The sequence below is a fragment of the Dryocola clanedunensis subsp. sulfonylureivorans genome (assembly GCF_016756775.1).
Classification (GTDB): Bacteria; Pseudomonadota; Gammaproteobacteria; order Enterobacterales; family Enterobacteriaceae; genus Dryocola; species Dryocola clanedunensis.
In genome coordinates, this window is the sequence record NZ_JAERMU010000015.1 from 56,781 (window position 1) to 114,451 (window position 57,671).

Annotated in this window: 53 protein-coding genes, 1 tRNA gene and 2 pseudogenes (2 of these 56 cut by a window edge); 18 read left to right on the top strand and 38 right to left on the bottom strand. The window is 54.8% G+C overall.

The window, feature by feature from the left end; genetic code table 11:
- The 9 genes from HYQ67_RS16065 to bcsR all read right to left on the bottom strand — a co-directional run.
- On the bottom strand, positions 1-981 hold the 5' portion of the coding sequence (locus tag HYQ67_RS16065) for a M16 family metallopeptidase (protein ID WP_202305062.1). 504 nt of this gene lie to the left of the window's left edge; only the first 981 of its 1,485 coding nucleotides appear in the window; the start codon lies at positions 979-981; the stop codon falls past the left edge of the window.
- Between the two features lie 210 nt (positions 982-1,191).
- Entirely contained in the window at positions 1,192-2,469 is a 1,278-nt protein-coding gene (locus tag HYQ67_RS16070; RefSeq protein WP_202305064.1) for a dicarboxylate/amino acid:cation symporter, read from the bottom strand.
- Positions 2,470-2,640: 171 nt separating this feature from the next.
- Positions 2,641-4,635, bottom strand: a complete 1,995-nt coding sequence (hmsP, locus tag HYQ67_RS16075; protein WP_202305074.1) for a biofilm formation regulator HmsP — start codon at positions 4,633-4,635, stop codon at positions 2,641-2,643.
- Between the two features lie 798 nt (positions 4,636-5,433).
- On the bottom strand, positions 5,434-8,901 hold the full coding sequence (gene bcsC, locus HYQ67_RS16080; RefSeq protein ID WP_202305076.1) for a cellulose synthase complex outer membrane protein BcsC: 3,468 nt from the start codon (positions 8,899-8,901) through the stop codon (positions 5,434-5,436).
- Complete coding sequence (bcsZ, locus tag HYQ67_RS16085; protein ID WP_202305079.1) at positions 8,883-9,992, bottom strand: cellulose synthase complex periplasmic endoglucanase BcsZ; 1,110 nt, start codon at positions 9,990-9,992, stop codon at positions 8,883-8,885. Before bcsZ ends, bcsC begins: the two co-directional genes overlap by 19 nt.
- A 3-nt stretch (positions 9,993-9,995) precedes the next feature.
- Positions 9,996-12,413 (bottom strand): cellulose biosynthesis cyclic di-GMP-binding regulatory protein BcsB, encoded by a 2,418-nt coding sequence (gene bcsB / locus HYQ67_RS16090; protein ID WP_202305080.1) that lies wholly within the window; start codon positions 12,411-12,413, stop codon positions 9,996-9,998.
- Between the two features lie 10 nt (positions 12,414-12,423).
- Positions 12,424-15,045, bottom strand: coding sequence for a UDP-forming cellulose synthase catalytic subunit (gene bcsA / locus HYQ67_RS16095; RefSeq protein WP_202305082.1), 2,622 nt, complete (start codon positions 15,043-15,045; stop codon positions 12,424-12,426).
- Positions 15,042-15,791 (bottom strand): cellulose biosynthesis protein BcsQ, encoded by a 750-nt coding sequence (bcsQ, locus tag HYQ67_RS16100; protein WP_202305087.1) that lies wholly within the window; start codon positions 15,789-15,791, stop codon positions 15,042-15,044. The genes bcsA and bcsQ overlap by 4 nt, the downstream gene beginning before the upstream one ends.
- Before the next feature lie 12 nt (positions 15,792-15,803).
- Positions 15,804-15,989 (bottom strand): cellulose biosynthesis protein BcsR, encoded by a 186-nt coding sequence (gene bcsR / locus HYQ67_RS16105; protein WP_202305089.1) that lies wholly within the window; start codon positions 15,987-15,989, stop codon positions 15,804-15,806.
- A gap of 172 nt (positions 15,990-16,161) precedes the next feature.
- On the opposite strand from bcsR, the gene bcsE reads away from it, so the two are divergent.
- The 3 genes from bcsE to bcsG are packed head-to-tail and all read left to right on the top strand — an operon-like array spanning position 16,162 to position 19,590.
- The gene (bcsE, locus tag HYQ67_RS16110; RefSeq protein WP_202305096.1) at positions 16,162-17,724 is read left to right on the top strand and encodes a cellulose biosynthesis protein BcsE; all 1,563 of its coding nucleotides are present in this window, start codon (positions 16,162-16,164) and stop codon (positions 17,722-17,724) included.
- A gap of 2 nt (positions 17,725-17,726) precedes the next feature.
- Positions 17,727-17,918, top strand: coding sequence for a cellulose biosynthesis protein BcsF (bcsF, locus tag HYQ67_RS16115; protein ID WP_202305097.1), 192 nt, complete (start codon positions 17,727-17,729; stop codon positions 17,916-17,918).
- On the top strand, positions 17,911-19,590 hold the full coding sequence (gene bcsG / locus HYQ67_RS16120) for a cellulose biosynthesis protein BcsG (RefSeq protein ID WP_202305101.1): 1,680 nt from the start codon (positions 17,911-17,913) through the stop codon (positions 19,588-19,590). Before bcsF ends, bcsG begins: the two co-directional genes overlap by 8 nt.
- 32 nt (positions 19,591-19,622) lie before the next feature.
- Here the strand turns inward: bcsG and HYQ67_RS16125 are convergent, their stop codons facing one another.
- From HYQ67_RS16125 to HYQ67_RS16175, 11 genes are all read right to left on the bottom strand, one after another.
- Entirely contained in the window at positions 19,623-19,982 is a 360-nt protein-coding gene (locus tag HYQ67_RS16125) for an endonuclease domain-containing protein (protein ID WP_202305199.1), read from the bottom strand.
- A gap of 124 nt (positions 19,983-20,106) precedes the next feature.
- Positions 20,107-21,006, bottom strand: a complete 900-nt coding sequence (locus HYQ67_RS16130) for a LysR family transcriptional regulator (RefSeq protein WP_202305102.1) — start codon at positions 21,004-21,006, stop codon at positions 20,107-20,109.
- 58 nt (positions 21,007-21,064) lie between these two features.
- Positions 21,065-22,249: an MFS transporter gene (locus HYQ67_RS16135; protein WP_202305104.1), complete on the bottom strand. Its 1,185-nt coding sequence runs from the start codon at positions 22,247-22,249 to the stop codon at positions 21,065-21,067.
- A 205-nt stretch (positions 22,250-22,454) separates the two neighbouring features.
- Positions 22,455-22,913 carry a type II RES/Xre toxin-antitoxin system toxin gene (locus HYQ67_RS16140; protein ID WP_202305106.1) on the bottom strand — a complete coding sequence of 153 codons (459 nt, stop codon included), beginning with the start codon at positions 22,911-22,913 and terminating at the stop codon, positions 22,455-22,457.
- Entirely contained in the window at positions 22,910-23,353 is a 444-nt protein-coding gene (locus tag HYQ67_RS16145; RefSeq protein ID WP_202305107.1) for an Xre family toxin-antitoxin system antitoxin, read from the bottom strand. The genes HYQ67_RS16140 and HYQ67_RS16145 overlap by 4 nt, the downstream gene beginning before the upstream one ends.
- Before the next feature lie 389 nt (positions 23,354-23,742).
- A complete protein-coding gene (locus HYQ67_RS16150; protein WP_202305108.1) occupies positions 23,743-24,036 on the bottom strand; it encodes a type II toxin-antitoxin system RelE/ParE family toxin in 294 nt (97 codons plus the stop codon).
- Positions 24,029-24,271, bottom strand: a complete 243-nt coding sequence (locus tag HYQ67_RS16155; RefSeq protein ID WP_202305109.1) for a type II toxin-antitoxin system ParD family antitoxin — start codon at positions 24,269-24,271, stop codon at positions 24,029-24,031. The genes HYQ67_RS16150 and HYQ67_RS16155 overlap by 8 nt, the downstream gene beginning before the upstream one ends.
- Positions 24,272-24,348: 77 nt before the next feature.
- Positions 24,349-24,915 (bottom strand): helix-turn-helix transcriptional regulator, encoded by a 567-nt coding sequence (locus HYQ67_RS16160; RefSeq protein WP_202305110.1) that lies wholly within the window; start codon positions 24,913-24,915, stop codon positions 24,349-24,351.
- Between the two features lie 269 nt (positions 24,916-25,184).
- A complete protein-coding gene (locus tag HYQ67_RS16165) occupies positions 25,185-25,661 on the bottom strand; it encodes a DUF2778 domain-containing protein (RefSeq protein ID WP_202305111.1) in 477 nt (158 codons plus the stop codon).
- A complete protein-coding gene (locus HYQ67_RS16170) occupies positions 25,658-26,140 on the bottom strand; it encodes an Hcp family type VI secretion system effector (protein ID WP_202305201.1) in 483 nt (160 codons plus the stop codon). Before HYQ67_RS16170 ends, HYQ67_RS16165 begins: the two co-directional genes overlap by 4 nt.
- A 478-nt stretch (positions 26,141-26,618) precedes the next feature.
- Complete coding sequence (locus HYQ67_RS16175; protein WP_202305112.1) at positions 26,619-27,128, bottom strand: hypothetical protein; 510 nt, start codon at positions 27,126-27,128, stop codon at positions 26,619-26,621.
- Positions 27,129-27,257: 129 nt separating this feature from the next.
- On the opposite strand from HYQ67_RS16175, the gene HYQ67_RS16180 reads away from it, so the two are divergent.
- Positions 27,258-27,446: a type II toxin-antitoxin system HicB family antitoxin gene (locus HYQ67_RS16180; protein ID WP_202305113.1), complete on the top strand. Its 189-nt coding sequence runs from the start codon at positions 27,258-27,260 to the stop codon at positions 27,444-27,446.
- A gap of 28 nt (positions 27,447-27,474) precedes the next feature.
- Positions 27,475-28,425 (top strand): restriction endonuclease, encoded by a 951-nt coding sequence (locus HYQ67_RS16185; protein ID WP_202305114.1) that lies wholly within the window; start codon positions 27,475-27,477, stop codon positions 28,423-28,425.
- 125 nt (positions 28,426-28,550) lie between these two features.
- Here the strand turns inward: HYQ67_RS16185 and dppF are convergent, their stop codons facing one another.
- The 7 genes from dppF to eptB form a co-directional block, all read right to left on the bottom strand.
- Complete coding sequence (gene dppF / locus HYQ67_RS16190) at positions 28,551-29,555, bottom strand: dipeptide ABC transporter ATP-binding subunit DppF (RefSeq protein WP_202305115.1); 1,005 nt, start codon at positions 29,553-29,555, stop codon at positions 28,551-28,553.
- A complete protein-coding gene (dppD, locus tag HYQ67_RS16195; RefSeq protein WP_202305116.1) occupies positions 29,552-30,535 on the bottom strand; it encodes a dipeptide ABC transporter ATP-binding protein in 984 nt (327 codons plus the stop codon). The genes dppF and dppD overlap by 4 nt, the downstream gene beginning before the upstream one ends.
- Before the next feature lie 10 nt (positions 30,536-30,545).
- Positions 30,546-31,448 (bottom strand): dipeptide ABC transporter permease DppC, encoded by a 903-nt coding sequence (gene dppC / locus HYQ67_RS16200; RefSeq protein WP_202305118.1) that lies wholly within the window; start codon positions 31,446-31,448, stop codon positions 30,546-30,548.
- Positions 31,449-31,456: 8 nt separating this feature from the next.
- Positions 31,457-32,476 (bottom strand): dipeptide ABC transporter permease DppB, encoded by a 1,020-nt coding sequence (dppB, locus tag HYQ67_RS16205; protein ID WP_202305120.1) that lies wholly within the window; start codon positions 32,474-32,476, stop codon positions 31,457-31,459.
- Between the two features lie 168 nt (positions 32,477-32,644).
- Positions 32,645-34,252 carry a dipeptide ABC transporter periplasmic-binding protein DppA gene (gene dppA / locus HYQ67_RS16210; protein ID WP_202305121.1) on the bottom strand — a complete coding sequence of 536 codons (1,608 nt, stop codon included), beginning with the start codon at positions 34,250-34,252 and terminating at the stop codon, positions 32,645-32,647.
- 675 nt (positions 34,253-34,927) lie between these two features.
- Positions 34,928-35,004 (bottom strand) — tRNA-Pro (locus HYQ67_RS16215).
- 100 nt (positions 35,005-35,104) lie between these two features.
- Positions 35,105-36,787: a kdo(2)-lipid A phosphoethanolamine 7''-transferase gene (eptB, locus tag HYQ67_RS16220; RefSeq protein ID WP_202305122.1), complete on the bottom strand. Its 1,683-nt coding sequence runs from the start codon at positions 36,785-36,787 to the stop codon at positions 35,105-35,107.
- A gap of 261 nt (positions 36,788-37,048) precedes the next feature.
- Here eptB and HYQ67_RS16225 point away from each other — a divergent pair, with 261 nt between their 5' ends.
- The gene (locus HYQ67_RS16225) at positions 37,049-37,633 is read left to right on the top strand and encodes an HD domain-containing protein (protein WP_202305123.1); all 585 of its coding nucleotides are present in this window, start codon (positions 37,049-37,051) and stop codon (positions 37,631-37,633) included.
- Here the strand turns inward: HYQ67_RS16225 and HYQ67_RS16230 are convergent.
- Together HYQ67_RS16230 and HYQ67_RS16235 are read right to left on the bottom strand one after the other, a co-directional pair.
- Complete coding sequence (locus HYQ67_RS16230; protein ID WP_202305124.1) at positions 37,624-38,838, bottom strand: L-lactate MFS transporter; 1,215 nt, start codon at positions 38,836-38,838, stop codon at positions 37,624-37,626. The two genes, HYQ67_RS16225 and HYQ67_RS16230, sit on opposite strands and share 10 nt — an antisense overlap.
- A gap of 370 nt (positions 38,839-39,208) precedes the next feature.
- Complete coding sequence (locus HYQ67_RS16235) at positions 39,209-39,925, bottom strand: autotransporter domain-containing protein (protein WP_202305130.1); 717 nt, start codon at positions 39,923-39,925, stop codon at positions 39,209-39,211.
- A 141-nt stretch (positions 39,926-40,066) separates the two neighbouring features.
- Between HYQ67_RS16235 and tag the strand changes: the two genes are divergently transcribed.
- Both tag and HYQ67_RS16245 read left to right on the top strand, forming a co-directional pair.
- Positions 40,067-40,627 carry a DNA-3-methyladenine glycosylase I gene (gene tag, locus HYQ67_RS16240; RefSeq protein ID WP_202305132.1) on the top strand — a complete coding sequence of 187 codons (561 nt, stop codon included), beginning with the start codon at positions 40,067-40,069 and terminating at the stop codon, positions 40,625-40,627.
- On the top strand, positions 40,624-41,064 hold the full coding sequence (locus tag HYQ67_RS16245) for an N-acetyltransferase (RefSeq protein WP_202305134.1): 441 nt from the start codon (positions 40,624-40,626) through the stop codon (positions 41,062-41,064). Before tag ends, HYQ67_RS16245 begins: the two co-directional genes overlap by 4 nt.
- Here HYQ67_RS16245 and HYQ67_RS16250 read toward each other — a convergent pair.
- Positions 41,033-43,363: a molybdopterin guanine dinucleotide-containing S/N-oxide reductase gene (locus HYQ67_RS16250; RefSeq protein WP_202305136.1), complete on the bottom strand. Its 2,331-nt coding sequence runs from the start codon at positions 43,361-43,363 to the stop codon at positions 41,033-41,035. The two genes, HYQ67_RS16245 and HYQ67_RS16250, sit on opposite strands and share 32 nt — an antisense overlap.
- A gap of 153 nt (positions 43,364-43,516) precedes the next feature.
- Here HYQ67_RS16250 and HYQ67_RS16255 point away from each other — a divergent pair, with 153 nt between their 5' ends.
- The 6 genes from HYQ67_RS16255 to ghrB all read left to right on the top strand — a co-directional run bounded on the left by HYQ67_RS16255 (position 43,517) and on the right by ghrB (position 49,526).
- Positions 43,517-44,176 carry an OmpA family lipoprotein gene (locus HYQ67_RS16255; protein WP_202305137.1) on the top strand — a complete coding sequence of 220 codons (660 nt, stop codon included), beginning with the start codon at positions 43,517-43,519 and terminating at the stop codon, positions 44,174-44,176.
- Between the two features lie 136 nt (positions 44,177-44,312).
- On the top strand, positions 44,313-45,332 hold the full coding sequence (locus tag HYQ67_RS16260; protein ID WP_202305139.1) for a LacI family DNA-binding transcriptional regulator: 1,020 nt from the start codon (positions 44,313-44,315) through the stop codon (positions 45,330-45,332).
- Between the two features lie 113 nt (positions 45,333-45,445).
- The gene (locus tag HYQ67_RS16265) at positions 45,446-46,195 is read left to right on the top strand and encodes a sugar phosphate isomerase/epimerase family protein (RefSeq protein WP_202305141.1); all 750 of its coding nucleotides are present in this window, start codon (positions 45,446-45,448) and stop codon (positions 46,193-46,195) included.
- A gap of 3 nt (positions 46,196-46,198) precedes the next feature.
- On the top strand, positions 46,199-47,137 hold the full coding sequence (locus tag HYQ67_RS16270) for a sugar kinase (RefSeq protein ID WP_202305143.1): 939 nt from the start codon (positions 46,199-46,201) through the stop codon (positions 47,135-47,137).
- A gap of 67 nt (positions 47,138-47,204) precedes the next feature.
- On the top strand, positions 47,205-48,488 hold the full coding sequence (locus HYQ67_RS16275) for an MFS transporter (RefSeq protein ID WP_202305145.1): 1,284 nt from the start codon (positions 47,205-47,207) through the stop codon (positions 48,486-48,488).
- Between the two features lie 63 nt (positions 48,489-48,551).
- Positions 48,552-49,526: a glyoxylate/hydroxypyruvate reductase GhrB gene (gene ghrB, locus HYQ67_RS16280; RefSeq protein ID WP_202305147.1), complete on the top strand. Its 975-nt coding sequence runs from the start codon at positions 48,552-48,554 to the stop codon at positions 49,524-49,526.
- A gap of 42 nt (positions 49,527-49,568) precedes the next feature.
- On the opposite strand, the gene HYQ67_RS16285 is transcribed toward ghrB, so the two are convergent.
- Together HYQ67_RS16285 and HYQ67_RS16290 are read right to left on the bottom strand one after the other, a co-directional pair.
- Positions 49,569-49,871 carry a type II toxin-antitoxin system RelE/ParE family toxin gene (locus tag HYQ67_RS16285; protein WP_202305149.1) on the bottom strand — a complete coding sequence of 101 codons (303 nt, stop codon included), beginning with the start codon at positions 49,869-49,871 and terminating at the stop codon, positions 49,569-49,571.
- A complete protein-coding gene (locus HYQ67_RS16290) occupies positions 49,871-50,125 on the bottom strand; it encodes a type II toxin-antitoxin system Phd/YefM family antitoxin (RefSeq protein WP_202305151.1) in 255 nt (84 codons plus the stop codon). Before HYQ67_RS16290 ends, HYQ67_RS16285 begins: the two co-directional genes overlap by 1 nt.
- Before the next feature lie 134 nt (positions 50,126-50,259).
- Here HYQ67_RS16290 and HYQ67_RS16295 point away from each other — a divergent pair.
- From HYQ67_RS16295 to HYQ67_RS24030, 4 genes and pseudogenes are all read left to right on the top strand, one after another.
- A pseudogene (locus HYQ67_RS16295) lies at positions 50,260-50,394 on the top strand (bifunctional glyoxylate/hydroxypyruvate reductase B); the annotation flags it as partial.
- 131 nt (positions 50,395-50,525) lie between these two features.
- Positions 50,526-51,551, top strand: coding sequence for an iron-containing redox enzyme family protein (locus tag HYQ67_RS16300; protein ID WP_202305153.1), 1,026 nt, complete (start codon positions 50,526-50,528; stop codon positions 51,549-51,551).
- Between the two features lie 49 nt (positions 51,552-51,600).
- On the top strand, positions 51,601-52,521 hold the full coding sequence (locus HYQ67_RS16305) for a DMT family transporter (protein ID WP_202305155.1): 921 nt from the start codon (positions 51,601-51,603) through the stop codon (positions 52,519-52,521).
- A gap of 34 nt (positions 52,522-52,555) precedes the next feature.
- Positions 52,556-52,645 (top strand): annotated as a pseudogene (locus HYQ67_RS24030) (hypothetical protein); the annotation flags it as partial.
- A gap of 13 nt (positions 52,646-52,658) precedes the next feature.
- Here HYQ67_RS24030 and HYQ67_RS16310 read toward each other — a convergent pair.
- The 6 genes from HYQ67_RS16310 to HYQ67_RS16335 all read right to left on the bottom strand — a co-directional run.
- Positions 52,659-52,943 (bottom strand): HigA family addiction module antitoxin, encoded by a 285-nt coding sequence (locus HYQ67_RS16310; RefSeq protein ID WP_202305157.1) that lies wholly within the window; start codon positions 52,941-52,943, stop codon positions 52,659-52,661.
- Positions 52,943-53,221, bottom strand: a complete 279-nt coding sequence (locus HYQ67_RS16315) for a type II toxin-antitoxin system RelE/ParE family toxin (protein WP_202305160.1) — start codon at positions 53,219-53,221, stop codon at positions 52,943-52,945. Before HYQ67_RS16315 ends, HYQ67_RS16310 begins: the two co-directional genes overlap by 1 nt.
- Before the next feature lie 216 nt (positions 53,222-53,437).
- A complete protein-coding gene (locus HYQ67_RS16320) occupies positions 53,438-53,800 on the bottom strand; it encodes a YibL family ribosome-associated protein (protein WP_202305164.1) in 363 nt (120 codons plus the stop codon).
- Between the two features lie 78 nt (positions 53,801-53,878).
- Complete coding sequence (gene mtlR / locus HYQ67_RS16325; protein ID WP_202305173.1) at positions 53,879-54,421, bottom strand: mannitol operon repressor MtlR; 543 nt, start codon at positions 54,419-54,421, stop codon at positions 53,879-53,881.
- Positions 54,422-54,466: 45 nt separating this feature from the next.
- On the bottom strand, positions 54,467-55,615 hold the full coding sequence (gene mtlD, locus HYQ67_RS16330) for a mannitol-1-phosphate 5-dehydrogenase (protein ID WP_202305175.1): 1,149 nt from the start codon (positions 55,613-55,615) through the stop codon (positions 54,467-54,469).
- A 177-nt stretch (positions 55,616-55,792) separates the two neighbouring features.
- Positions 55,793-57,671, bottom strand: partial view of a PTS mannitol transporter subunit IICBA gene (locus HYQ67_RS16335; RefSeq protein ID WP_202305177.1) — the 3' portion only. The gene runs 41 nt beyond the window's last position; only the last 1,879 of its 1,920 coding nucleotides appear in the window; its start codon lies off the right edge, out of view; the stop codon is at positions 55,793-55,795.

The window sequence follows — 57,671 nt, forward strand, 5'->3', positions numbered from 1 at the left end:
ACAGTCGAAGCTGAGGTTCAGATCCTTAGGATTACTTTTGCTGAGGTTCTGCTGCACGTGCCAGAACAGGGCCTCACGGGCCAGATCTGCACGCCAGTAACGCAAGAGCGCTGCTGAATCACGAATCGGCTGCCACGGGTTATCCCACATCAGCGACAGGCGATCTTCGCGAACGCTGTCCGTCATCAGACTGACCGGGTCGAGCTTGAGCGGAGAGAGCGTTGGCACCGGGGCTGGCGTTTCACGTTTCCCCTTCAGCGAACCGAAAGTCTTATTAATTTGTTCGGCCACGCTGCGGCTGTCGACGTTGCCCACCACAATCAGGGTCATCGCGTCCGGCGTATACCATTTTTCATAGAATGCTTTGAGCTGCTCGGCATCCACCGGCTGCTTTAAGTCTTGTGCAGGATCGTGGCCCAGCAGCGTAGAACCTTTCAGGCGATAGCGCCACCAGCTGTCCTGGGTATCCATCGGCCAGCTGGCGACCCTATCCTGGGTTTGCAGCGCGGTGCTGACGGTGTCGGGCGTAACGGCCATATTGCCACCGCTGTCTGCAAGAAACGTCAGCGCTTCTTTGAGCAGGTCATTGCGGTTATTCGGCAGGCTGAGATTAAACAGCGTGAAGTCATACGAGACGATAACCGGCGGCAGAGGGCGCGCCGGATCGGTGCTTTGCTGCCATAAAGAACGCACCTGCAAAGGTTGCAGGCTGCCATGTTGAGTCAGTGCCAGACGTGGCAAGAAATGGCTGTAGCCGCTCTGCTGGGTACTCTCAGTTAAAGAGCCGGTATTCACCAACAGACGGATTTCTACGCGATCGCTTGGGCGCTGCGGTGTGGCAAGCACCTGCCATTGAAAACCATTGGCCAACTGGCCAGATTGCCATGCCGGGTCGGGCTGAAGAGCTTCTGCCTGCACATTACTGGCGGCGGCGACCAACAGCAATCCGCCAGCTAAGAGTCGAATTTTGGTGCCCTGCATGTGAACCTCTGAGAAACGTTCCTGGTTAAAAAGTGTAACGACGGCACAGAGTTAGCAGAACTGGCCTTCGCTGGTGACAAAGCACCACTCCGTTTGACCGCAGATCCGCGCAAACGTCACTTTCAAAGAGTAAAAAAGATAAATAGCAGGGGGGATTATGCCGAGTCGCCCGCAGCAAGGGCAAGTCGCTGCGGGCAATTGCGTTAGTTATCAGGAGACTTCGGTCACTTTTTTGGCAGAATGTTTGTTATCCAGCGTCTCTGTGAGCTGTTTTTCATCGAGCTGCTTCACCCATTTCGCCACCACGACCGTCGCCACACCGTTACCGACCAGGTTGGTCAGCGCACGCGCTTCAGACATAAAGCGGTCGATACCCAGAATCAGCGCCAGGCCTGCCACCGGTAAATGGCCTACCGCCGAAATAGTTGCCGCCAGCACGATAAAACCACTTCCCGTCACCCCTGCGGCACCTTTCGATGAGAGCAGCAGCACAACCAGCAGTGTGATTTGATGGAAAATATCCATGTGGCTGTTGGTGGCCTGGGCGATAAATACCGCCGCCATTGTCAGGTAGATAGAGGTGCCGTCGAGGTTAAACGAGTAACCCGTTGGAATAACCAGACCGACCACCGACTTGCGGCAGCCCAGCTTCTCCATTTTGTCGAGCATACGCGGCAGCGCGGACTCAGAGGATGAGGTGCCTAATACAATCAGCAGCTCTTCTTTGATGTAGCGGATAAATTTGAAAATACTAAAGCCGGTCACGCGGGCAATAGAGCCCAGCACCAGAACCACAAACAGAATACAGGTAATGTAGAAGCAGATAATCAGCTGGCCAAGCTGCACCAGAGAGCCTACGCCGTATTTACCGATGGTGAATGCCATTGCCCCAAACGCGCCAATCGGCGCCAGGCGCATAATCATATTGATGATGCCGAAGATGACCTGAGAGAAGCTCTCAATAACGTTGAAGATCAGCTGGCCCTTGTGGCCGAGGCGATGCAGCGCGAAGCCGAACAGCACGGCAAACAGCAGCACCTGCAAAATGTTTCCGCTGGCGAAGGCACCGATAACGCTGCCGGGGATAACATCCAGCAGGAAAGCAACCACCCCCTGCTGCTGCGCCTGCTCGGCGTACATGGCCACCGCCTTCGCATCAAGCGTTGCCGGGTCGACGTTCATCCCGGCACCAGGCTGCAGCACGTTGACCACAACCAGGCCGATGATCAGCGCAATGGTGCTGACCACTTCAAAATAGAGCAGCGCCACCGCACCGGTTCGCCCTACCGCTTTCATGCTCTCCATACCTGCAATGCCGGTCACTACGGTACAGAAGATGACGGGCGCGATAATCATTTTAATGAGCTTAACGAAGGCATCGCCCAGCGGTTTCATCTGCGCGCCCACCTCCGGATAGAAGTGACCAAGCAAAACACCGACGGCGATGGCTGTCAGTACCTGGAAATAGAGGCTTTTGAAGAGTTTCATAGGGTGTCCTTGAGAGGTAAATTCCGCAGCACCGCGACCAACCGGGCGGTCTGCGGGGGAAAATTACCACTCATGAACGAACAGATACGTGATACACCGCTAATTTGTAAACAATATTGTTAAATAATTGAACTGGCTTGCGCCAGCCAGATAACATTTGCAACAATGCCGTTACGTTAACGGCGAGGAGAGATAGCGCGCCTCAAAGGCTTCCGGCGGCAACGCTTTAGAGAACAGGTAGCCCTGCGCTATTGTGACGCCTTTCGCCAGCAGCCAGTCGCGCTGCTCCGGCTGTTCAACCCCTTCGGCTACCAGCTTAAGGCCCAGCGTTTTGGCCATCGACACAATCACGCTGACCATTTCACCGTCTTCCGGCAGGCCATCTACAAAGCTCTTATCGATTTTCAGCGCGTCGATGGGCAGCGCCTTCATATGATGCAAATGGCGCAGGCTGGCGTAGCCCATGCCAAAATCATCCAGCGCAATCCTTACGCCGGCTTCACGCAACGGTCGCAGAATGCTGACCGCCGCGTCAGGATCGTCAATCCGGCGGCTTTCTGTGACTTCCAGAATCAACGTGCCCGGCTGGATGCGATAACGCGACAGCATCTCAAGCAGCGAAGGCACCATCTCTTCGTGCAGCAGCTGAAGCGCAGATAAATTGACCGACAGCGGCATAGTGATCCCGTGTTTCTGCCATGCAGCCAGCGTGCGGCAGGACTCTTCGAGGATCCATGTCCCTATCGTTACGATGAGCCCGCAGGCCTCTATCCGCTCAATAAGACCTTCCGGAAGCGACCATTCGCCATCAGGCTGCTGCATCCGCAGCAGGACTTCAGCGCTGACCGTCTCACCGGTACGCATATTCACCTGCGGCTGTAGCCAGATAGCCAGCTTCTGACGCTCGAGCATAGACAGGATATCGTGCTCTTCGGTCAGGCGGCGCTGCGCCTGTTCCATCTGTTCGGGGTCAAAAAACTGAATCTGATTTTTACCGTGACGGCGAGCCGAAAGCGCCGCGGAAACCGCACGACGATAAAGCTGCTCCGCCGTTAACCCACCGTGGAACATCGCGATACCAATGCTGGCCGTTGGCTTAATCTGCAGGCCGTTAATCGGCATATTTTCGTTCAGCGCGGCCATGACCTGCTTCGCCAACGCCATTGCATACCAGGAATCCCGGGTGCCGTGCGCAATGATGCCAAAATCGTTGCCGCTCAGCTGTGCCAGAACCATGCTCGGTGGCAGCACGCTTTTTAATTTACTGACCATCGTCAGCAGCAGGGTTTCCCGCTGCCCTTCATTGAGGACGCCCGCCGCATCGCTGAGCGTTTCGCTTGCTACAACGATCAGCGCGCTGCTTTTTTCGTTCCTCACCAGCTGTTCAAGCAGCGCCAGCAGCAGCGCTTTATTTGGCAAATCGGAAACAGCATGGCGCGTGCCGGACAGGCTCATCTCCTGATACTGACGAAACGCCAGCTGCTGGTTCCGGTTATAGCTGCGTACCAGCATGCCAATTTCATCGTCACGATGCAGCGGCGGCAGCGTTAACTGATGTCCTTCAGCATCCTGTGGGCTGAGGTTGTCCAGCTCGCGGGCGATTTTGCGCAGCGGATGGATAATTAACCGGTTAATCGACCAGCTGATCGCCACCGACAGGATCAGTGCCAGCAGCAGATAGGTGGTTAACAGCGTGGAGATGGTGCTGATGATAAATTTGTACATCCGCCAGGAGTCGGCCTGCAGAACCAGATAGGCCAGCGGCTGCGGGTTAGTCGGGCGCTCCAGCGAGTAGAGAGGCAAAGAGATCTGCACCGGCAGCTCAAAGAGCCGGGCAATCCACATCGGGATCTGCCGCTCCGGGATAAAACTTTTACGCAGTGCCTGAAACTGATTCGGCAACACGACATCCGCCCGGCTGATAATACCGGAAGGTTGAATCTGGTTAAGAATGGCTTCCGCCTGCGGAATATCCGCCTTCAGAATGGCTTCAGACAGGGGTAAGCGCACCGAATGGGCAATGTTTTCCATCTGGCTGGCGGTGTCGTAGCGACTTTGCTGCACGAAGTGAAAGAGCTGGACGACGATAAAAATGAAAATAAATACCACGGCGACGGCAGACACCATCGCCATTTGTTTTATCGTTAAGGAACGACTGACTCGCAAGCTTACTCTCCGCTGATTTTATGACCGTCAAACCATTATGTTATGCGGCCTGAGTATACTTCATTGTCAGCAATTTTAGGCATTGACGTCAGAGAATAGGGGGATTCTGTTCGTCCCTCTGCCCGACTCTTCGGCAGATAACGCTGCGTTTTTTCGCCCTCCAGTCATGCCCGGCCATTTTCCCGCCTGGAAAAGTGCAGCCTTCCCCGACACGACGGCACAACGAAAATAACATTATTTTTATTTTATTATTCACAATTTATTTTCAAAGCAAGAACAAATAAGGGAATAAAAATAGATAATTAGTATGTGAGAAATAATAAAATTCACCCCGCAAATCATTCACTGTAATTATATTAAAAATCCACGATGAATCAGTTGAAATATACCAGGCATCTCATATACTGCCTTTTCCTGTTAGCACCAGCCTGAGGCGAGCCTGCCTTTGATTTATCGTTATTCTTTGGCAAGAACTCACCAACAACAATATAACAAGCTGATATGTAACGGGAAGATGAAAGGAATCAAGCTATGATTTAGCATCAGCAAAGGTATTTGTCATGTTAAAACACTTATTCAATATATTTTCACGACGCTTAATTAATCATTTGCACACCATTACATTCAGCAATGAGGAGGCTTTCTTTATTGGCTTTCTTCTGTCGATGGGTGGCATTATTTCGACGTTTTCACTGCTCGTTTATCTGTTTCTGTAGTTCTTTTCTATCAGAACGTAAACGGTTGTGGATTATTCATCAGGGAGGGAGACAACACGTTGCCCCCTCCCCGTTCACATCATCAGAAATCAGCGTAAGGCACCAGCGGCTGCGGCGGCATGTCCATATCGCCCTGCCAGCCTGCCATTGAGTAACGCAGGTAAATCAGCGCGTGGCTTGGGGTGTAATCCTTCGCCTGCTGAATGTCTATCCCGGCGCCAATCGACCAGTGAGAGTCAAGCCTGCGCTCCACCAGCGCTCGCGCGGTATAGCCGAAGCCGTTGCTGCTGCTGCCGTCCGAAGGAGAATCGCGGTCAGCATAGCTGCCGTCGTTCGGGACCAGGCTCGAAATCGGATAGCGCTTGCCGTCTTTCGATTTGGAATAGGACCACGAACCGGAACCACCCAGCTCCCAGGACCAGTTTTCCGTCCGCTGACGCCAGATTATCGGCACCGCAAACGAGACATACTGCTGCGGACTGTAGTAACCGCCCTGGCCGAGATAGTAGTCACTTAAATCTTTATCGTAATGCCACAGCATATTGGTCAGGCCAACGGTCACCCGGCGGTTGTTCTCGTTGATTAGCTTGTAGTAGTAGCCCGTCATGAACCGCACACGCCAGTTATCCTCAACGTTTTTACCCGTCAGAGTATCGGTGCTGAGGCTTGCCCAGATACCGTTCGCTTCACCTTTATCGTAGCTGGTGCTGATCCCCACACCCGTAGCGCGAACGCCGCCCCACTCGGTCCCGGTATTCGGGTCTTTCTGGCCGGCAAAGGAGAGCAGGGAGCTGGCAACTGGCCGACGATGAGCATCTACGGTATAGCCCAGCGGGCCAATATCGTTGCTGTAGCTTACGCCACCCACCACATCCACCACGTCAAAGCCCAGCGGCGTGGTGCCAATATCCGCCTCCCAGGTATTGTTCTTCCAGCCCACCGCCAGGCTCGCGCCGTTGGCCGTCTGATTTGTGCTGCCGCTACAGGTGTGCTCGGCACACGTGCCCCAGCTCTCGTTGTAGCCGCCATCGCTGAACGATCCGGCATCCATATTCACATAATCAGTGCGGAACCACATCCGTCCGTCGCTAAGCGGAGCATCCACCTGCAACATTGTGGTGTGCGCCTTGAGATCCGAATAGCCCGGCGTACCGCTGGATCCCCAGTAGTCATGGTCGAGCGTAACGTTCACATCCTGCTGGCGATAGAGATCGGCCGCATCGCTTCTGACACCGCGTTTCAGCCAGTCGTCTTTCGTATCGTTACGGGTCAGGCGGGTAAAGCTGTCGTTGTCTGTCGGACGCGTATCGGTCAGGCCGGAGGAAACCATAGCGTCTTTATAGGTTTCAAACGCCTGTTCCGGCTGACCATTTTCAGCCTGGAAACGCGCGGCATCGCGCATAACCAGCGCACTTTCCATCGAGGGCGGCTGGTCTTTAGCAGCAGGAACAATGCGCGCAAAGGTCTGCTGCGCCTGGGCCGTGTCGCCCGTTGCGGCCTGCACGTTGGCAATGCGACGTTCGGTATTGATCGACAAAGGCTCGCTGGCCGGCGCTTTCTGCATCTGAGCAAGCTGCTCGCGCGCCTGCTGTTTATCTCCCTGCGAGGCGTACTCTTCGGCAAGGCCCAAACGTGCGTCAGTATTATTCGCATCACGTTGCAATACCTGCTGGTACTGAGCCACGGCCGTCGCGTGGTCACCGCGCTGTGTTGCCCAGTCGGCAAGCGTGAGATCAATGCGGTCAGACTGCGGCTGCTGTTTCAGCAGCGCGATAGCGTCGCCTTCTTTGCCGCCGTCGCGTAAACGGTTAGCCGTCTCCAGCACGCGATTGCTTTGCAGACGGTCAGCCAGCTCGTTGATATTGTCGTTCCACTGGCTGCGCGGCAGGGTATCGAGATGCGTCAGCGCCGCTTCTTCCTGGTTATTGCCAGAAAGATACAGCCCGTTTGCATAGACCTGCTCCGGGTCGGCCGGGCGTCGCTGAGCAAGACCTCGCATTAGCGAATCGGCTTCGCTGCGTTTGCCAGCGGCGCTTAAATCTTTGCCGAGGCGATAGGTTATCCACACGCTTTCCGGGTCCAGCTTCAGACGCTGGCGCTGTACTTCTGCGGCTCGCGCCCACTGCGCCTGGCTTTCCAGCGCGGTGGCTTCATTTTCAAGACGATCGTTTTGCAGGCTGCGTTCGATATCGTCAATGCTGCGGCGCTGGCTGGCGGAAAGACCCTGAATGAAGGCCGTAGCGCGTTCCGGCGACTGGCGGCGATAGACGTTAGCCAGCCCGCGCACGGCGTTGCTGTTGCCGCTGTCCATGCGTAAAGCCTGCTGATAGTAGCGCTCGGCGGTGGCGTCGTCTTTCTTCGCAACCGCGGCATCCCCGAGCCCAAGCACCGCATAGCTGTCGGTGTTGTCCACGCTGCGGGCCTGCTGGTATTTCTGCTGCGCGCCGTCAGGGTTGTTGGCCTTAAGCTGGGCATCGCCCTGCTCAATGAGCAGCCAGTAGCGGTTGGTTTGCAGCAGGCTGTCCCACTTGCCGCGGTTATCGCTCTCGGGATCCAATTTGATTGCTTTTTCGAACTGCTGAACGGCTTTCGCGCGGTTGCCCTGCTGCGAATAGGCCTGGCCCAGCGCACCCACGGCCTCGCTGTCGCTGTGATTGGCCGCCACCGCCTTCTGCAACTGCGGGATAGCCTTGCTGGCGGTGCCGGCGCTGACCGCGGCAAGCCCTTCGGCCCGGGCTTTAAATGCCGGGTCGGCAAGTTTGTTCTGCTGATCGGCAAGCGCCGCCCGGGCGGCGTCGACTTTGTCGCCTTCGCTAAAGATGCCGAGGAAGCGTTGCAAAGCGGCTACGCTCGCTTCGCTTACCGGTATCTCGCTGATTTGGGCATACCAGAGATCGGCGGCGTCCTGACGACTGTTGCTCGCCTTCGCCATCTGCTCCAGCACCGCAAATCCTTCCTGGTCGCGGCCATCTGCAAACAGCAAACGTGCCAGATTACCCCGCAGCATGGCATTGCCTGGGGTGGCGATATTCAGCGCTTTGAGTTTATCTATAGCCTGTGCCCGACGGGCAGGATCTTTTGCCATCAACGTCCAGTATTCGACGGCCAAATCGCCCTTTGGCGGGTTGCCGTTAAAGATTTTCTCATAGGCTGCGGCCGCTTCGGCGGTGTGGCCTGTGGAAGCCAGTAAACGGGCTTCCTGGAGTTTCTGACGTCCCTCAGGCGTGGATAACGCCATCGTGGTAGTCGCCTGCTGATATGCCGAAGAAGAAGGTGCCAACTTTGACAGGCGATCTAACTGTTTCTTTGCCCCGTCGCTGTCGCCCTGACGCAGCAAATAGCGCATCCGCGCGGCGATAACATCGGGATTATTTGGGTCGATTAACTCAAGACGGTACAGGGCCTGGCGTACCAAATCCTCACGTTTGTTGGCTTCACCCAGCCGCACCTGTTCGAGCAGCTGCTGCTGCGGCGTAACGGCTTCGGCTGCCAGCGGCATCAGCATCAGCCCGAGGGATAAACTTATAATATTTATTGAGAATTTACGCATGCCTTGCCCCAGTTCGGGAGTAATTCACCCTGAGCATTAAATCGAAAATGTTTCTGATCCCAACCCTGACCAAAAAGCGTTAACACGTAGTTATAATAGGCGTCGGTCTGCGGTTGGTTAGCCACGACCCGCTGACGCTGAACGTCAAGGGCGGCTTTATCGCCCTGTAAAAATGGCAGCAGCGAGGCGGAGAATCCCACCGGGCCATCCCCTTTGCGCTCGCTGGTCACCACGGTGACATGTTCCGGCGGCAGGCCGCTTTTTGCGGTCATCTGCGCCATCGGCTGCCAGCGTTTAAGCAGCTCGGCTTTGTGGGGATCGTTATCCGCCATCATGCCCGCCCACAAATAAACGCGGATTGCGTCATAGCTCCCTACCAGCGGCTCTTCGGGCTTCATCTGCCAGCCCTTGCCTTCCACCCAGTTCACCCAGTCCGGCGCGAAGCCTTTCGGGGAGGTTTCCAGCAGCAGACGCTGATTGGTTTTCACCATCGACTTCCACGGGCCTTTGTAGCGGGTGACTCGGCTTAAGACCTGCGGCGGCAGATAGCTTGGGTTAAAGCGCCACTCCGGCGCATGGTTAAAGCCGTATTTGCCCGGCAGCAGCATATTGCCGAGTCCCGGCACCTTCGCAACTTCCTCTTTCGCCACGCGTTTTAACAGCCGCTGACCTAACCGTGTGTAACTCGGTTTATCCCAAAGCCGCCCGGCTTCGAGCAGGCTCCAGACGATCCACATGTCCGCGTCGCTGGCAGAATTACTGTCCAGCACCGTCCAGGTGTTGTCGTCTTTGCGGCCCCACTCCCAGGCAGGCAGATGGTCTTTGAGCGAGCCTTGCGCGAGATTGTTTTCCGTCCAGCGCAGAAGCTGGGCAAACGCCTCTTTGTCATTCGCAGCCAGCGCGAAGAACATGCCGTAGCTTTGCCCTTCCGACGTCGTGATCTTCCGCTCATTGCTCGGATCGATCACCCGCCCTTCATCGCTGATATACGCTTTTTTAAACCCTTGCCAGGCAGGCCAGTGACAGGCGGCCTGCCCGGTGATGGACACGAATAACAGGCCAGTCATCAGCATCCCCATCCGCAATTTCATCGCTTACTCATCATCCGGGTCGATACGACGACGGCTGAGGATACGCAGAATTCTCCACAGCACCCACGCCAGCAGCACAACGCTTACCGCAGCAAGGAAGGCCAGTAACACCGGATGAGTCGAAAGCGCATACCACAGACGCTCGTACCACGGCAGATGCCCGACGTAATAGACATCACCAACGCGAATACCGTTAACGCCAGACTCACGAATCACCGCCACCGAGCCGGACATGGCCGCACGTTTGCCGCTGTCGTTCATTGCACTGGTCAGGAGTTCATAGCCGCGCGGGCTGTCCGCCAGCAGAGCGACGACGCTACGCTGGTCGTTGTAGGGCGACTGGAAACCAACAATCGCGGCCATCGGCCCGTCAGACGAGACGGTGGTTTGCGCATCCGCCGCACGGTCGATTTTGTCGGTCATCACGCTTTGCAGCGCGGACTCACGCATTGGCGTTTTGACCCAGCTTTTGGCCGCATCAACCAGCAGATCAACGCGCTTATCATCTTTCAGCTTGTCGGGAATGGTGCCAATGATCATCAGGTCCGCGTCTTTCCCCTGCAGGCTGTTCGCGTCATCGGTAAGCGTCACGTTGATACCCGGGAACCCAGTTTGTGAGCCAAGGGAACCCAGCGCATCCAGCATCGCGGTAACCTGCGCTGGTTTTGGATCTTTATTCACCAGCACGATGGTTTGCGACAGGTCAGCCATACGGCTGAACGGGAAACCTGCATTCGCAAACGAGCGCAGATCCGGCATGGCGATGAAGTGATAGTAGTCAGAGAAGTCGATGGTCGACGCGTCGTCCACAACCACATGGTTTTGCACCGGCTGGTAGGAGATACAGTTATCCACCGTACCGCCCGGCATCGGGTTGGTGTAGGAGAAGTTAAAACGTAGCTGATTAACCGCTCCCAGACGCAGCGCCGGAATAGACACGTCGGTTTTGCCATCCAGCAGCCCCTGCAGAACCGGTAGATGCAGCATCAGATTGTTTTTTGGATCTTTCGGCTCCAGGCTGTAGGCCTGCAGGAACTGATTATTGAGGCTGATATCCATCCGTGAACTGTCTTTCATCGGCGGCGAGGTATAACGATATTTCAGATCCATATCGATACCGTTGCTGCGCAGCAGATAGAGATCCGGAGGCAGGTTCATGGTGACGCTTATCGCCGTCGGCTCGAGGCCGGTGGACTGCAACTGCTCTTCGTAGCTTTTCAGCTCGCCCAGGGTAACAGGCCGATCTGTACGCACCCAGTTAGGCGCATCATATGGCTTACGCGGCAGTAATGGTTTGACTTCGTCAATAGTGACGCTGCTGCCACGGAACAGGACGTTACCCTGCGCGATACCTTTCGCCGCCTGGACCAGGTCTTTATCGTCACGGCCAAAGACCACCAGCAGCTTCACATACGGGTTGTCCGGGTGCGACATCATCTCAATAGTCGGTGCTTTTACCGCCGGATGGTCACGCAGGAAATCAGGGCGCTGGTCGTTGGTAGCAAAGACGATACCGTTGCGTTCAAGAAGCTTGTTATACAGCACCGGGAACTGCTGGCCGCGCCAGACGGAGCGGGAGCCGAACCAGGAGGCGATGATCCCTGCGGCACGCTGCTGCTCAATATCAGGCGTGCCGGCAAAGACCATCGGCAGGACCAGCGGACGGTTGTCGTTACTGTCAAAGAACGGCACCGGGAAGTGAGAAAGGTCATTCTGGACCGGCAGTTTCAGGTAAGTCAGATCGAGCGAACTCCCGCGGCTCACATCCATCCACAGCGTGGAGCTGCTCGGGTTTTCACAAACGTCGCGGTAGTGACCCACAAACTGCAGGCGCACGCGGTTAAAGTCAGTGATATACAGAGGATCGATAGGCAACTGTGCGGTAATTTTCTTACCCAGCTGCTCTTTAGTCACCGGCAATACGCCCATCAGCTCATCATTGAGATAGACCTTCAGATGCGACTCTACCGGCAGCAGTGAAGGTGACGGGGTGTACTCCAGGTTCAGCAGGGCTTTCGAGACAACTTCGTCACTGCGCATGCCAAACTCCACGGAACCGTTCGGGTTCATCCCACGCAGCACCAGGTTACCCGGTGCTGGCGCGATCTGCGCGAAGCTCAGTTTCACATTACGGGAAGGTGTGTTTTCTGCAACAACAGGGGCATTAGCACCTGCCACCCCCGGCATGACCTGGCCGACAACAGGATTGGCATCCGGCGGCGTGGCAGGCGTGAGCGCTTCAGGCGTCCCTGGCGCCGGGGTGACGACCGCTTCGGTAGCAGGCGCAACGGCCGGAACTGTTGGGGCCGCGGTGGCGGTCGGATCTGTCGGTGTTGCCGGATCGGCAGCATTTGCCATCATCATCGGCAGGGCGTTAAGGCCTATTGCCGCTGCGCATAACCAGGATAATTTTCTTTTCATCGCGTTTTCATCAAAGTTGGGCCAATGCAGACACTGTCCGCTGTTCTGCTCGGGTTTCCGCCGGGCTACGCGGAATAAACGACACAATCCAGTCCACCAGCAGGGTGAAGGTGTGGAAAATAAACTTCAGTGATGGCGGAGCGAACTCAGCCAGATGTCGGTAGCCCCGGAAGCCGAGCTTGAGAATGTCTAACAGACTCTCCAGCGGCTTATCTTCCGGGAAACTGTCCTGCCACAGCGCCCAGGTGTCGGCGCGGGCAAACGTACATTGAATAAAATCAATATGCTGTCGGGTCGTCAGATCGACGAGCTTCAGGCCCACTTCGCCATCAAAGACGCGCATCACCTGCGCCGGGAAGAAGAACTCCTGCTGGCCGCGTTTGAGCAGCAGATTGACCCGTTGCCCTTCAAGCACGTTGGCAGAACCGTCGATTTTGATGCCTACCCCACCGTCTGAGTAATCCAGTACGGTGCATGGGAATAAATGGCCATCCTCGCGAGCGATGGCCGCAGGCATCCGAATCTCAACGCGATGCGAGCGGCGGACCTGCTTGCTTTCCACCGAGACCGCAACCGCACCACCAAGAATAATCAGGTTGTAGAACACCCACAGCATACTGACGATGACCGTCAGCGCTTCGTTCTCAGGACCATAGAAGAATCGCCAGACGCCCACGGCCATGCCCAGCAGGTTAATCACCACCAGCCACAGGTAAGGTTTGGTGATCACCCAGTCGACATACTCGTTCTCAACCAGGCCGCCCTTCGCCGTCACGTTGAACTTACCCTTGTGCGGATTAAACAGCGCCACAAGCGTAGGCTGGGCGATATACCAGGCCAGCACCGTTTCATAGATTTCACTCCAGAACGAGTGGCGGTATTTCCCCTGAATCTTCGAGTTCGTCAGGCTCGCGTGGACCATGTGTGGCAACACGAAAAGCGCAATCATCAGCGCCGGTGCGTAAATGATATAGGCGTGAAGCAGCAGAAACGCCAGCGGCGCGGTCAGGAAGATCAGCCGCGGAATCCCCGACAGAAAGTGGAACATGGCGTTGGCGTAGCACAAACGCTGCGCCAGCTTCAGCCCCTTACCGAACAGCGGATTATCAAGACGGAAGATTTGCGTCATGCCTCGCGCCCAGCGGATGCGCTGGCCGATATGCGCAGAGAGGCTTTCCGTCGCCAGACCCGCAGCCTGAGGAATACGCAGGTAGGCGGATGTCCAACCGCGGCGGTGTAAACGCAGCGAAGTGTGGGCATCTTCCGTCACAGTCTCAACGGCAATGCCGCCAATCGCATCCAGCGGTTCACGGCGGATAACCGCACAGGAGCCGCAGAAGAAGGTCGCATCCCACATGTCGTTACCGTCCTGCACCAGCCCGTAGAACAGCGTTCCTTCGTTCGGGGTTTTACGGAAGCGTCCCAGGTTACGTTCAAACGGATCGGGCGAGAAGAAGTGGTGCGGCGTCTGCATCATCGCCAGCTGTTTCTCTTTAAAGAACCAGCCCATCGTCAGCTGCAGGAACGAGCGGGTCGGCACGTGGTCACAGTCAAAAATCGCCACAAATTCACCGGTGGCGTACTTCAGCGCATTGTTGATGTTCCCGGCTTTCGCATGCTCATGGGTGGTGCGCGCGATGTATTTCACCCCCACCATCTCGGCAAACTGGCGGAACTCTTCGCGGCCGCCGTCATCCAGGATCCAGATATTCAGTTTTTCTTTCGGCCAGTCGATACCCAGCGAGGCGTAAATCGTCCCCTTCACCACGCTCAGATCTTCGTTGTAGGTCGGCACGAAGATATCCACTTCCGGCCAGGTGTCAGTGTCTTTCGGCATCGGCACCGGCTGGCGGTTAAGCGGCCAGACAACCTGGAAGTAACCCATGATCAGCACCAGCCAGGCATAGGTTTCTGCGAACAGCAGCACCAGGCCGCACACCAGACTGACCGGATCGTTCCAGTTCAGGGTCGAGGTGTAGCGCCACCAGATGTAGCGGCAGGAGACGGTCAGCGACAGCACGATCAGCATCAGCGCGGCGAAGCGGCCCGGAATACGACGAACCAACAGCGCCACGCCCCACAGCAGCATCAGGAAGATAAACTGAGAAAGCGGGTTAAACGGCTGGGTGACGCACATCAGCGCCAGAACGAAGGAGAAGACCACAATCACGCCGATCAGCACGCGCCGCAGGCCTTTGCTCAGGTGTCTTAGCTCTTTCTGCTTGCTCAGGTGGCTGGTCTGCTCGGTGAAGCGGGCCGGCATTTTATCGAGCCATGCATGCCAGCGCGCGCGCCCTGCCCTGATTTTATTTAGCGTCGTAAAGCGTTCCCACAGGCCCAGTTTGTGCGGCCGGGCGGCAATCATCAGCCAGACGCACTGCACAAAATAGCGAAGCGCATCCAGAGGACGAGGTCGGTTCGGATTGAGGTGAGGAAAATACTGGGCATGCAGCGCGCGGATACGCGACCAGCGTTTATTTTCCAGCGGGAAGAACGTCCACGCAAGGATCAGCCAGAGACAGCCGATGAATGCGCTGAAGGGCGGCGCACCATTGCGCCGATAAGTCATATAGCGCGAACCTAGCCGCTGGCTTGCAGCCGGCAACAGCAGCCAGCTAGTCAGGGTGGTCATACACTGACCCCAGCGCTGTTTTTAGCCGCAAAGCGCAGCAAGCACCAGTTCGCGAGCGTCATGATTTCCTGCGCGACCAGCGAGTCCGGACGGTACTCACCCAGCGGCTGTTTGCTGGCGGCAGATTCCGCCATCGCTTCATCGCGATGTAGAACAATGGGGATCATGCTGCGCTGGCTCTGTAGCCAGAGCTGATAGATGTCATCCTGGAGCTGGCTCGCCACCAGAAGATAGTTCACCAGCAGCAACGAGCCGCGCGGCAGCGTTTGCTGATGCAGGCGCGTATGGCAGTTGGTATCCGGCTTTGCGACTGTGATGAGATGGTCAATCTGGCTTAATAGCTGCCGCGTGAGCGAACCGTAACCGTACGGTAAATCGACCAGAATCCACTGATAACGACCGCTGGCTTTTAACTCTTCCAGCGCATTGCTGAAGTCACCGAGCGCTTTCTCAAGGGAGGTGAAGGATTCACGCTCGCTGCCGGTAAGCTGCCCAAACGGCAGCACATCAAGATGTGTGGTGTAGCTCCAGGCCGCAGAGTGCCAGTCCCGGTTATCCAGCAGGGCGCGCGCCCAACCGCCGGACTCGGCAAAATCAATGTTAAAGTACAGACGCAACAAATTGTCCGGGGAGGCATCCACCACCAGAACAGATTCACCTAATTGTTGTAAAGACCAGCCAAGCGCTGCGGTGATAGAGGTGGTTCCCACGCCACCACGCAACCCCTGTAACCCAATGACAGCCATCAGGCTCACTCCCTATTGTTGCGTTAATTCTGCCAGCAAAGGCCAACGTTTAAGCGCTGTCGCCAACTGTTCCCGCGCTGAGATATCGGTATAATCTATTTCCGGCAAAGAGAACGCTTTGCTTAATGCAAGAAAATCATTTTGAAAAGCATAGGCAAGCGGTGTCTCCTGAACATCTTCAGATTCTTTATCATGCATTGTGACTAATGTTCCTTAACCGTACCCGCGACAAGGATACTGGCAAATGTTCGGAAAACGAAAATTGATTTACAATGCTAAAACCGATGCTGTTTATTTTCAATGTTAGGTTTATTTCCAGGCTTTCGCTAGTAAACTGACATACATACTAATTTTTAAACAAGGGGACGCCATGGAACCCATATTTTCGGTCGGCATCCGTTCTTTGTGGGACGAATTGCGACACATGCCAGCCGGTGGGGTTTGGTGGCTTAACATTGATCGTCAGGAAGATGCAATAAACCTTTTAAATCAAACAATTGCATCACAAGACAATCAGGCTAAAGTGGCCGTTATCACCCAAGGGTATAACCCCCAAAAAATAGCAAAGGTAGATGACAATCACGGTCCAGAGAAAATCCGTGTGTTTACCATGCCGGGTTCGAAAAATGGTCTAAAATATATGCGCCGCGATTTGATGTGCAGCCTCAACCCGGAACATTATCTCTTTATTTTGTTGGTTTCGGATCATTCTTGGGAAAATATATCCACCGAAGCGCTGCGCAAATGGCTCCATGGCCTGACAAAATGGGCACAACGCTATAAATGCAGCGTGTTGTTGCTTAATACAGGAATTAACGGCGACAAACAACGATCGTTATTGGTCAGTGAGCATCGGCTCCTCAACGGCCTGGCGTCGATGCGCTATCAGGGGGATATTTGCCGCTACGATGTCTCATTCTGGTGCAACGAAAAAGGCGTCAGCGCACAGCAGCAGCACGACCTGCACTGGCAGGATGAAGAGTGGAAGCTTGTCGAGACCGCCGAAGCCGAACTGCAGCCGCGCAGTGATGAAAAGCAAATCCTCAGCCACAGCGCTATCCTGGAAGGAGCACCGCCGCTGTCCGAATACTGGCAGCTGTTTAAAACTAACGATGACCTTTTCGAGGCGGCCCGCGACGCACAGGCATCCACGGTAATCTTCTCGCTGGCAAAAAACAGTCAAATTGATGACCTGGCCCATCAGATCCACACGCTGCGTCGTCAACGCGGCAGCGCGCTAAAGATAGTGGTGAGAGAAAACACGGCCAGCCTGCGTGCAACGGATGAACGTCTGCTGTTAGGCTGTGGCGCAACGTTGATTATCCCGTGGAACGCGCCGCTTTCCCGTAGTCTGACGATGATCGAAAGCGTTCAGCAGCAGCAGTTTAACCGCCATGTGCCGGAAGATATTAATCTGCTGATTGATCAGATGCAGCCACTAAAGCTGCGCGGATACCAGCCGTGGGACGTCTTCTGCAACGCAGTCTCTTCGTTGATGAACAATACTCTGCTGCCACAGGATGGCAAAGGCGTGATGGTCGCGCTTCGCCCTGTGCCGGGACTGCGTGCCGAACAGGCGTTGACGCTCTGTCGCCCTAACCGTCTCGGTGACATCATGACCATCAGCGAAAATCGCATCACGCTGTTCTTGCCGTTCTGTCGTATCAACGACCTGGACATCGCGTTGAACCATATCTTCCCCCTTCCGGCAGGGGATATCTTCTCTAACCGCATGGTGTGGTATGAAGACAATCAAATTTCGGCAGAAATCGTGCAGATGCAGGCCATGAACCCTGAGAAGTGGACCAAACCGCTGGCGGTTTCTCTGGAAATCGATGAGGCTCGCCGGGTTGAGCGCAACGGCAAACCTGTGCGGCGCATCGCGGTGCCGACCACGCTCCTTAAAGCGACCTCACAGGAGCAAGCGGAATAATCATGAACCTGACAGACATCCTTCAACTGATCGCGCTTTGTGCCATCGTGTTTATCCCCGTGGGCTATATAGCCCACCGCTGGCTACCGCGTCTGACGGCATTGATTCGCCTATTATTTTTAAAACCACGTTACGTGAAATCGGCCGGCACGCTGCGCCGCACTTCTGTCAAGGCAGACCATCGACATGACTAAAAAAGTACCGGCGGGCACTCCGCTAGCCCCTTTATGGCAATCCTGGCGCGGCCTCGGTGGCTGGAACTTCTACTATCTGCTGAAGTTTGGCCTGCTGTGGACGGGCTACCTTAACTTTCATCCGCTGGCAAACCTGGTGTTCGTCGCTTTTCTGCTCTTCCCGCTGCCGAGCCTGAAGCTCCACCGCCTGCGCAACTGGATTGCGCTGCCCGTGGGGATTGGCCTGTTCTGGCACGATACCTGGCTGCCCGGCCCGGAAAGCATCATGAGTCAGGGTTCGCAGCTGGCGGGCTTCAGCATGGATTACCTGATTGACCTGGTGACACGCTTTATCAACTGGGAGATGGTCGGCGCCGCCTTCGTGCTGCTGGTTGCCTGGCTGTTCCTGTCACAATGGATCCGCGTCACGGTGTTTGTCGTGGCCGCCCTTATCTGGCTGAACGTGCTGACTATCGCAGGGCCAGCAATCTCTCTGTTCCCGAGTGCGGCGCAAGCGCCGGCAGCGGCGACAGCGGGCGCAACCGCCACGGCGACGGAAACCGGCTCCGCCATTGCCCCGGTGCCCGGTGATATTCCGGCCCAGACCGCACCGCCAACCACTCAGAACCTGACGGCGTGGCTGAACAGCTTCTACGCCGCGGAGGCAAAACGCGTGACGACCTTCCCGACGTCGTTGCCCGCCGATTCGCAGCCGTTTGAACTGCTGGTGATCAACATCTGCTCGCTCTCCTGGTCAGACATTGACGCCGCGGGCCTGAGCAACCACCCGCTGTGGAAGCACTTCGATATTCTGTTTAAAAACTTTAACTCGGCGACCTCCTACAGCGGCCCGGCGGCGATTCGTCTGCTGCGCGCCAGCTGCGGCCAGCCGTCGCACAAAAACCTCTACTCGCCAGAAGGCAGCCAGTGCTACCTGTTTGAAAATCTGGCCAAGCTGGGTTTCACCCAGCACCTGATGATGGACCACAACGGCGTATTCGGTGACTTCCTGAAAGAAGTTCGCGAATACGGCGGCATGCAGTCGCCGCTGATGGATCAGAAAGGGTTGCCGACGGGTCTACTGTCGTTTGATAACTCCCCGGTCTACGACGATACGGCCGTGCTGAACCGCTGGATGGAAGGCGAAGAGCGCGAGCCGAATACCCGTAGCGCAACCTTCTATAACCTGCTGCCGCTGCACGACGGCAACCACTTCCCGGGCAACAGCAAAACCGCAGACTACAAAGTCCGCGCCCAGAAGCTGTTTGACGAGCTGGATGCGTTCCTGACGAATCTGGAGAAATCGGGCCGTAAAGTGATGGTGGTGATCGTGCCGGAGCACGGCGCGGCGCTGAAAGGCGATAAAATGCAGGTCTCCGGCCTGCGAGATATCCCAAGCCCGGACATCACCCACGTGCCGGTCGGCATTAAGTTCGTCGGCATGAAAGCGCCGCACGAAGGGGACGCCATTGAAATCACTCAGCCAAGCAGCATGCTGGCGGTGTCCGAGCTGGTCGCCCGCTCCGTCGACGGTAAGAACTTCGTGGCCGACCAGGTTGACTGGGACGCCCTGACGAAGAACCTGCCGCAGACCGCGCCGGTCTCTGAGAACTCGAACGCGATAGTGATTCAGTATCAGAACAAACCGTACGTGCGCCTCAACGGCGGCGACTGGGTACCTTACCCGCAGTAAAGCTGACGATATCGGTGGGGGTGACCCCCACCCTACCCCTCTCCCCCGGGAGAGGGGATAGATCGAGCGTTGAGCGACGCCAGTATCTCCATCAGCACGCCTTCCTGATTTGCTCTGAACTCATTATTCCAGAAACGCAGCACCTTCCATCCTCTCTTTTCCAGCCATCGCCTCCTTTCTTCGTCGTAACGGCGGTTTTCGTCATGCTGCCCCCCATCAAGTTCAACGATCAATTTTGCTTCCAGACAGGCAAAATCCACGATAAATGGTCTTAATGGATGCTGCCGCCTGAACTTAAATTCAGCAAATTGTCGATTCCTGAGAGACTTCCAGAGAATGCGTTCTTCGGGCGTCATATTCTGACGTAATGCTTTGATATGTTCTCTATCCATCCAGCGAGAATGCAAAGTATTTCGTTGTTTGTCAGAAGGAAGCATTCATTCTGGAAGCTGTATTCCAGACTGTCCCCTCTCCCTGGGGAGAGGGTTGGGGTGAGGGGTTACATAACCAACGCTATTAGCCCCTGTTAAACCGCTCCACCGCCCACTCGATAAACACCCGCAGCTTTGCGCTCAGATGGCGGTTGGAAGGATAAACCAGGAACATATTTTCCCCCGGCGGCTGCCAGTCGCTTAGTACGCTTACCAGCTCGCCGCTTTGCAGATGGGGCTCGGCCATAAACCTCAGCGTCTGGATTATCCCCAGCCCTGCCAGCGCCGAGGCCAGCAGCGCGTTGCCCTCGTTGACGCTGACCTGATAGCGATAAAGCAGCTCCATCGTTTTTCCCCGGTCGACAAAGCGCAGCGGCAGCACCCGGTCGTTTACCGCATGGCGATAGTGGGTCAGCGGGTAGCCCTGCTCCAGTTCAGCGGGGTGTTTTGGGGTGCCGTAGCGGGCGAGATAGTCAGGGGAGGCGCAGGTCACCCATTCCAGGTCGAACAAGCGGCGGGCAATCAGCGTGGAGTCGGCCAGCGGGCCGCTGCGGATCACGCAGTCTGCGCTGTCGTTAATCAGGTCGATATTGCGGTCGCCGACACCGAGGTCTATCTGAATCTGCGGATAGCGCTCAAGAAACTCCCTCAGCGCTGGCAGCAGAACGTGCTTTGCCGTTCCCCCACCCACGTCTATCCGCAGTACGCCCTGCGGCGCGCTCTGGGATTCGGTCATGCACCCTTCCATCTGCTCCAGGTCGGCGAGCCACTTCACCGTGCGGCGGTAATAGCACTCCCCTTCCGGCGTTACCGACACGCTCCGCGTGGTGCGCTGAAACAGCTTGGTTTGCAGATGGTCTTCCAGATTCTGAATCAGCTTGGTGACGGTGGCTTTCGGCATGCGCAGAGAGTCCGCCGCGCGGGTAAAGCCACCAGTCTCCACCACGCGGTTAAAAACGCGAATTGCCAGTAAATGATGATCCATAGCGTTCTCTGTGACAGCCCCGGACGCGCCCGGGACTGTTTATCGGAAGGAATAATCGTTATGACTGTTTAGCGCTAATCAGGCTGGTGCGCAAGGAGAGGCCGAACACCAGCGCGGCGGAAAGAATCAGCGCCCCGCCGAACAGCATCGCGCTGCTCACGCCCTGCCAGTCCACCACTTCACCGCCCAGCAGCGCGCCGGAGGCCAGAGCAATCTGGATAACGCACACCAGCAGTGCCTGCCCGGCTTCGGGAGCCTGCGGCACGTGCTCGAACATCCAGTTTGTCGCACAGACGGGCACCGCGCCGAACGCCAGGCCCCAGACCAGCACCATCAGCGTGGCGCCCGGCAGGCCGCTCAGGAACGGGGAAACAATCAAAATGCTCGCCAGCATAGCGGCGACCAGGATAAACGTGGCGCGCAGGCTATGCGCCGCCAGACGCTCCCCGGCAAACGTACCCAGCAGCCCCACGGCACCGTAGGCCAGCAACTGCACGGATATCGCCGACGGACTCAGCACGAACACCTGCTGCAACAGGGGGCGCAGGTAGGTGTAGGCGGCGAAATGCCCGACAAACAGCAGCACGATGGCAATCAGCCCAATGCGTGCCATCGGCAGGCGAAACGGCAGCAGCAGATCCTGCGGCGTGACGGGGCGGGACGGCGGCACGGGGGTTAACAGGCGCAGCTGGGCAATGAATACGCCGACCGCAAGGGCCGCGCTGCCGAAGAACGCCGCGCGCCAGCCGAACAGATCGCCGATCAACGCCCCGGCAGGTACACCACAAACTGCGCCAACGGAAACACCGCTAATAATCAGCGCCACGGCACGCCCCTGGCTGGCTTCGGGCACAAGATGACGCCCGTAGTTCATCGAGAAGGACCAGAATCCCCCCACGCAGACGCCGAGCAGCACGCGGCCCAACAGCATCATCGGGAAATTCACGGCAACGGCGGAGATAAGATTGGAGACCACCAGCAGCGCGGATAGCCCAATCATCAGCCAGCGCCGGTCGAGACGTCCCGAAATCAGGCTAAGCACGGGCGCCGCAACGGCGGCAACAATCCCTGGAGTGGTCACCATCAGCCCCGCCGTGCCCGTGCTTACGCCCAGCGACGGCGCAATATTGGTCAGCAGACCAATAGGCAGGAATTCGGTGGTGACCATCACGAAGCAGGCAACGGTCAGTGAGAAAACGGCCATCCACGATGTTAGTGCAGATTTATCTTTATTATTCAGCATAGTAACGCTCATCTCAGGTAGAAGCGCGATCCGCGCACAGGGCGCGAAAGTGACAGGGATCACAATCTACGCAGACCTGGAGGAGCGATAAATCCTTCAAACACGATTTCACTGTTTCTGTGGGTGAACAATGGAGGTTTTGTGGTGGAGAGGTGCGGTATCAGCGCATTGCTGGAATCTGGATATGGATGGGAGAAAATTGTCGTTACTTCAGTCTTTCATCAAATTTAAAAGGGATGACTTTGGCAGAGGAGATAACTGAAGCGGCCTGGGGATGATCTGGGTTTAGCAGGTAATTAAATTCGACCGGAGAGACCGCGCTGGGTACGCGTAATAAAAGCGATGAACCGCCAGCAATCCACGCATCCCCCAGAGACGTCAGCACCTGAGGCGTTTCGGATGCTGTCCAGCGCTCCGGCAACTGGGCGATATCAACCGTCTGGCTTAATGCTTCATCCACTTCAATGCACAGCAGTGTATAAGAATCCAGCAAACCGGCTGCGTTTAAATGCACCAGGGTTTCCAGCATGGTGAGTGAAGCGGCCTCCGAGAGATAGACCATCGACGTGCCCACGCTGTTCCAGCGGCCGCCGCCCTCTCTGGCGCCAAACCCGGACCAGGCAGAAGAGAGAAAGCGTGTTTTTGTCAGCCGAAAAAGCTTCACGAATAAACCCCGTGCTCAAGCCTTGTGATGAGCTTCATCACCTCATACGCCCCGGCTTCAGATGCCATTAACTCAGCGGGTGTTTTCCAGTCCAGCGCACGAACCGGCTCGTTTAGCCAGCGGCGGGCAGCGGCTTTATCGCCCTCGAAAAGCTCAACGGCCCTGTCCAGCACGCGAATAAACCGAACAATTTTTTCGCTCTGCTCCGGGGTGAAGCCATGCTTAATGCTACGGCTGAAGGTCGTAGCGGGAATGCCCGTAATACGTTTGAACTCGCTTTGCGTGATGTCCGCCCATTCCATCACCAGAGAAGCAACGCTACCGCTTAACCCGTTTTCAATCTGCGAGACGACAGCAATACCTTCCGCGCTTTCCAGCCCGGCGGCCTGCCACAGACGCGGTGGGGATGGCAATTTTTCTGCTGGTGTGAAAACTTTCATAGCTAATCTCCCATTTGGTATTTTTAGTATAACCATATGGGCATTAATGAGCAAATTACAGACAGAGGATGGAATCTGTGCTTCGACTGGGAGGTCGCTTGTCAGTGTTTTGCGGATCGTCTCTTCCATTGACGTCATTCCTTTTTGATTGACTACCGCCCTTGAGGCGCGCTTCCATTTATCTTTTGGAGAGTTTGGTAGTCATTATTAGCCCGGAAAAGGATTAATTTTGATCATGAGTTGTGATGTCGAGATGCCTCGCAAAAATGAAATTATGAACAACTTTTCATGCGAAATTTGCAGTAAATTCGTAGGGTGGATCAACGCCAGCACCATCCACCGCAAAGCCTTTCAGAAGGCGGATGACGCAAGCTTATCCGCCCTACCATTTACAAATCCTGGAAATGTAAAAGCGGTTCCATCTTGTGGTGAAGTATCCTGAGAATGAAAATATCCTGAGAACGGACGCGATAGAAAATGGCGTGCATTAGATACTCCAGAGGATAAATACCTTCGGCTATTTCAGGACTCTCACGACCAATGAAAGGAGAGGCAACAATCGACTCCAGGATGCTTTCCATGGATTCCGTATAGCCATCTGCCTGAGCCTCCCCAAAATTGATCAAGGTATACTCATAAATGCTGGCAAAATCCTCGGCGGCAAGTTTCGAAAGCTTATACATTCCGCTCCCGCTTTTTCTGTGCCGCAATCTCCCTTAAAGTCATGGAGCTTTCGCCACTCTCTTCGCCAGCAAACACCGCCCTTCTTAATACGGCAATTTGCGATTCTTTTTGCTCCAGCAGGCGCAGTGCAGAACGCACCACCTCGCTGGTTGACCCGTAACGACCATCGTCAATCATGCGATTCACGAAAGCATCCAGTTGGTCACCGATCGTAATGCTTGTTGTTCTTGGCATAGCACCTCCTGTGTTAATAGATAACACAGCTATAGCATAGCGGTGCCGTGGCGAGACAGGCTGAAGGGCAGCAAAGGCTACGCTTGCGGAAGAAGAGGCGCTTCAGGGGAGTGCTTCAGAACGTGAACAAGTTCGGTAATTCGCGCTTCTTCCTTTGAAGCACGGATACGAAGTGCCAGATTCCAGGTATTTAATTCCTTCGCATTCGCGACCAGCCCGGAATCCGCCGCAAGTCTGCCGCAGCTCTCTAACCACTGGGCAACCTCAGCCCAATCCCAGAGCGGAGATTGGCCTGAGATACGCTGGACGGGATTGGGGAAGTCACCTTTACCACGAGCACCATCTTTCAGCATGGTTATCGCCTGGCGCGACAAATCGGACAGTTCAGCAATATCACTTAACCCAACTAAAGTAGAATCAACAGATTCAACTCGGGCACCCATACCTGCGCTTTCTATATCCCGAATTGCAGTGGCAATAGCCACCTGAAGAGAGGGTGCTTCGCGGTCAAACTCCAGGTAAATAGCTTTACCGTAATAGCCGATCATCGCATCGCCACACCCCGCCTCAAAGAGCGCATCTTCATGGCCTTCGGTATCAAGGTTGATACCAGAAACCGTTAAAGTGAAATTGTAGAATTCCATAGATTATTCTGATTATGAATGCCGTTTAATGGATTTTCTTTTACAAAGAAGCGCAGAAAAGAAAATTAAAGCTGCATTGAAGCACATCGCCAGAATGCACAGAGCAAGAAAGTAATATTTATCCCAGTTATCACCCTGAATTACACCCGTATAGTTTGAGATGAAGCTATAGACAGTCACTTCAGGTACAAGAAGGTACAGAATGATGAGAATAATAATGTAGATAAACGACTCGCCTATCCATAGCAATGCATAGTTGATTGGTTTCATTAATAGACCTGCACTGTTCCAAACGCTTTGAGTGTTGGTGTTGCATTATAAGGTTTTGTTTTGAGCAACGCCTCACGCAAAAGCATAAAATCAGAAAGCCGTGGAAGAGTTATACACCCTTCGCTCACACCTTTATACCCCGCAGGATGTAAGCGAAAATGCCCTCTTTCCACATCTTCAATAAAAGTTAAATCATCAATATTGGAATCCTGCCGATACAACGCTAACCAGACACTCCTGTCTGAACCTGAAACAAAGGATGCAAAAGAGTCCCGAATACCGGTAAACAATCCCCCCGTCCCCCTCGTCACAATGTAGTAATTACCAGGAGGTAAAGGACCAATTTTGGGTATGGCAACATCAGTTGGATTGTTCCGACTTTTTCCCGAGCCCGAGTATGCAGGGAAAAAACCAATCCCAGGACAGGCCAAAGTTGAAAGGCTGCCACCGTTCAGATAAAAGGTGCAGCGGATCATCTATCATTCCAACTATCTGAAAAGATGATATTTCCATCATTATGTTTCCAGGTAATTTTTTCATATCGCAATGATACTGCTTCAAGATGATTATGCTTTTCTGCCGAGGGATTTTTACAGTCATGCATCATAGGACAAATAGAGATCACTTTTACGCCTTCAAGGAGCATATTGAAATACTCCTCTTCCTGGCCTGCATAGTTAATACGATACCATTTGAACTCAGCAGAAGTTAACGTTTGCCCTTTGACTACAGCCTTGTATAAATAAGGGCTCGATGAATCGAATTCCTTTTCAAAAATCATCGGAGCATGCACGCGAGCCCCAGTAATTTTACCTGTCATATTATCGGTAGGAAGGTACATTCCATGGCCAAAACTCAGAACTTCAATGCTTTGCTCTCTTCCCAGAACATCTACAGCCCCTTTGATATCTGCACCACCGTCATCTTTTAGCCACAGGTAAGCCGGAATAGCCATATTAAACCCTTCTAGTTTTGTGATATCCTCATTTATAACTTTGCCATCATTAAATTGAAAATTATTTCGTGCCATACATAAACGTTATATATTTCATGAAACCATAATTAATTTTTATAATGTATTAACGCTTCCGTTAATAATATTATTGTTTCCTGTAATTGTTTAGATTACTGGAAACTGTTTTTATAGATAATTAACATTAAGATCTGATAGCAAAAAAAATGACAAAATATATAGAGATCGCCATAGTTGGCGAGAAATGCGTTTTTACGACATCAGATGAAGATTGGGATAGCTGGTTCAGTAGCGAAAATGCGATGACGGATTTTATGTCAAACCGGGAGCAACCAGCAGAAGAAATCAGGGAATCTTCAGATTTGTAGCACAGAGACTCGACGGTCCGATAAATTATCAGGCAGAAAGCGCGCTTGCGTCATCCAACGACGGATGACGCAAGCTTATCCGCCCTACAAAATCAGTGAACCACCGGCTCGCTGTCTTCGTTTAGCAATATCAGCCCGGACGCTGAGCGAACAAAACGCGGAGCTTTAAGATCGTCGACCATTACATCAAGTAATTCAGACAATAACCCTGCGATCTTTTCTTCCTGCTCATACGGCTGGGGGCCTTGCAACAAAACCATAGTTAACGCAGAACAGTATTCCCGCAGGGTTTCAGAATCGCTGGAGAGCGGGCAGTGATAATCATCAGGATTTGCCGCGTTGAGCGTAAGGCGCTCGATCAAGTATTCCGGCAAAGGTGCTTTCAGCACGACTTTCAAAACCTCCAGCCCGGCATACAAACGGCCACACAGCGCCATACGCTCCGTCCGGTCGTCGCTTTCAATTAGCACATCGGCATGATGCTGGCAGTAGTCGAGCACCTGGAACAAATCCATGGTGGTATTGAGAGGGGTTTTCAGCAATGTAGTGATAGCGGGCTCGATTTCAGGGCGAGCAAATGTGTTACTATCGGCAGTAGCCATAGCGTTACTCCTATAACGTTTGTGGTCAGCCCTCGTCTGGTACTGGTAATACCTTTCGGGGGCGTTTTTCAGGCCGCCCACATAAAGGTACGTACCTGAATTACGCTTATTATGCTTGGAGCAAAATTTATGTCAACGGTTAAAAGAGATGCAATTCAGTCCAAATCAGGTAAAGCTCCTACATTTCAGATCCGCATCACACCTGAACTGAAATTACAATTTGAAGTTGCAGCGAAAGAAGCGGGGATGAGTTTGGGAAATTGGTTGAAAACGCTTGGGCGGAAGGAATTGGAACGTTTAAGGATCGACTCCAAATAATGATTTTTATGTAGGGGATTATATAATTATGAGAAAAACCACACCTAAAGATCTTATAGATGCAACAAAAATATCTTTAACCGAATGGTTAGAGTTAATAAATATCGAGCAGAAAGACAGATCCTTTTTAATAATGGACTACCAGTTTCCAACATCTCAGCATTTAAAAGAATATGTCGATAATATAGATGGTTACAGTGAACTTGAAGTGAAGGAATTGATTTTTAACTTCATAGTTCCTTCAGGTACAATGGGATGCGATGATTTTACATCTCGGTGGATTTTCGAGAGTGAGAAATTTAACATCCCTGAACTTATCAACAATGAAAGCTTTCTTAAAAGATTGATAATAGGCGATAAGGAAAATCCGCCTTGGCAATCAATATCATGGATTTTAGATTTACTACCGAACAAACCATATATGGCTATCGATGTTATAAGAGCTTTCTTTAATGCACATATCCAATATATGCCTGATGGAAGGATTTATGGCTATGAAGACATTATAACATTGATTAGAGCAAAGTTTATAAACCACAGTTTACCTACAAAAAGTCAAATACACAATATAAGACCATATGAGTTTGAATTTCTTTGTGCATATTTATATGAAAAAAAAGGATATAAAGTTAAAGTAACCCGTAAAAGCAGAGATGGTGGTTATGATGTTTTAGCAGAAAAAGAAACTGCTAGAGAATACGAAATCTTATATATTGAATGTAAACAATACGAAGGTAACGTTGGTGTAAGAATTGCCAGGAATGCTCTTGGACTCCTCAACATTAAAAATGCGACAAAATCCGTAATAATAACAAGCAGTGATTTTACAAAGGATGCATTAAATGTCGCCAAAGAATCAAAACGCCTAGAACTGATTAATTTAAATGACTTTGATAAAGACATGAGAAAATACGTTGATACAAATTGGGCATATAGAATAGACAACTACATTCTTCATATTCAGAAGAACGTTTCTTAACAGTAATATTATTATCTAGTAGTAGGGTGGATAAGCGCCATCCACCGCAAACCTTTCAGAAGGCGGATGACGCAGGCTTATCCGCCCTACAAATAAGAAAGCCGGGAAAATTCCCGGCTTTTTAATTAACGGATTTCCTCATTCTCATCCTGGTCAACGGCGAAGCAGGCGACCAGCTGGCCGCCATACTCCTTGAGCTGCGGCTGCAGCTGGGTGCAGGGGCCGAAGCGGCGGCGGCAGCGGGCGTTGAAGGCGCAGCCCGGCGGCGGGTTCAGCGGGCTTGGCAGCTCGCCGGTTAGCTTGATGCGCTCGCGGCGTTCGTCCGGGTTCAGACGTGGGGTCGCAGACAGCAACGCCTGGGTGTATGGGTGACGCGGGTTGGAGAAGATCTGATCTTTGGTGCCCTTCTCTACGCAGCGGCCCAGGTACATCACCATCACTTCGTCGGCGATATGCTCTACCACGGACAGGTCGTGGGAGATAAACACGTACGACAGCCCCATCTCCTCCTGCAAATCCATCATCAGGTTCAGCACCTGCGCACGCACCGAAACGTCCAGCGCGGAAACAGGCTCATCGGCAATCACCACGTCAGGATCTAACATCAGACCGCGGGCGATGGCGATACGTTGACGCTGGCCGCCGGAGAACATGTGCGGGTAGCGGTCGTAATGCTCAGTTTTCAGCCCCACTTTCGCCATCATCGCCAGCGCTTTTTCACGGCGCTCGGCTTTGCTCAGGCTGGTATTGATTTGCAGCGGCTCCTCCAGAATCTGCCCCACTTTTTTACGCGGGTTCAGAGAGCCGTACGGGTTCTGGAAGACGATCTGGATTTTCTGACGCCTGAGCTTTTCAGCCGTAACGTCCGGCACCAGCAGATCCTGGCCCTGGTAGTACAGCTCGCCGCCGGTTGGGATTTCAATCATCGTCAGCAGGCGGCCCAGAGTGGATTTTCCACAGCCTGACTCGCCCACTACCGCCAGCGTTTTGCCGCGCTCCAGCTCAAACGACACGCCGTCCAGCGCCTTCACCAGGCGTTCCTGTCCGAAGATGCCCTTCTTGACCGGATAGTGTTTCTTTAAATCGATGGCCCGCAGCAGCGGTTGCGCGGTGGCCTGTTCGGTACTCATAGCGTTGGCCTCCCGGCATCATCGAGGGGATAGTGGCACTTGGACTGGCGCCCATTGTCCACAAGGTTCAGTTCTGGCTCTTCCGCGCGGCAGCGGTCCGTGGCATACGGGCAGCGCGGGTTGAGCAGGCAGCCGTTCGGGCGGTCGTACTTGCCCGGCACCACGCCCGGCAGCGAGGCCAGACGGGCTTTATCCTGCGCAAACTCCGGCAGCGCGCGCAGCAGGGCCTGGGTATACGGATGGCGCGGCGCACGGAAGATATCCTTCGCTTCGCCCGTTTCCACCACCTGGCCTGCATACATCACGATGATTTTGTGCGCCGCTTCCGCCACCAGCGCGAGGTCATGGGTGATTAAAATCAGCGCCATGTTCTCTTTTTGCTGCAGCTCCAGCAGCAGCTCGATGATCTGCGCCTGGATGGTCACATCCAGCGCGGTAGTTGGCTCATCGGCAATCAGCAGTTTGGGCCGACAGGCAATTGCCATGGCGATCATCACGCGCTGGCTCATCCCGCCGGAAAGCTGATGGGGATAGACGTCGAGGCGCGAAGCCGCATCCGGAATGCCCACCAGGTTCAGCAGGTCGATTGCGCGCTGAACGCGTGTTTTTTTGTTGCCGCCCTGATGCACCTTAATGGCTTCCATGATCTGGAAACCAACGGTGTAGCACGGGTTCAGGCTGGTCATCGGGTCCTGGAAGATCATCGCCACTTCGGCACCGACCAGGTTACGGCGCTCTTTCTCGGAGATCTTTTGCAGGTCGCGGCCATTGAACTCCAGCTTCTCGGCCATGACGCGGCCGGGAAAATCAATCAGCCCCATAATCGCCAGTGAGCTGACGGACTTGCCAGAGCCGGACTCGCCGACGATACCCACGACTTCGCCCTGGCTTACGCTATAGCTGATACGGTCTACGGCACGGAACGGGGTGCCTTTGTCGCCAAAGTGCACCGATAATTTATCTACATTCAATAACGCCATCTCGAACCTCTTACTGCTTCAGTTTAGGATCGAGCGCGTCACGCAGCCCGTCACCCATCAGGTTAAATGCCAGCACCGTCAGCAGGATTGCCAGACCCGGGAAGGTCACAACCCACCAGGCACTTTGCGCAAACTGCAGCACGTCGGAGAGCATGGTGCCCCACTCCGGCGTTGGCGGCTGCGCACCCATGCCAAGGAAGCCAAGGGCGGCCATATCGAGAATGGCGTTAGAGAAGCCAAGAGAGGCCTGCACGATAAGCGGTGCAAGGCAGTTCGGTAAAATATTGATGAACATCTGGCGCATCGGGCTTGCGCCCGCGACACGGGATGCCGTCACATAATCACGGTGGACTTCCACCAGCACCGCGCCGCGCGTCAGTCGCACATAGTGCGGCAGAGCAACGAACGTCAGGGCCAGCGAGGCGTTCACTATCGACGGGCCGAAGATCGCCACCAGCACCAGCGCCAGCAGCAGGCTTGGCAACGCCAGCATGATGTCGACGACACGCATGATGATGTTGTCGATGATGCCGCCGAAGTAGCCGGCAATCAGGCCCAGCACCACGCCCATCACCAGCGACAGCACAACCACCAGGCAGCCGACCAGCAGCGACAGGCGCGCGCCGTACATCAGGCGGGCCATGATGTCGCGGCCAACGTCATCGGTGCCGAGGATAAACTGCCAGCTGCCGCCTTCCTGCCAGACCGGCGGGTGGAGCAGCGCATCGCGGAACTGTTCAGCCGGGCCGTGCGGAGAGATGAAGTTGGCGAAGATGGCGATCAGAATCATCACCGTGACATACACCAGGCCGACAACCGCGCCTTTGTTACGTTTGAAGTAGTGCCAGAATTCCTGGAAGGGCGTCATCGGTTTTGGCGCCGCCACCACTTTTGGATCAGTTATTTGCGTCATGATGGCCCTTATTTCTTATGGCGGATACGCGGGTTCACCACGCCGTACAGCAGGTCGACAATCAGGTTAACGAGGATAATCATCGTCGCCACCAGTAAGACACCGCCCTGCACTACCGGGTAGTCACGACGCTGCAATGCGTCAATCAACCAGCGGCCAAGGCCGGGCCAGGAGAAGATAGTTTCCGTCAGGATCGCACCGGCCAGCATGGTACCGACCTGCAGGCCGATAACGGTGACGACAGGCAGCATGGCGTTACGCAGAGCGTGAACCACGATAACGCGCATGCGCGTCAAACCTTTGGCGCGAGCGGTACGGATGTAGTCCTCACCGAGCACTTCCAGCATCGCCGAACGTGTCATACGCACGATAACCGCCAGCGGGATGGTGCCGAGCACGACGGCAGGCAGCACCATATGGGCCAGCGCGTCGATAAAGTCGCCCTTCTCGCCCCAGATGGCGGTGTCTATCAGCATGAAGCCGGTGAGCGGCTGGCTGTCGTCCAGGAAGACGATGTCGCTTATTCGCCCGGATACCGGGGTCAGGTTCCAGTACACCGAAACCAGCATGATCAGCATCATTCCCCACCAGAAGATAGGCATGGAGTAGCCGGTCAGGGCCAGGCCTACCGCGGTGTGGTCAAACACGGAACCGCGCTTCACGGCGGCCAGTACGCCAACCGGGATACCCACGGCAACGGCGAAGATCATCGCGCACACGCCGAGTTCCATCGTCGCTTTAAAGCGCGGCACGAACTCATCCCAGACCGGGAGGCGGCTTTTTAAGGAGATGCCCAGATCGCCATGCATCACGCCCCAGACGTAATGGAGGTACTGCTGCCACATCGGCTTATCAAGGCCAAGTTCTGCCAGCAGCTGTGCATGACGAGCAGGAGAAATGCCTCGCTCGCCGGCCATGATCAGCACCGGGTCACCGGGGATCATATGCACGAAGGCGAAGGTCAGTAGGGTAATACCGATAAACGTGGGGATAACTAATCCCAGACGTCGGAGGATAAACTGCAACATAACCCGGATTCTCTGTAGTGACGTCGCGCCTGGTCACGCTTCGTCTGTATTGCTCACAAATTACAAATAATACGCCCCTCTCTGCCACGGCCTCAGCGGTGGATGGCGCTGGCGCTTATCCACCCTACAACTTCACAGGGTGGATAATGAGAGAGGCTATCGTGCTTATTATTCTACTGAGACGTTCTCAAAGTGGTGTTTGCCCAACGGGTCAACCACGTAGCCTTTCACTTCTTTGCGCACCGGCTCATAGACGGTGGAGTGGGCAACGATCAGCGCCGGAGCCTGGTCATGCATCACTACCTGAGCCTGCTTGTACAGCTCGATACGCTTGTTGTGATCTTCGGCCGCGCGAGCAGGCTGGATCAGGTCTTCAAACGGCTTGTAGCACCAGCGGGAGTAGTTGGAGCCGTCTTTCGCTGCTGCACAGCTAAACAGGGTAGCGAAGAAGTTGTCCGGATCCCCATTGTCCCCGGTCCAGCCCATCATCACCGCCTGGTGCTCACCCGCTTTGGCGCGCTTCAGGTACTCGCCCCACTCGTAGGTGACGATTTTGGCGGTCACGCCCACTTTCGCCCAGTCAGCCTGAATCATCTCTGCCATACGGCGAGCGTTCGGGTTGTATGGACGCTGAACAGGCATTGCCCACAGGTCAACGGTGAAGCCATCGGCGTGGCCAGATTCTTTCAGCAGCGCCTTCGCTTTCTCCGGATCGTAGGTGTAATCCTTCACGGCGTCGTTATAGCCCCACATGGTTGGTGGGATCAGGTTTTTAGCCGCGGTGCCCGCGCCCTGATAAACCGCCTTGATGATCGCTTCTTTGTTCACCGCGTAGGTCAGCGCCTGACGCACTTTCACGTCGTCAAACGGCTTTTTCTCGGTGTTGAAAGAGAGGTAACCCACGTTCAGGCCAGCCTGTTCCATCAGGTTGATGTTCTTATCCTGCTTCATGCGAGCGATATCAGCCGGGTTCGGGAACGGCATAACCTGGCACTCGTTTTTCTGCAGCTTGGCGTAACGCACGGAGGCGTCAGGCGTGATGGAGAAGACCAGACGGTCGATCTGCGGTTTGGTCCCCCAGTAGCCCGGGAACGCTTTATACAGAATGCGGGAGTCTTTCTGATACTTCAGCAGCTGGAACGGCCCGGTACCGATTGGGTTCAGGTCGATTTTTTCCGGCGTGCCGGCTTTCAGCATATTGTCCGCGTACTCTTTGGACAGGATCGAGGCAAAGTCCATCGCCATATCGGCAAGGAACGGCGCTTCAGGACGGGTCAGCACGAACTGAACCGTGTCGTCGTCCACTTTCTTAATTTCGCTGATCAGATCCGGCAGGCCCATGCCTTCGAAGTATTCGTAGCTGCCGCCAGAAACTTTATGGTACGGGTTCTGAGCGTTTTTCTGACGGTCGAAGGAGAACACAACGTCGTCGGCATTCAGGTCACGCGTTGGTTTGAAGTCTTTATTGTCCTGCCACTTCACGCCTTTGCGCAGGTGGAAGGTATAGGTTTTACCGTCTTCGCTCACTTCCCACTTTTCAGCAAGGCCAGGGACGATTTCGGTGGTGCCGATTTTGAACTCTACCAGACGGTTATAGATTGGCACCGAGCTGGCATCGTAAGTGGTACCAGAGGTGAACAGCTGTGGGTTAAAACCTTCAGGCGAGCCTTCTGAACAATAGACGAGGGTTTTAGCCTGAACGCTGGCTGCTACGGTCAAAGCGACGAGGCTCAGACCAAATTTCAGCATCCCTGACTTCTTCAAGGAAATACTCATTCTTCCGCTCCAATGTGAGATGTGTTGTTTTTATCCGTGAGACCTTTGTTATTTGTTTGCGGTCCGTACGGTGTGCCCGAAGGCGAGTGGTGAGGCCAGGGAATTCCATGCTTCTGGAGAGCTGTGTGGTAGTGCGGGCTGTCCATAAATTGCCCCTCACGCCCTACAATCTGTCAACAGTTCGTTAAAACGTCAATACAGGTAGCGGGGATTTGCAGCAGGGGTGAGAAACCGCAAACAAAGTTAAAAAAAAGCGGGCGCGGGTATTTCCAGCAGGGAAATTTATGCTACGGGCTTGTTACCAGAATATTACACTGCTTATTTTGCGCGCAATAGCGCAAATCGATTGTTCACATTTTATGAAAATTCTTGCCGGACGGTGATTATATGAACGATTTATTTTGTGTTCGGCCTCTGCAATAGCGAATTGTGCTGGCAGCAAACATAAGCAGTGACGCAAAAAACCACGCTCTTTCATAACAAAAAACAATGGAATATGTCACAAAACGATTTAAAGGCGGGGATAGCACGATGGAAGGGGTATTTTCAGCAGGAATGGAGATCTTGTAGGACAGATCCATCCGCCGTTGTGTCCGGGGTAGTTGTTGGATGACGCTTCGCTTATCCAACCTACAGATGCAAAAAACCCCGCTAAAAAGCGGGGTTTCTTAAATGTGGTCGGCGAGAGAGGATTCGAACCTCCGACCCACTGGTCCCAAACCAGTTGCGCTACCAAGCTGCGCTACTCGCCGAATGCGGAGCGCATCTTACTGCGCACCGTTTTAGCCGTCAATCCCTTAAATTAAAAATACAAATCAATTGATTTAAAAGACAGCGATTGTTGAATCAATGTTACTTTGCAGCCTTCTGCGGCACGTGACACCAGTTGTTGTTCTCGTTAATTCCGCCGTTCGGCGAAGTGTAACCCAGGCAACCCATAATGGTGTCATACAGCTCGACATGACGATGTGGGATCTTCATCGCCGCCTGCTCTTTCATATGTTCAAAGGAGCGTGCACGGTCAGGATTTTGCAGATACTTATCTGACGCCCACAGCATCAACGGTACGCGGAACTGCTCCGGTGGAGCCATGAAACGTGGTGTCCCGTGCAGATGCTTATGCTCGTTGATGGATTCCCCGTGATCTGCGGCATAGAAGATAATCGCCTTCTTATCGCGGAACTGGTCAATCACATCCGTCAGCACCGTATCGATATAAAGTATCGAGTTATCGTAGGCGTTGATCATCTGCTGTTTGGTGCACTCTTTGTCGACGCTGACACATTCAGGTGTCCACTTCGCGTAGCTGCGCGGATAACGCTGCACGTAGGAGAAGTGCGACCCTTTGGTATGCAGAATGATCAGATGCTTGCCGTCCGGGTGTTTATCGAGCGAACGCTTCACCTCCTCCACCAGCAGCATGTCATCCACTGTCTTACCACGGTTACGCGGCTCGGCGGCAATCTGCTCGCGGTAGGCAATGTTGTCCGCCATGGTGTTACCGTAGAACCAGACTTCACTCTGCATCGCAAACAGGTCAGTGCTAAAGCCCAGCTGCTTAAGAACGGCAAAGACGTTTTGTTCTTTCAGGGTGCGCTGTGGATTATCTTCCGTGCCGCCTTCGCGTACAAACATGCAGCGCAGGGAGAGCTTAGTGGCGGTGTCGCAAGACTGACCACGGAACGCGACCAGATTTTTTTCCTTCGCCAGTTTCGGCGTGGTATCCCGGTCATAGCCCAGAAGCCCCATGTGATCCCAACGTGTCGTTTCGCCAATCACGAACACCACGTAGGTATCATCAAGATCTTTTGGCGCAACATAGGTGAATTTTTTCGCCGGGTTCATCAGCGAACTGTTATCGCTGGACTCGTCCGCCTGCGCCCAGGCATATAAACCCAGTGCCGATACCCAGTTCGAAGGCAGATAAGAGTTCGCCACCACGCCGCCGTAGCTGGCCAGGTCAACGGTAGAGCGTTTCTCGTCACGGCTCTGGAAGTGATCCAGCAGACGCAGCGGGCCCCAGGCAAGCAGACCGGCCAGCAGGACGATACCCACACTTCGCACACGGTGCCGACGGGTTTGTAATTGTTTCAGCAGGGTATAGCGACAAGTGTTGCTCCAGATAAGAATCAGCGGCAGTGCGCTCACGATAATCATCCAGATAACAAAATGGTAGCCAACAACCTCTTTAGAAAGATCGATATCCGTTGTCATAACCGAAGCGATGATGCCGTAGCCGATCACCACATTAAGGAAGGTCATGTAATAGCTGGCACCGACGGAAAATAGCACGACGAGGCTTGCAAGTACGCGCCACACCGTTCGTCCAAACAGGGAAAGCAGACGGAGTAAGAAAAATGTAATCAACACACAGGCGGCGACTTCAGCCACGGCAGCAAATCCTTTCCATGCCATAAAGCTCTGTGCGAAGCTGTTAAAACGGTGATAAAAAACTGAGATGTTCAGAAACAGGCCGATGTATACCGCTAACAGAAAACATAATTTCTGCTGGGTCATCGATTTAATATAATTCATTCAATTGTCCGGAATAAAGCGAGTAAAGCTTCTCAAAGACTATTCAGACTCCTCGTTTGCAGCAGAGTTCTGAACGGTAGAAAATAGCCAACGAATCGGGACGATTCTTAGACACAGGTCACAAGACTTGCGCCGCGTAGTAGAGCACAGCGGTCACGAAATGTATCGCCATAAAACGCGATAATATGTGTTCTTTACATTTTGCCAATAACATATTTGCAGCTTGAATTTGCGCAGTCCAGGCACCCGGAGAGGCCACCTATGCAGACCTTAGAAGAGCGCGCCCGTCGATTCGCCAGTAAAGCTCACGCCGCCAGTGAGCAACGGCGCAAATATACCTATGAGCCTTACATCGTCCATCCTGCCGCCGTGGTGGAACTGGTGCGCAGCGTCTGCGATAACGAAGAGGTGCTGGCCGCCGCCTGGCTACACGATACGGTGGAAGACACCGACACAACGATTCTCGATATCGAAGAGCGTTTTGGCCCGCGGGTTGCCGCCCTGGTATTGATGCTCACCAACCCTGAACAGCCCCCCGGCACCAATCGCGCCCACCGCAAACGCGCTCATTTCCTGCATACCGCGCAGGCCAGTGCGGATGCACAGACCATTAAGCTTGCAGATATTATTGATAACACGCGTGAAATACTGAGATATGACGCCCATTTCGCACGGGTTTATCTCATCGAAAAGCGGTTACAGTTGGCGGAGATGAAACGCGGGAATGAAGCACTGAAAGCGCGGGCGGAAAACATTGTCGAGGAAGGTATTTCACAATTAATGATGCCGCCGTATAACGTCCCGGCGGCATGGTTTACTCAGCTGATGGCGCGCTATCAGGCGTGAGCGTGCTCGTGCTCCTGCTGCATCTCTTCACGAGTCGGTTGGCGAATCGTGGTGGACAAGGCCAGAGAGAGAATCAGCAGCGCGAAGATAACGCAGAAGGTGATATAGAAACCGCCGAACAGTGACGCAATAATCGATCCGCCAAGGCTGCCAATACCGAAGCCCAGATAAATCACACCGTAGTTTTTAGTCAGGTTGTTCAGACCGAAAAACTCGCTGACCAGTGAAGGATAAACGGTGATGGTGCCGCCGAAGTTAAAGGCAACGCAGGCGATGGCCGCAAAGAATGTTGCTTCGTTAAGCGGAGCAAACAGCAGCGCCGCCATCCCCACCAGCGAAATAACCTGGCCGATGGTGATAACGCGGATACGTGCAATCTTATCGGAGAGAATGCCCAGCACCAGGCGGCCGCTCAGGTTAGCAATCGCTATCACTGTTACCGCATTGGCAGCAGAAACCGCGTTTAAATGCACCATACCCTGGGCGATATCTTTCGCCACGCCAATCACATACAGGCCGCTCATGCAGGCCGTCAGGAACATCACCGCCAGCATCCAGTACTGCGGCTTACGCATGGATTCTGCCAGGGTAAAGTCGTTTTCGGTCACGCCGTTAACGGACTGGGCTTCGTGAGCCGGCGCATCCTTCATCAGCGTTGCGCCAAACAGAATCATCACCATCACAATCGCACCCCAGATCATAAAGGTGTTTTCCAGACCATAGGTCGCCAGCAGATGGGTATCGATATATTTGAAACCAAGGCTGCCAAGGCCGTATGAGCCAATGGCAAAGGCGGAAATCAGCCCCTTACGCTCCGGGAACCATTTCACGCAGTTGGAAAGCGTCAGCAGGTAGCCTGCACCATCGGCAAGCCCGACCAGCACACCAGCGCTGAGCCACAGCATCATCAGGTTGTTAGCGTGAGCGGTCAGGAAGAAACCAACTGCCAGCAGCACACCTGCCGCCATGGTGACTTTACGAACGCCAAAGCGCTCCTGCAATTTACCGGCCACGGAAGAAGAGATGGCCAGTCCGAGACTTAACAGACCAAACGAGAAAGCAACCTGGCTGATAGGTTCATCGAGCTTTTGCGACAGCGCGCTGTTAAACAGGCTCCAGGTATAAACAGATCCCAGTGCAAACTGGGTAATGACGGTCCCGATGAGGGTTAACCAGCGGGTGCGGTTATATTGAGCAGTATTCATGGCAGATGTCCTGCAATTCTTAAGGGAAGTTATCTGCCGCCTACCATAGCGAAGCGCATTTTATTCCAGGAGAAAAAGGCATGAACTGCACGAGAGACGGAATGAAATGCACCTGAGCGGGAATGAATGACCTTGAACGCCTGTGGGCATTAATGTTTGTGAGTGGTTACTATCACCGAGAGATGCTTCTCAACTGTATATTGAATGTTAAAACATCAGGCATTGAGGTTACCCAAATTCATCTATTGATGGATTTACTGTTAAAAATTGATCTGTAATCTTGCGAAGCGAGAAAACATTAGCATTACTCTTCTAATCGTAGGTCGGTGATGCAATCTGGCGCTTATTAGCACTACATAACCAACCTCATTCAAAACTTCGCGCTGACCCCGAGGTTATAGAGATAGGCGTCGCCGGTGGAGAGCCCTTCGGCCTGTGACATAGAGGCAAAGGCGGCGACGTTCTTACCGATGGGCATATCGGCACCGACGGTGACGTCCATCCAGCTGGTGTCCTGCGCGCTGGCGGCGTTGGTGCGCATACCGGACTGCGCTTTCCAGACGTTATCGCCGTACTGGTGGTTATAGCTTACCTGCGCCCAGGGACGAACATAGCCCACGGCAGAGTCGAGCCGCCAGCCAACGGTGGAGACGCTGGCGTGCCACAGCCGATCGCTGTAGCGAGACGGCACCACGCTATCCCCGTATTCGTTATAAATGTTCGTTGAGCTGCCGTCCCAGCTGTAGCCAGCGGTCGGCCCGGTGGTAACATTACCCAGAACAGGGATATTCCAGCCCATGTCCATTCGCGTAGCGTCGGTATGTGCGGTATCGTTTCCGGCAGTAAACGACAGCCCTTCCTGCACCTCCGGGGGCATGGAAGAGTGAATGCGTTCGGCAAGAATGTCGTTATAGTTTGGCGCCCGGTCGCTATCCCACGTATAACGATCCTGAGCGTCGCCCACGGCATCATCAGAAACATACTCTTGCTGCCACGCAAAAGCATGAGGGGCGCAGAACAGGCACCACGAAACCAGCGCCGTGAGAAGCGTGACACGGCGACCACTGCATGAAGTTTTTTTAATCATCAAAGCGACTCCAAGAAAGAGCCAAATCCGGCGATAGTTATTCTCTTTTTGTCGGGCTTGCGGATAACCCTGAATTAACTATTGTCTCTTTATCAGACACGTCAAGTTGCCGGCCATTTATTTCATCAGAGGGAAGAGAATATGCAGCGTTGTGGATGGGTCACTCAGGACCCGCTTTACCTTGAATATCACGATAAAGAGTGGGGCGTGCCGGTCACAGACGGGCAAAAATTATTTGAGATGATCTGCCTGGAAGGCCAGCAGGCGGGGCTGTCCTGGATAACCGTGCTGAAGAAGCGTGAAAATTACCGCCGCTGCTTTAAAGATTTCGATCCCCTCGCCGTGGCGCTGTTCACGCAGGAGGACGTCGACAGGCTGGTGCTGGACGCGGGTATTATTCGCCACCGGGGGAAAATCGAGGCGATCATCAATAACGCTAAAGCGTTTCTGGCAATGGAAGCCAACGGTGAAAAATTCCCGGAGTTTGTCTGGGCGTTTGTGGATAACGAGCCGCAGGTCAGCCACGCAGCCGTGCACACGGACAGGCCCACCACCACCCCCGCATCAGACGCCCTGTCTAAGGCCCTGAAGAAACGCGGTTTCAAGTTCGTTGGCTCCACGATTTGCTACTCGTTTATGCAGGCGTGCGGGCTGGTGAACGACCATATAACCTCCTGCTTCTGCCACCCTGATAATAAATGATCCGTCGACTGCGTGAGGGGGAAATGGACGAGCTGATTATGCTATGGCTTGCCAGCACCATTCACGCCCACCCCTTTATCGCCGAAAGCTACTGGCGGGAAAGTGAGTCGATTGTCCGCAACGTTTATATCCCGCAGTCTCTGACCTGGGTAGATGAACAACACGGCAAAATTGTCGGCTTTGCGAGCGTGATCGACTCGCGCTTCCTGGGCGCGCTGTTCGTGGACGAGACGTTTTACGGCCAGGGCATCGGCAGGGGGCTGATTGAGCATGCAAAAGCGAGCTTTCCAGCGCTAAGCCTCGAGGTTTATCAGAAAAACCAGCGGGCGGTGCATTTCTATCACCGCCGGGGCTTTCGCATTGAAGAAAGCGCCTGGCAGTCAGAAACGCGCCACCCGACGTGGATCATGAGCTGGCAGGCGGATCGAAAGCCGTAACCTCCGGCGCTGTACCCTGATACTTCTCGGCCCAGACCAGCGATGAGTTTGCCGCGCAGCCGTTTGCCAGCCTGGACGTCGGAATATCCAGCGTCAGGACGTTCACCGCGCCGTTTTTACACAGGCGGTCGCTATCCAGATCCGGCCACGCCCCTTCGTGAATGCAAATCACGCCCGGCCTGATGCCGTCCGTTACCAGCGCGCCGACCAGCACCTGCCCGCGATGATTCCAGACCCGCACCAAATCGCCGTCGGCGATGCCCCGCTCCGCCGCGTCCTCGGGGTGCAGCGTCAGCGGCTCGCGCCCGGCAATGGCATACTTTTCCCGCAGGGCGGAATAGTTAAGCTGGCTGTGCAGGCGGTGCGCCGGGTGGGATGAAAGCAGCTGAAGCTGGCCCTTTTCAGCGTTGCCCTGCCATTCATCGGGCGCAAGCCAGGTCGGGTGCGGCGGGCAATCTGCATAGCCAAAGCTGGCAATACGTTCAGAGTAGATTTCAATTTTGCCGCTCGGGGTTTTAAGGGGATACTCCTGCGGATCGCGGCGGAAATCAGCGAAGCGGATAAATTCGGCTGATTTTTCGTTAACCGGCATTTCAATCAGGTCGTTAGCCTCCCAGAAATCTTTAAATTCCGGCAGCGTTATCTGCTGCGAGGCTCCGCGCTGTTTCGCCATATCGTAAAGGCTTTCCAGCCACTGCAGCTCGGTTTTCTCCTCGGTAAACCGCGCTTTGCCCCCCTGCTCCCACAGCTCGCTCAACTCCGCAAACACATCAAAATCGTTACGCGCCTCGGCCTGCGGAGCGACAACCTGCTTCATCGGCACCAGATGCTGGTTGCTGTAGTCGCCGGTCATTGTCATATCATTACGTTCGAACGAGGTGGTAATCGGCAGCACGATGTCCGCGTGCTTTGCCGCCGCCGTCCAGAAGCACTCGGAAATGACCACCAGCTCCGGCTTAAGCCATGCCTTAATCAGCCGGTTAGTGTCCTGGTGATGGGTAAAGTTGCCGCCGCCCGCCCACCACAGCATACGAATATCCGGGAAAACTCTTTCCATACCGTTGTGCTGATAGCCGCCGCCCGGGTTTTCCAGCGCTTCAACAATGCGCGCCACGGGGATTTTTTCCACCGGGTCCGTGCCGCCAGCCACCAGCCCCTGTAGCGAACCGGGCACAGCCGCTCGCCGCGTTGGGTTACCGCCGTTGGCAAAGTGGTAAGAGAGGCCAAAACCGCCGCCCGGCGTGCCAATCTGGCCCAGCATGGCCGCCAGCGTCACCAGCATCCAGTGCTTTTGTTCGCCGTACTGCTGGCGCTGCATCCCCCAGCCGGACATCAGCATTGTGCGGTTGGCGCTGAAGACCTGCGCCAGATACTCGATGATTTGCACGGGCACGCCGCAGATTTTTGACGCCCATTCGGCGTTTTTCGGCTGGCCGTCGCTTTTGCCCGTCAGATAGTCGGCAAATTTGTCATAGCCGTGAGTGCAGCGCTCAATGAATCCAGCGTCCTGCCAGCCATGACGCACCAACGTATGGGCGATGCCCAGCATCAGCGCCACGTCGGTGCCCATATGCGGAGCAATCCACTGCGCTTTGTCACCAAAGAAATCGATGGTTTCCGATCGCATCGGATCGATGGCGATCACCATTTTACCGCTGTTCTTCAGCTGCTCCAGGTACTTCATGCCCTGCTCGTCGCTGGCGTTCCACGCAATCTTCAGCGTATTCAGCGGATTAGCGCTCCAGAATACCACCACATCACTATGCTCAAGCACTAAAGGCCAGCTGGTCTGCTGCTGGTAAACCTCATTCGAGCCGACAACGTAAGGCATGATGACCTGCGCAGCGCCGGTGGAATAATCGCCAAGATGTCCGGTATAGCCACCCGCAAGGCTCATATAGCGCTGCAGCAGGGTTGCCGCTTTATGTAAAATGCCGTTGGAGCGCCAGCCGTAAGAGCCAGCAAAAATAGATGACGGGCCATAAGTTTCGCGAATACGTTGATGCTGCTGATGGATAAGCCTCAGCGCTTCATCCCAGCTAATGCGCACGTACTCATCTTCACCGCGTATTCCCTGCGGGGCCTCCGGTGAGGCCAGAAAGCCCTTACGCGCCATGGGAAACTGCACGCGGGCCTTGCTGTGCACCTGATCCGGCACGGCTTGCGCCAGGGAGTTTTCATGGCCTGTGTCGAGCGCGCCACGGGAGGCCAGTACGCGTTTCCCATCGGTCTCAACCTGCATGGGCCCCCAGTGGGCAGCGGTCAGAATGTGTTTCGTTGTCGCGGATGTTTTAGCCAATTCGGGCTCCGGGTTTGCAGGTGGTGGCCTGAGGCCACTCAATATTGTTTACAAATTTAGGATGACTCCGGGGAATTTTCTCCATAATCACACGTCATAATCAATCTCCGCTGTGCTATGCAGCGAAGAAATATAATTCGCATAGGAAATGAGATGAACAAAAGCGTCATGATTGCCGCCCTGGTTTGCGGCACGTTAGCAGTTTCTGGCTGTACCACCAACCCTTACACCGGCGAAAGAGAAGCGGGTAAATCCGGCATCGGCGCAGGTATCGGCTCGCTGGTAGGCGCAGGCGTTGGAGCACTCTCTTCTTCCAAGAAAGATCGCGGCAAAGGCGCGCTGATTGGTGCCGCAGCGGGCGCAGCGCTTGGCGGCGGCGTGGGTTACTACATGGACGTACAGGAAGCGAAACTTCGCCAGAAAATGCAGGGAACGGGCGTGAGCGTGACGCGTAATGGCGACAACATCGTGCTGAACATGCCGAACAACGTCACCTTCGACAGCAGCAGCGCCACCCTGAAACCGGCGGGTGCCAATACCCTGACCGGCGTGGCGATGGTCCTGAAAGAGTACCCAAAAACTGCGGTTAACGTGGTGGGCTACACCGACAGCACCGGCAGCAACGAGCTGAACATGAAGCTGTCCCAGCAGCGTGCGGACGGTGTGGGCAGCGCGCTGATCACCCAGGGCGTTGAAGCAAGCCGCGTGCGCACCACCGGCGCTGGTCCATCTAACCCAATCGCCAGCAACAGCACCGCCGAAGGCAAAGCTCAGAACCGTCGCGTAGAAATTACGCTGAGTCCTCTGGCTTAAATCAGACGGCGGATGACGCTGCACTTATCCGCCCTACGGACTGAATTTCGTAGGGTGGATAAGCGCCAGCGTCCTCCACCAACAGCCAATCAATTTTGTGTTACTCTCCAGAAAGTTACCCCTCCTGGAGATGGACATGAACGGCAAGGCCGCGCGCCCCACGATTAGCGACGTCGCGAAAGCGGCAAAAACCGGTAAAACCAGCGTTTCCCGCTATCTGAACGGCGAACAGAGCGCCCTGTCCGACGATCTCCGCATCCGCATTGAAACCGCCATTGCCGAACTCGACTATCGTCCAAGCCAGATGGCCCGCGGCCTGAAGCGCGGACGCACGCGCCTGATTGGCCTGATCATCGCCGATATTACCAACCCCTACTCCGTTGACGTGCTTAGCGGCATCGAGGCCGCCTGCCGCGAAAAGGGCTTTACCCCGCTGGTCTGCAATACCAACAACGAAGTGGATCAGGAGCTGCATTACCTGGATTTACTGCGCAGCTATCAGGTTGAAGGTATCGTGGTGAACGCCGTAGGGATGCGCGAAGAGGGGCTGAACCGCCTGCAGCAGTCAGCCCTGCCGATGGTGCTGATAGACCGTAAAATTCCCGATTTCGCCTGCGACGTGGTCGGGCTGGACAATATTCAGGCCGCCACCACCGCCACCGAGCATCTTGTGGAGCAGGGCTTTGAGGCGATTCTGTTTTTAAGCGAGCCGCTGGGCATGGTGAATACCCGCCGTGAACGCCTGCGCGCATTTCGCAACACCGTCGCCCGCTATCCCGGCATCGTGGCGGAAAACGCCGAAATTCCCCTGCACGAAGCCGACCTGATGGACAACACCCTGCGACAGTTCCACACGCAGCATCGCGGGATGCGCAAAGCGGTGATCTCCGCCAACGGCGCGCTTACCCTGCAGGTCGCCCGCTCCATGCGCCGCATTGGCCTGCACTGGGGCAGCGATATCGGCCTGCTGGGCTTCGACGAACTGGAGTGGGCGGAGCTGGCGGGCGTGGGCATCACCACCCTCAAACAGCCCGCCTGGCAGATTGGCTATGCCGCACTCGAGCAGGTCGTTAACCGCATCGACGGCGCGGCGGACAGCGTGCGCGAGCAGGTCTTTTCCGGTGAACTGATCGTCCGCGGCTCCACCGCCCGCTAACCCTCTTCTTCGTGATAGCGATCATAAATTCGCCACGAGCGGCTTTTCTTTGGAACCGGTTCCATCTAGCGTAATAGCTATGTTAGCAAAGTGTAACCATTCCGGAGAAATCGATGCCGCGCAAAATTATTGTCGTTACCGCCGCCTATGGCCATGACCGCGTTGCCTCCCTGGGCGGCCAGCAGGCGCTGCTGCCCATTATCGCCAGCGCCGGTGCGGACGGCGTCGAAATCCGCCGCGAACTGTTAAGCAATATCCAGCTCGATGCCCTGCCGGATCTGGCGAAACAGGTAGCCGGGCACAATCTGGAAGCCTGCTACTCCGCGCCGGAGCCGCTGTTTGCCGAGGACGGTAAACTTAATCCCCTCATTCCTTCCCTGCTGCTCGAAGCCCGCCAGCTCAACGCCCGCTGGCTGAAGCTCTCGCTGGGGGAGTTTCGCGGCAGCCAGCAGTTTTCTTTGCTGCAGCAGTGGCTCGCCCAAAGCGACGTCGCGCTGGTCGTTGAAAACGATCAGACCGCCTGCGGCAGGCTGGCCCCGATGCAGCGCTTTAAAGCGGCCTGCAACGTGCTGAATCTGCCGGTGACGCTAACCTTTGATATGGCTAACTGGCTGTGGGTGGATGACTCACCGGAAGCGGCGGCCCGCGAGCTGGCCTCCTCCGTCAGCTACGTTCACGTTAAGGCGGCGGTCCCGCACCATTACCATTACCGCGCCATTGCGCTGGATGATGCCGACCCGCGCTGGCTGGCGCTGCTCAAACAGCTGCCAACGGACGTGCCGCGAGGCATTGAATTCCCGCTGGAAGGCCGCGACCTGGTCGCCGTGACCCGCCACTACGTCAATCTGTTACGCGAGGAGTAAAGGATGCAGAACGAACTGGATGTCATCACCATTGGCGAGGCGATGGCGATGTTTGTCGCCGCCGAGACCGGTGATTTAGCCGCCGCTGAAAAGTTTGTTAAACGTGCCGCCGGCGCCGAACTCAATGTTGCCACCGGGCTGGCCCGCCTGGGGCTGAAGGTCGGCTGGGTAAGCCGCGTGGGCAATGACTCATTCGGACGATACGTGCTCCAGCAGCTCGCCAAAGAGCAGATCGACAGCCGTGGCGTGACCACCGACGAGCGCTACGCCACTGGCTTTCAGCTTAAATCTAAGGTCGATGATGGAACCGATCCCATCGTGGAATACTTCCGCAAAGGCTCCGCCGCCAGCCATCTGTCGGTAGAGGATTTTAACGAAGCATATTTCTTCAGCGCCCGCCATCTGCACCTGAGCGGCGTGGCGGCAGCCCTGTCGGATTCGTCACTGGAGCTGCTGAACCACACGGCCAGGACGATGAAGGCTAAGGGCAAAACCATCTCTTTCGACCCGAACCTGCGCCCGGTGCTGTGGAAAAGCGAAGCGGAGATGGTGAAGCAGCTTAACCAGCTGGCGCTGCAGGCGGACTGGGTGCTGCCCGGCGTAAAAGAGGGTGTCATTCTTACCGGGCAGAAAACCCCGGAGGGCATCGCGGATTTCTATCTCGATAAGGGCGTAAAAACCGTGGTGCTGAAAACCGGCGCTGACGGAGCCTGGTTCAAAACAGCTTCCGGCGAAAAAGGCGCAGTCGCGGCGGTAAAAGTCGATAACGTCGTCGATACGGTGGGCGCGGGCGATGGTTTTGCCGTCGGCGTCATCAGCGCCCTGCTGGAAGGAAAAACGTTATCTCAGGCCGTCAGCCGCGGAAACAAAATCGGCTCCCTGGCTATTCAGGTCATCGGCGACAGCGAAGGGTTACCCACCCGTAGCGCGCTGGGCGAATAAACAAGAGCGCATCGGCTGTACCCTACCTGCGGCACGATGCGCTTCACCTCAACATAGAGGCTAGCCTATGAAAACCAAGACAATCGCAGCAAAACGCTGGTGGTATATCATGCCGATCGTGTTTATCACGTACAGCCTGGCCTACCTCGACCGCGCCAACTTCAGCTTTGCCTCCGCCGCCGGGATCAACGACGATCTGGGCATCACCAAGGGGATCTCCTCCCTGCTGGGGGCGCTGTTCTTCCTCGGCTACTTCTTCTTCCAGATCCCCGGCGCGATGTACGCGGAACGCCGCAGCGTGCGCAAACTCATCTTCGTCTGCCTGATTTTATGGGGCGGCTGCGCGTCGCTGACCGGCATGGTAAGCAATATCCCAATGCTGGCGGCGATCCGCTTCGTGCTGGGCGTAGTGGAAGCGGCGGTGATGCCCGCGATGCTTATCTATATCAGCAACTGGTTCACTAAATCCGAACGTTCGCGCGCCAACACCTTCCTGATCCTCGGCAACCCCGTCACGGTACTGTGGATGTCCGTGGTCTCCGGCTACCTGATTCAGGCATTCGGCTGGCGCGAAATGTTTATCTTCGAGGGCATTCCGGCGGTGATCTGGGCCTTTGCCTGGTGGGTGCTGGTCAAAGACAAGCCTGCGCAGGTTGGCTGGCTGTCCGACGATGAAAAATCCGCATTGCAGGCCCAGCTGCAAAAAGAGCAGGAGGGGATCAAGGCCGTGCGCAACTACGGCGAAGCGTTCCGCTCGCGCAACGTGGTGCTGCTCTGCATGCAGTATTTCTGCTGGAGCATCGGCGTGTACGGCTTCGTGCTGTGGCTGCCGTCCATTATCCGCGGGGCTGGTACGGCGGGGATGGGCATGGTGGAAGTGGGCTGGCTCTCTTCCGTTCCTTACCTGGCGGCGACTATCGCGATGATTGCCGTCTCCTGGGCGTCGGACAAAATGCAGAACCGCAAGCTCTTCGTCTGGCCGCTGCTGCTGATTGGCGCGCTGGCGTTCCTGGGATCGTGGCTGGTTGGCGCTAACCATTTCTGGGTTTCCTATACCCTGCTGGTGATTGCCGGGGCGGCGATGTACGCCCCGTATGGCCCGTTCTTCGCCATCATCCCGGAGATGCTGCCAAGAAACGTGGCGGGCGGCGCGATGGCATTGATCAACAGCATGGGCGCGCTCGGCTCGTTCGTCGGCTCCTGGCTTGTGGGCTATCTGAACGGCGCTACCGGCAGCCCGTCCGCGTCCTACATTTTTATGGGGGTGGCGCTGCTCGCCTCCGTGTGGCTAACTCTGATAGTGAAACCGGCAACGAACCAACAGCTTCCGGTCGGCGCTCGCCACGCATAGCTACCCAACGGGCGGCGAGCCAAAGCCGCCCGGTTTGTGTTTAATTTATTTACGGAGAACACCATGAAGCCGCCCGTCATCCTCTACAAAAATCTCCCTGACGACCTGCTTGCCCGCCTCGAAAGCCATTTTTCCGTCACCAGAGTCAGTGATTTAAGCCCGGAAACGGTAGAGCAAAACGCCGATGCCTTCGCGAATGCCGTGGGCATTCTTGGCTCCAGCGAGAAGGTCGACAAGGCCTTTCTCGAGCACACGCCGAAGCTGCGTGCCTCCTCAACTATTTCCGTCGGCTATGACAATTTTGACGTGGACGCGCTGACCAGCCGCGGCATCGTGCTGATGCACACCCCGACCGTACTGACCGAAACGGTAGCGGATACGATGATGACCCTGGTGCTGTCCACGGCCCGTCGCGCGGTGGAAGTAGCGGAACGGGTGAAAGCTGGAGAATGGCAGGGGAGCATCGGCCCGGACTGGTTTGGCATCGACGTACACCATAAAACGCTGGGGATTCTGGGCATGGGCCGCATCGGCCTGGCGCTGGCCCAGCGCGCGCACTTCGGCTTCAGCATGCCGATTCTGTACAACGCCCGCCGTCATCACAAAGAGGCGGAAGATCGCTTCGACGCCCGCTACTGCGACCTGGACACCCTGCTGGCGGAGTCCGATTTTGTCTGCATCTCCCTGCCGCTGACCGAAGAAACGCACCACATGTTTGGCGCGGCGCAGCTGGCAAAAATGAAGCCATCGGCAATTCTGATTAACGCAGGACGCGGCCCGGTCGTCGACGAGCAGGCCCTGATTCAGGCGCTGAAAGACGGCACGATTCATGCCGCTGGTCTGGACGTGTTCGAGCAGGAGCCGCTGCCGGCTGATTCTGAACTGCTGAAGATGGCAAACGTCGTCGCTCTGCCGCACATCGGCTCCGCAACGCACGAAACGCGCTACAACATGGCGGCCTGCGCGGTGGATAACCTGATTACGGCGCTGACGGGGGAAGTGAAAGAGAACTGCGTTAACCCGCAGGTGCTGAAATAATAGTTGCGGCGGATGGCGCCTGCGCTTATCCGCCCTACGAATTTATCGACGCTTCGTAAGCACTGCAGGTAACCGGCTCTGGTGAAGGATGCCAATTATCGCGATCCCAGATTCAATTTTTTGGTAATAAAGCATGTGGCTCATATAGGGAAAGCTCTTCAAGCCAGTAAGCAGAAGCTCCGACTCGTCAGCGCCAATGTCAGGCATGTTCGCCAGATGCTGCATTGTAATACGCATGGCCGCCAGATATTCCCGCGTCACCAGCCCCCCAAACTGCTGCAGAGAAAATCCTTTTAGCTCGCGCAAATCCTGTAGCGCATCTTCCGTCAGCCTGTAGCTCGCCATTAAATATCCTTCATTAACTCATCGAATACAGCTTCACCGTCATGGAGATCCCCGGCTTCGAGCTGGGCTACGGAACGCGCCAGTTTTTCGCGCAGGTTCTGTAATTTGAGTTCTTCTAAGGCGTTATAGTCCGCAATCGACATGACAATAACGGAAGGTTTGCCATTTTTGGTGATGCTCACCGGCTCGCGCTGCGCTTTGGCGATCATTTCTCCGAACTGGGTTTTCGCCTGGTTGGCGGTAAAACTGATCATGGCTGAGCCCTCATATCGGTTGAATAGGTATAAATCGAACGATTTGTACCTATTTTAAACTAATCAAAGCGCGTGAGCGAACTTATCAGGGAAGAGTAAAGCAAGGCGGGACGTGCGAAAAAGAGAAAGAGAGAATCGTCACCCTGCCGCACATCGGCTCCGCAACGCACGAAACGCGCTACACCATGGCGTCCTGCGCGGTGGATAACCTGATTACGGCGCTGACGGGCGAAGTGAAAGAGAACTTCGTGAACCCACAGTTGCTCTAATCAGAGCCGTTCAGAAAAATAGGGGCAGCTCACAGAATGGACATTCTGTAAGAGAATTAGCATACGATGTATAAAGCCCACACAATTTGTAGGATAAATAAAACTTTCACTGACAAGTGGAGGATTAAATTATGTTTAATAACCAATATGTGCAGTCCCCTTTTGTGCAGGACAGCTACAGGTTCACTGAAAATCTCCTCTCTTATATTAATAGTGGGACAGATCAGGTTGAACCATCGCTGCTTGAAAACTTTAATAAAATTCTCTCAGATGCTTACCAGAACGGTATGCCTGAAGCCCGCAAAATTATTCATAATGCGCTGTTTTTGATTTATCAGACCCATCTCTCTTACCCTCTGTCTGCGGCAGCCAGGCGGCAGCATGATGAAGTACTGCTGATAATCAAGCAGCGGGCAGAGCGGGCATGGTTGAGCGAGGAATTTCGTGATGTGCGCTTTACCGACGTTGAGGACCTCAACGTTAATTTTCCTAATTATTTGATCGGATTATGGAAAGGTCATCGCGCGGCCAGGCACGACTTGTTCGATTTCCTTGAACGGGATGCCACCAGGGAGCAGCTTTTTCTTTTCTTTAAGAGCGACAGTGCGCTCAATCTGATTTTCTTTGATCTTGTCGCTTATACCCTGATAGGCGCGGAGCAGGAAACTCGCGGTACCGTCAGCGAGAATCTATGGGATGAGATTGGTCATGGTGACAACTATTTCACACACGTCAACCTCTACAAAAATCTGCTCGAACGGCAAGATATATCATTGCCGGAAAACCATTACATTGATTTGTACGGCGTCGACGCTTTGGCAGGACATAACGCCTTTATGATTGGCGCAGTGAATCGCTGTCATTACTACAAGCTTCTGGGTGTCATGGCGATGACAGAAGTTCTTGATCCCCCCCAGTACACGAAACTCGTCAACGGATGCATACGACTCGGCCTTATTGATAAAGACGTACATTATTATAACGAACATATTACTATTGATATAAAACATGGAGATGACTGGCTATATAACGTCATAGACGTGATAGCCAGTAAGTATCCTGATTCCCGCCAGGAATTCTATTTAGGTTGCCTGCTACGGCTACAGACAGCAGAGCGTTACTATGACAACCTGCTCAAAGAAATAAAAAATATCTGAGCACTCCCGGCCTCTGAAAAATGAGGCCAGGTCGGAAAGAGGGAGGATTATGGCTTATTTATTGTTAGCGCTGGCAGCTATTTTCTGGGGAGGTAACTATGTTGCCGGTCATATTCTGGTTCAATACATCAATCCTTATGCGCTGAGCCTTATCCGCTGGGGCCTCACGACGTTGCTGATGTTTTGTCTGTACTGGAAATCAGTTAAAAAAGAGTGGGGGTTTCTGGTTGAGCATACTGGAATGAACGCGCTGTATGCATTTCTTGGACAGGTTTCTTTTCCATTGAGTCTGTATGTCGGGTTGCAATACACCAGCGCCCTCAATGCCGCTATTTATATCTCAAGCACGCCTTGTATTGTACTGCTGATAAACGCACTGTTCTTCCGGGAAAAAATCTCTGCGAGAAACATGGCTGGCGTATTCATCAGCACGGCAGGGGTAATTTATCTGGCTATTTCTAATGTCGGGGAGGGTGGCGGTTTTTCACGCTTCGGGATTGGCGATATCCTGACCATTATCTCGGCGCTTAGCTGGGCCTTTTACTGTGCGCTGCTACGCCTGAAGGACCGACGGGTTACAAACACTGCTTTTGTCGGATTCAGCTCATTGCTTGGCACAATAATTCTGATCCCGATTTATCTCCTGTACGTGACCTTATCGGGCAATCACTCAGTCTTCGTGTCAACGCCGTCACTGCTACCGGCACTGGGTGCGCTCTATCTGGTTATCTTTCCCTCATGGCTGTCCTATGTCTTCTGGAACAAAGGTGTTTCGATGATCGGCACGACACGCAGTGAGATCTTCACACATTTGATTCCGCTCTCAGGGGGGCTACTGAGTATTCTTTTACTTGGAGACAAATTACATTTCTACCACATCGTTTCGCTGGTGCTTATCATAGCCGGGATCGCATGCTGTTCGGTACGCCAGGTTAAAACAGCAATTGCGATAGCCGATAAAAAAGGATGAACCCGTGCGGTTCATCCCTTCGGTATTTCCTGGGCTGGATCAGTGCGCGCACTTCGGCTTAAGCATGCCGAATCTGTACAATGCCCGCCGTCATCACAAAGAGGCGGAAGAGTGCTTATCCGCCCTACCCTACAACCTTAAGCCATAACAAGTTTATGCAGTTTTGACACATCAACTGATTTCTGTGCCTCTGCAAGACTGAACGCATTTTGCAGCTTCATCCATACCTCAGCGGAACTGCCGATAACGACGGCCAGCTTCACCGCCATTTCAGGCGTTAAAGCGGCTTTCTGCGTTAATAAACGGCTGGCTGTCGAAGGGGCAATATCCATCGCTCGGGCAAACTCACGCAGGCTGACGTTAAGTTCATCAAGCGCTTCCTGAATAATGACTCCGGGATGCGGGGGATTTTTCATTTTCATTAGTGATAGTCCTCATAATTTAAGATCCAGGCATCTCCTTCGTAAAACTCAAAGGTGATGCGCCAGTTCCCGGAAACGGTGACGGACCAGAGATTTTCTCGATCTCCCTTCAGGGCATGGAGCCGATACCCAGGCATATCGATATCAGATATCTTTTCAGCTGCATCAATCACGGCAAGTCGAGTATGCAGGCGAGGCACATGCTCCCAGGGTAACCCCTGCGACTGATGCTCAAGAAACAGCTTTCTTAGTCCCTTATGCTTAAAACTTCTGATCATCCCGTAATCCCGTTCCCTCAAGGGGAACAATAGCATCAATGTTTCGCCACACGCAACATCGATTCGTTGAAAAGTTCACAGAAGATAGGGTGAGGTGAAGCGTTTGAAAACGAGAGGAAAAGAAGTACTCGAGTGGGCTCGCAAAAAGAGAATTTATAGGAAAAATAAAGGGATGAACCCGAGCGGTTCATCCCTTTGGTATTTCAGCAGGCTGGCTTAGAAGTCGGTCTTTGAAAAACCAGTCATCTCTTCAAGATCCATTTCGCGGCCCAGCGCCGTCATCGGATGCACGATAACCAGACCGCGCACGGCTTTTTTCAGCTTGCCCATGTCCGCCTGCTCTTTCTTGGTGATCGGGCGCTTGTACGGCATCGCCATCAGCTTCTGCGCTTCTTTGCTCAGCTTCTGGTTACGCACCGCCTGCAGACGCACGATTTCAATTTCCAGCTTCGCCTTCTCTTTTTCCATCTCGGCGTACTTTTCCGCATCGTTGATCAGATGCAGCTCCGGCATCTCGTGGCGGATCAGGTCCAGACGGTCGCTAAGGCGTTTAATTTCTGCTTTTTCGATTTCTTTCATTTTAATTAACCGTGAATAAGTTGCTTGCTGGCAAGGATACACCATTAGCGCTTTGAGGGCGAAAAGGGACTGGGAGGATTATTTCTTCTGGAAGGCTTTTTTCAAGCTGATCCGGGAGATCAGCTCGGTCAGGGAGAGCACCATGGTCGAGCGGACGATCTGCTGGTAGCGCTGGCGCTGCATGGCCTGCAGCTCTGGATCGTCGCCGTCGATGAACGTCGGTGCAGGGGGAAGCGCCGCAACGCAGTGCAGTTCGCCAAACGGGCCGAGAATTTCGTCGTCGGTGAAATTGTAGTCGTTGCCGTCGTGGTTCAGCTCTTCGCGCAGCGCCATCAGCAGCTCGCAGTCTTCGTACTCGGCGCGGTTCATCACCCCCAGCCCGTAGATAAGCTTCATGCGCACGGAGAGATCGCCCAGCGGGCCATCGCCGTCCAGCAGCGGCTCCACGGCGTATTTTACCGCATAGTCGTCTTTACGAAATACCTGAAGCACCAGGATATTGACCGCCTCGGTGAGAAGCTCGACGGCGGCAATCAGCAGGCTTCTGACGGTTTTGCCGGCATTCAGACGCTCAAGCACTCGGTTTTCAAAGGCCTGTGTTTCTTCCATCTTTGCCTGCATCACTGAATTTTAGTGTTGGGCGCGGCTGGCCGCGCCCGTTCTCCATTACGCCTTAGCGTTATAAGCCTTCACCGCCTGCGCCACGACGTCGCTGCCTGCATCCAGACCGGATACCTGCGCAAGGGTCGCCTGCGGGCCATTTTCTGCCAGCAGCGCCACCAGCTCCTGGGCCTGCGGGTCTTCTTCGCTGCGGTAGTGCATGGCTGCCGCAATCCCTTCAATCAGGTTCGCGTGCGGCAGGCCGTATTCAAGCGTGCCCAGCAGCGGTTTGATCAGACGGTCGCCCGCGCTTAATTTACGCAGCGGCTGACGGCCCACGCGATCCACATCATCTTTCAGATACGGGTTTTCGAAACGGCCGAGGATTTTCTGGATGTAGGCTGCGTGCTTGTCGGCGTCGAAGCCGTAGCGCTTAATCAGCACCGCACCGCTTTCATCCATCGCCCCTTTCACGACGGCGCGGATTTTCTCATCCAGAATCGCATCGCGAATGGTCTGGTGACCGGCCAGCTGGCCGAGGTAGGCGGTTATAGCATGCCCGGTATTCAGCGTGAAGAGCTTACGCTCCACAAACGCCATAAGATTATCAGTAAGTTCCATGCCAGGAATGTCTGGTAGCTCACCTTTAAACTGGGTTTTATCGACAATCCACTCGCTGAAGGTTTCTACCGTGACTTCCAGCGGATCGTTGGTGGCGGAAGCGGACGGCGGCACGATGCGGTCAACGGCGGAATCCACGAAGCCGACGTGCTGCTCAACCCAGGCCTGGTCGTCCGCGGACAGGGCTTTCATGACGTGGGCTTTTAGCTGGGAGGTGCCGCGCACCATGTTTTCACAGGCGATGATATTCAGCGGCTTGGCGTTGCCATTGGTACGGCGCAGCACCAGCCCTTTCGCCACGGCTGGCGCGATGCGCTCCAGCACCACGGGGCCCACGGCTGTTGTCACCAGGTCAACTTCAGCGATCAGGTTGACGACGTCGTCACCGATGCTGCTGACGGCATTCACGTTGGAGACGGTATCGACCTGCTCGTTTTCGCCCACCACGTGGACCTGGTAGCCGTTGCGCGCGTTCAGCGCGTCCAGCACAACCTGGTTTACGTCAGCGAAAGTCAGCTGAATGCCCGCGTCCGCCAGCAGTTTGCCGATAAAGCCGCGTCCGATGTTACCTGCGCCAAAATGTAATGCTTTCATGTGCTTCACCTTCTTAAATTTGCATCACCCGAGAGGGCTGGGGTGAAAGGCCATTATTTAACGACCCTCACCCTAACCCTCTCCCATACGGGAGAGGGAATAACTGGTGGATGGCGCTTCGCTTATCCCCCCTACACAGGGCCGGTAAGCGGGAGCGCCATCCGCCGATTTCAGGACTTACTTCTTACCGGCCAGCAGGTCGAGGACTTCCTGCACGCTGGTGGTGTGCGCCAGACGCTCAATGACCGACTCATCATCCAGCGCGTTGGTCAGGCTGGTGATCACCTGGATGTGTTCGTTGTTGCGCGCGGCGATACCGATAACCAGACGGGCAATGTCGTCAGGCTCTTCACCGAAGTGTACGCCCGCAGGGTACTGGCAGAACACGACGCCGGTTTTCAGCACGCGGTCCTTCGCTTCAACGGTGCCGTGCGGAACCGCGATGCCTTCGCCCAGGTAAGTTGGGGTCAGTTTTTCACGTTCGAACATCGCATCCACATACTCTGGCTGGACGTAGCCGCCGTTCATCAGCTGCTCACCCGCAAAGCGAATGGCTTCTTCTTTGCTGGTGGCGGTCAGGCCGAGGAACACGTTGCCGGCGCCCAGGCGGAACAGCCCTTCTTCGCTTGGCACGAAGCTGTCTTCCAGGCTGCTCATCACCTTCACTTCTTTCTCGCTCAGGTTATGGGAAGCCACCAGACGCTCGGTCAGGTTGGCGTACAGGCTGCTGTCCAGGAAGTTGGTCAGGGAGATGTGCTGCGCCTGCGGCACCTGGCGCATAGCGCGCTCGGTCAGGTCGCGGTGCGTAATCACCAGGTCCACGTCGTCCGGCAGGCTGTTGATGGCACAGTTGGTCACGGAGATGTTTTTCAGGCCCGCGTCGTTCACTTTCTTACGCAGCACGCCTGCACCCATTGCGCTTGAACCCATACCGGCGTCGCAGGCAACGATGATTTTACGGACGTGGCTCAGGTCGTTGGACAGGCCAGCGCCTACCGCCAGCGGCGCTGCGCCACCTTTGGATTCTGCTTTCATTTCAGCCATACGGCGAGCCGCGGCTTCGATGTCGTCTTCTTCTTTCACCTTGCTGGTTTTCAGCAGGATGGCAGAGACGATGAAGGAAACGACAGTTGCCGCAACGATCGCTGCGATGTTAGCGAAGTACGCGCCTTTTGGCGTCATCGCCAGAACCGCGAGGATTGAACCCGGAGAGGCCGGAGAAACCAGACCGCCGTTCAGCAGGGTCAGGGTGAACACGCCGGTCATACCGCCGAGGATAACGGCCAGGATCAGGCGTGGATTCATCAGCACGTATGGGAAGTAAATTTCGTGGATACCGCCCAGGAAGTGGATGATTGCCGCGCCGCCCGCAGACTGCTTAGCGTTACCGCGACCGAAGAACATGTACGCCAGCAGCACGCCCATACCAGGACCCGGGTTGGCTTCAATCAGGAAGAAGATTGATTTGCCCAGCTCGTGGGACTGCTGAATGCCCAGCGGCGAGAAGATACCGTGGTTAATCGCGTTGTTCAGGAAGAGAATTTTCGCCGGTTCTACGAAGATAGAGGCCAGCGGCAGCATGTCATGGACAACCATGAAGTTAACGCCCGCAGCCAGCACTTTGGAAAGCACTTCAACCGCAGGGCCGATACCCATGAACGCCAGAATCGCCAGGATCATCCCGATGATGCCGGCGGAGAAGTTGTTCACCAGCATTTCAAAGCCGGATTTGATCTTGCCGTCGACCCAGGCGTCGAAGTGCTTAATCGCCCAGCCGCCCAGAGGACCGGCAATCATCGCACCGAGGAACATCGGCATGTCCGCACCGACGATAACGCCCATGGTTGTGATAGCACCGACCACGCCGCCGCGGTCACCGCCGATTAAGCGGCCACCGGTATAGCCGATCAGCAGCGGCAGCAGATAGGTGATCATTGGGCCAACCAGCTTCGCCAGCGTCTCGCTTGGCAGCCAGCCGGTAGGAATAAATAACGCTGTGATAATACCCCAGGCAATAAACGCGCCGATGTTCGGCATCACCATGTTGCTGAGGAAA

Coding starts and splice junctions, on each gene's coding strand:
- HYQ67_RS16070 (WP_202305064.1), bottom strand. CDS start 2,469: ATGAAACTCTTCAAAAGCCTCTATTTCCAGGTACTGACAGCCATCGCC.
- bcsC (WP_202305076.1), bottom strand. CDS start 8,901: ATGCGTAAATTCTCAATAAATATTATAAGTTTATCCCTCGGGCTGATG.
- bcsZ (WP_202305079.1), bottom strand. CDS start 9,992: ATGAAATTGCGGATGGGGATGCTGATGACTGGCCTGTTATTCGTGTCC.
- bcsB (WP_202305080.1), bottom strand. CDS start 12,413: ATGAAAAGAAAATTATCCTGGTTATGCGCAGCGGCAATAGGCCTTAAC.
- bcsA (WP_202305082.1), bottom strand. CDS start 15,045: ATGACCACCCTGACTAGCTGGCTGCTGTTGCCGGCTGCAAGCCAGCGG.
- bcsQ (WP_202305087.1), bottom strand. CDS start 15,791: ATGGCTGTCATTGGGTTACAGGGGTTGCGTGGTGGCGTGGGAACCACC.
- bcsR (WP_202305089.1), bottom strand. CDS start 15,989: ATGCATGATAAAGAATCTGAAGATGTTCAGGAGACACCGCTTGCCTAT.
- bcsE (WP_202305096.1), top strand. CDS start 16,162: ATGGAACCCATATTTTCGGTCGGCATCCGTTCTTTGTGGGACGAATTG.
- bcsF (WP_202305097.1), top strand. CDS start 17,727: ATGAACCTGACAGACATCCTTCAACTGATCGCGCTTTGTGCCATCGTG.
- bcsG (WP_202305101.1), top strand. CDS start 17,911: ATGACTAAAAAAGTACCGGCGGGCACTCCGCTAGCCCCTTTATGGCAA.
- HYQ67_RS16125 (WP_202305199.1), bottom strand. CDS start 19,982: ATGGATAGAGAACATATCAAAGCATTACGTCAGAATATGACGCCCGAA.
- HYQ67_RS16130 (WP_202305102.1), bottom strand. CDS start 21,006: ATGGATCATCATTTACTGGCAATTCGCGTTTTTAACCGCGTGGTGGAG.
- HYQ67_RS16135 (WP_202305104.1), bottom strand. CDS start 22,249: ATGCTGAATAATAAAGATAAATCTGCACTAACATCGTGGATGGCCGTT.
- HYQ67_RS16145 (WP_202305107.1), bottom strand. CDS start 23,353: ATGAAAGTTTTCACACCAGCAGAAAAATTGCCATCCCCACCGCGTCTG.
- HYQ67_RS16150 (WP_202305108.1), bottom strand. CDS start 24,036: ATGTATAAGCTTTCGAAACTTGCCGCCGAGGATTTTGCCAGCATTTAT.
- HYQ67_RS16155 (WP_202305109.1), bottom strand. CDS start 24,271: ATGCCAAGAACAACAAGCATTACGATCGGTGACCAACTGGATGCTTTC.
- HYQ67_RS16160 (WP_202305110.1), bottom strand. CDS start 24,915: ATGGAATTCTACAATTTCACTTTAACGGTTTCTGGTATCAACCTTGAT.
- HYQ67_RS16165 (WP_202305111.1), bottom strand. CDS start 25,661: ATGATCCGCTGCACCTTTTATCTGAACGGTGGCAGCCTTTCAACTTTG.
- HYQ67_RS16170 (WP_202305201.1), bottom strand. CDS start 26,140: ATGGCTATTCCGGCTTACCTGTGGCTAAAAGATGACGGTGGTGCAGAT.
- HYQ67_RS16175 (WP_202305112.1), bottom strand. CDS start 27,128: ATGGCTACTGCCGATAGTAACACATTTGCTCGCCCTGAAATCGAGCCC.
- HYQ67_RS16180 (WP_202305113.1), top strand. CDS start 27,258: ATGTCAACGGTTAAAAGAGATGCAATTCAGTCCAAATCAGGTAAAGCT.
- HYQ67_RS16185 (WP_202305114.1), top strand. CDS start 27,475: ATGAGAAAAACCACACCTAAAGATCTTATAGATGCAACAAAAATATCT.
- dppF (WP_202305115.1), bottom strand. CDS start 29,555: ATGAGTACCGAACAGGCCACCGCGCAACCGCTGCTGCGGGCCATCGAT.
- dppD (WP_202305116.1), bottom strand. CDS start 30,535: ATGGCGTTATTGAATGTAGATAAATTATCGGTGCACTTTGGCGACAAA.
- dppC (WP_202305118.1), bottom strand. CDS start 31,448: ATGACGCAAATAACTGATCCAAAAGTGGTGGCGGCGCCAAAACCGATG.
- dppB (WP_202305120.1), bottom strand. CDS start 32,476: ATGTTGCAGTTTATCCTCCGACGTCTGGGATTAGTTATCCCCACGTTT.
- dppA (WP_202305121.1), bottom strand. CDS start 34,252: ATGAGTATTTCCTTGAAGAAGTCAGGGATGCTGAAATTTGGTCTGAGC.
- eptB (WP_202305122.1), bottom strand. CDS start 36,787: ATGAATTATATTAAATCGATGACCCAGCAGAAATTATGTTTTCTGTTA.
- HYQ67_RS16225 (WP_202305123.1), top strand. CDS start 37,049: ATGCAGACCTTAGAAGAGCGCGCCCGTCGATTCGCCAGTAAAGCTCAC.
- HYQ67_RS16230 (WP_202305124.1), bottom strand. CDS start 38,838: ATGAATACTGCTCAATATAACCGCACCCGCTGGTTAACCCTCATCGGG.
- HYQ67_RS16235 (WP_202305130.1), bottom strand. CDS start 39,925: ATGATTAAAAAAACTTCATGCAGTGGTCGCCGTGTCACGCTTCTCACG.
- tag (WP_202305132.1), top strand. CDS start 40,067: ATGCAGCGTTGTGGATGGGTCACTCAGGACCCGCTTTACCTTGAATAT.
- HYQ67_RS16245 (WP_202305134.1), top strand. CDS start 40,624: ATGATCCGTCGACTGCGTGAGGGGGAAATGGACGAGCTGATTATGCTA.
- HYQ67_RS16255 (WP_202305137.1), top strand. CDS start 43,517: ATGAACAAAAGCGTCATGATTGCCGCCCTGGTTTGCGGCACGTTAGCA.
- HYQ67_RS16260 (WP_202305139.1), top strand. CDS start 44,313: ATGAACGGCAAGGCCGCGCGCCCCACGATTAGCGACGTCGCGAAAGCG.
- HYQ67_RS16265 (WP_202305141.1), top strand. CDS start 45,446: ATGCCGCGCAAAATTATTGTCGTTACCGCCGCCTATGGCCATGACCGC.
- HYQ67_RS16270 (WP_202305143.1), top strand. CDS start 46,199: ATGCAGAACGAACTGGATGTCATCACCATTGGCGAGGCGATGGCGATG.
- HYQ67_RS16275 (WP_202305145.1), top strand. CDS start 47,205: ATGAAAACCAAGACAATCGCAGCAAAACGCTGGTGGTATATCATGCCG.
- ghrB (WP_202305147.1), top strand. CDS start 48,552: ATGAAGCCGCCCGTCATCCTCTACAAAAATCTCCCTGACGACCTGCTT.
- HYQ67_RS16285 (WP_202305149.1), bottom strand. CDS start 49,871: ATGGCGAGCTACAGGCTGACGGAAGATGCGCTACAGGATTTGCGCGAG.
- HYQ67_RS16290 (WP_202305151.1), bottom strand. CDS start 50,125: ATGATCAGTTTTACCGCCAACCAGGCGAAAACCCAGTTCGGAGAAATG.
- HYQ67_RS16300 (WP_202305153.1), top strand. CDS start 50,526: ATGTTTAATAACCAATATGTGCAGTCCCCTTTTGTGCAGGACAGCTAC.
- HYQ67_RS16305 (WP_202305155.1), top strand. CDS start 51,601: ATGGCTTATTTATTGTTAGCGCTGGCAGCTATTTTCTGGGGAGGTAAC.
- HYQ67_RS16310 (WP_202305157.1), bottom strand. CDS start 52,943: ATGAAAATGAAAAATCCCCCGCATCCCGGAGTCATTATTCAGGAAGCG.
- HYQ67_RS16315 (WP_202305160.1), bottom strand. CDS start 53,221: ATGATCAGAAGTTTTAAGCATAAGGGACTAAGAAAGCTGTTTCTTGAG.
- HYQ67_RS16320 (WP_202305164.1), bottom strand. CDS start 53,800: ATGAAAGAAATCGAAAAAGCAGAAATTAAACGCCTTAGCGACCGTCTG.
- mtlR (WP_202305173.1), bottom strand. CDS start 54,421: ATGCAGGCAAAGATGGAAGAAACACAGGCCTTTGAAAACCGAGTGCTT.
- mtlD (WP_202305175.1), bottom strand. CDS start 55,615: ATGAAAGCATTACATTTTGGCGCAGGTAACATCGGACGCGGCTTTATC.